At 74.4% G+C, this 50,058-nt stretch carries 21 protein-coding genes and 1 pseudogene; 10 read left to right on the top strand and 12 right to left on the bottom strand.

Features of this window, described 5'->3' with window-relative positions:
- A partial coding sequence (locus tag ACGF1Z_RS34405; protein WP_393010394.1) for an acyltransferase domain-containing protein occupies window positions 1-2,193 on the top strand: 2,193 nt, incomplete at its 5' end.
- A gap of 78 nt (window positions 2,194-2,271) precedes the next feature.
- On the opposite strand, the gene thiO is transcribed toward ACGF1Z_RS34405, so the two are convergent.
- The 5 genes from thiO to ACGF1Z_RS34380 all read right to left on the bottom strand — a co-directional run bounded on the left by thiO (window position 2,272) and on the right by ACGF1Z_RS34380 (window position 19,468).
- Entirely contained in the window at window positions 2,272-3,399 is a 1,128-nt protein-coding gene (gene thiO, locus ACGF1Z_RS34400) for a glycine oxidase ThiO (protein WP_393010392.1), read from the bottom strand.
- 92 nt (window positions 3,400-3,491) lie between these two features.
- Window positions 3,492-5,768, bottom strand: a complete 2,277-nt coding sequence (locus tag ACGF1Z_RS34395) for a type I polyketide synthase (RefSeq protein ID WP_393010390.1) — start codon at window positions 5,766-5,768, stop codon at window positions 3,492-3,494.
- 67 nt (window positions 5,769-5,835) lie between these two features.
- Window positions 5,836-6,426 (bottom strand): FcoT family thioesterase, encoded by a 591-nt coding sequence (locus ACGF1Z_RS34390; protein WP_393010388.1) that lies wholly within the window; start codon window positions 6,424-6,426, stop codon window positions 5,836-5,838.
- Between the two features lie 52 nt (window positions 6,427-6,478).
- Window positions 6,479-17,467: a type I polyketide synthase gene (locus tag ACGF1Z_RS34385; protein ID WP_393010386.1), complete on the bottom strand. Its 10,989-nt coding sequence runs from the start codon at window positions 17,465-17,467 to the stop codon at window positions 6,479-6,481.
- 396 nt (window positions 17,468-17,863) lie between these two features.
- The gene (locus ACGF1Z_RS34380; RefSeq protein WP_393010384.1) at window positions 17,864-19,468 is read right to left on the bottom strand and encodes an AMP-binding protein; all 1,605 of its coding nucleotides are present in this window, start codon (window positions 19,466-19,468) and stop codon (window positions 17,864-17,866) included.
- A gap of 253 nt (window positions 19,469-19,721) precedes the next feature.
- On the opposite strand from ACGF1Z_RS34380, the gene ACGF1Z_RS34375 reads away from it, so the two are divergent.
- Entirely contained in the window at window positions 19,722-20,678 is a 957-nt protein-coding gene (locus ACGF1Z_RS34375; protein ID WP_393010382.1) for an acyltransferase domain-containing protein, read from the top strand.
- Window positions 20,679-20,716: 38 nt separating this feature from the next.
- Here the strand turns inward: ACGF1Z_RS34375 and ACGF1Z_RS34370 are convergent, their stop codons facing one another.
- Window positions 20,717-20,962, bottom strand: a complete 246-nt coding sequence (locus ACGF1Z_RS34370) for an acyl carrier protein (protein WP_393010380.1) — start codon at window positions 20,960-20,962, stop codon at window positions 20,717-20,719.
- A gap of 89 nt (window positions 20,963-21,051) precedes the next feature.
- On the opposite strand from ACGF1Z_RS34370, the gene ACGF1Z_RS34365 reads away from it, so the two are divergent.
- Window positions 21,052-22,629 (top strand): AMP-binding protein, encoded by a 1,578-nt coding sequence (locus ACGF1Z_RS34365; protein ID WP_393010378.1) that lies wholly within the window; start codon window positions 21,052-21,054, stop codon window positions 22,627-22,629.
- A 265-nt stretch (window positions 22,630-22,894) separates the two neighbouring features.
- Here ACGF1Z_RS34365 and ACGF1Z_RS34360 read toward each other — a convergent pair whose 3' ends face one another.
- The gene (locus ACGF1Z_RS34360; protein WP_393010376.1) at window positions 22,895-23,665 is read right to left on the bottom strand and encodes a TetR/AcrR family transcriptional regulator; all 771 of its coding nucleotides are present in this window, start codon (window positions 23,663-23,665) and stop codon (window positions 22,895-22,897) included.
- Between the two features lie 141 nt (window positions 23,666-23,806).
- Between ACGF1Z_RS34360 and ACGF1Z_RS34355 the strand changes: the two genes are divergently transcribed.
- The 7 genes from ACGF1Z_RS34355 to ACGF1Z_RS34325 all read left to right on the top strand — a co-directional run bounded on the left by ACGF1Z_RS34355 (window position 23,807) and on the right by ACGF1Z_RS34325 (window position 29,682).
- Window positions 23,807-25,504 carry a DHA2 family efflux MFS transporter permease subunit gene (locus tag ACGF1Z_RS34355; protein WP_393010374.1) on the top strand — a complete coding sequence of 566 codons (1,698 nt, stop codon included), beginning with the start codon at window positions 23,807-23,809 and terminating at the stop codon, window positions 25,502-25,504.
- Between the two features lie 89 nt (window positions 25,505-25,593).
- A complete protein-coding gene (locus tag ACGF1Z_RS34350) occupies window positions 25,594-25,986 on the top strand; it encodes a cold-shock protein (protein WP_393010372.1) in 393 nt (130 codons plus the stop codon).
- A gap of 206 nt (window positions 25,987-26,192) precedes the next feature.
- Window positions 26,193-27,047 carry a mycofactocin-coupled SDR family oxidoreductase gene (locus ACGF1Z_RS34345; RefSeq protein ID WP_393010371.1) on the top strand — a complete coding sequence of 285 codons (855 nt, stop codon included), beginning with the start codon at window positions 26,193-26,195 and terminating at the stop codon, window positions 27,045-27,047.
- Between the two features lie 64 nt (window positions 27,048-27,111).
- On the top strand, window positions 27,112-27,411 hold the full coding sequence (locus ACGF1Z_RS34340; protein WP_393010369.1) for a hypothetical protein: 300 nt from the start codon (window positions 27,112-27,114) through the stop codon (window positions 27,409-27,411).
- 165 nt (window positions 27,412-27,576) lie between these two features.
- A complete protein-coding gene (locus ACGF1Z_RS34335; RefSeq protein WP_393010367.1) occupies window positions 27,577-28,134 on the top strand; it encodes a hypothetical protein in 558 nt (185 codons plus the stop codon).
- A 10-nt stretch (window positions 28,135-28,144) separates the two neighbouring features.
- Window positions 28,145-29,032: a metallophosphoesterase family protein gene (locus ACGF1Z_RS34330; RefSeq protein ID WP_393010365.1), complete on the top strand. Its 888-nt coding sequence runs from the start codon at window positions 28,145-28,147 to the stop codon at window positions 29,030-29,032.
- Window positions 29,029-29,682 carry a 4'-phosphopantetheinyl transferase gene (locus ACGF1Z_RS34325; protein ID WP_393010363.1) on the top strand — a complete coding sequence of 218 codons (654 nt, stop codon included), beginning with the start codon at window positions 29,029-29,031 and terminating at the stop codon, window positions 29,680-29,682. The genes ACGF1Z_RS34330 and ACGF1Z_RS34325 overlap by 4 nt, the downstream gene beginning before the upstream one ends.
- 141 nt (window positions 29,683-29,823) lie before the next feature.
- Here the strand turns inward: ACGF1Z_RS34325 and ACGF1Z_RS34320 are convergent, their stop codons facing one another.
- From ACGF1Z_RS34320 to ACGF1Z_RS34300, 5 genes and pseudogenes are all read right to left on the bottom strand, one after another.
- Entirely contained in the window at window positions 29,824-30,597 is a 774-nt protein-coding gene (locus tag ACGF1Z_RS34320) for a thioesterase II family protein (protein ID WP_393010361.1), read from the bottom strand.
- A 45-nt stretch (window positions 30,598-30,642) separates the two neighbouring features.
- On the bottom strand, window positions 30,643-31,875 hold the full coding sequence (locus tag ACGF1Z_RS34315) for a cytochrome P450 (protein WP_393010359.1): 1,233 nt from the start codon (window positions 31,873-31,875) through the stop codon (window positions 30,643-30,645).
- A 329-nt stretch (window positions 31,876-32,204) separates the two neighbouring features.
- Window positions 32,205-47,060 (bottom strand): annotated as a pseudogene (locus ACGF1Z_RS34310) (type I polyketide synthase); the annotation flags it as partial.
- Window positions 47,061-47,184: 124 nt separating this feature from the next.
- Window positions 47,185-48,084 carry a proline iminopeptidase-family hydrolase gene (locus ACGF1Z_RS34305; protein ID WP_393010357.1) on the bottom strand — a complete coding sequence of 300 codons (900 nt, stop codon included), beginning with the start codon at window positions 48,082-48,084 and terminating at the stop codon, window positions 47,185-47,187.
- Window positions 48,085-48,260: 176 nt separating this feature from the next.
- The coding region (locus tag ACGF1Z_RS34300; RefSeq protein WP_393010355.1) for an alpha/beta fold hydrolase at window positions 48,261-50,058 on the bottom strand (1,798 nt) is incomplete at its 5' end.

The following is a 50,058-nucleotide window of genomic DNA, read 5'->3' as shown; positions in this document are numbered from 1 at the left end:
CTCACCAACGCCAACCTCCACCCCAACGACATCGACATCATCGAAGCCCACGGCACCGGAACCACCCTCGGCGACCCCATCGAGGCACAAGCCCTGCACGAGGCGTACGGATCCGACCGCCCCGGCGACCGGCCCCTGTGGCTCGGCAGCCTCAAGAGCAACATCGGCCACACCCAGGCCGCGGCCGGCGTCGGCGGCATCATCAAGATGATCCAGGCGCTGCACCACCGGCAGCTGCCGGCCACCCTGCACGCCGACGACCCGACGCGCCACATCGACTGGGACGACACCCCGCTCAGGCTGATCACGCACGCCCGGCCCTGGCCCCGCACCGACGCGCCCCGCCGGGCCGCCGTGTCCTCCTTCGGCATCAGCGGCACCAACGCCCACGTCATCCTCGAAGAGCCGCCGGCCGCGCTCACCCACCGCCCGGCCGACCACCCTGCGCCCGAGCCCCGGCCCGAGTCCGGCCGCGTCACCTGGTACCTCTCGGCGCGGACGGAGGACGAACTCGCGCGTGCAGCGGGGCGTCTGACCGACCACGCCACCGCTCATCCCGAGGTGACCGCGGGTGCCATCGGCGACTCACTCGCCCGGCGACACCAGCACCCCTACCGCGCGGTCCTGCACGGAGCCGACCGCCACGAACTCCTCACCCAGGCACGCGCCCTGGCCACCGGGCAAGCCCACCCGGGCCTCACCACCGGACACGCCCACGACGGCAAACTCGCCGTCCTCTTCACCGGACAAGGCGCCCAATACCCCGGCATGGGACGCGACCTCGCCGAGACTCACCCCCGGTTCGGGGAACTCCTCACCGACATCGCCGGACGCTTCGACCACCACCTCGACCACCCGCTGATCGACGTCATGTGGGCAGCACCCCACACCGAACTCGCCGCTCTCCTCCACCACACCCGCTACACCCAGCCGGCCCTCTTCGCCTTCGAAACCGCGCTCTTCACCTACCTCACCGAACGCGGACTGGCACCCGACTACCTCATGGGCCACTCCATCGGCGAAGTCACCGCAGCCCACGTCGCCGGCACCCTCTCCCTCGACGACGCCATCACCCTCGTCACCACCCGCGCCCACCTCATGCAACAACTCCCCACCGACACCGGCATGCTCAGCGTCACCGCATCCGCCACCGAACTCCACGCCGTGCTCGACCGCCACCCCGAGATCGACATCGCCGGACACAACTCACCCCGACACACCACCCTCGCCGGCACCCACCACGCCCTCACCACCCTCACCCAAGACCTCGACACCGCCGGAATCACCCACCGACCCCTCACCGTCTCCGGCGCCTTCCACTCACGCCACCTCGACCCCCTCCTCCCCCAACTCACCACCACCGCCCAGAACCTCACCCACCACGCTCCCGCCATCCCCATCGTCACCAACACCACCGGTCAGATCGCCACCACCGAACAGCTCACCGACCCCCACCACTGGGCCGCCCAAGCCCGCACCGCCGTCCACTACCACCACGGCATCACCACCCTCGCCACACTCGGCGTCACCACCTACCTCGAAATCGGACCCGACACCACCCTCACCCACCTCACCCGAACCACCCTCGCCGACAACACAGACGACACCGTCGCCTGCATCGCCACCCAGAACCCGCGCGCCGAACAGACGGAGGTGTTCGACGGCGCACTGGCGACCCTTCACACCACCACCCGCCGCGGCCTGGCCCGGGTCACCTCCCCGTCCGACGGCGCACCCCCCGTCCTGCTCCCCACGTACCCCTTCACCCGCACCCGCCTCTGGCTCTCTCCCCAGCCGCAGGCGTCGGCCCGGCACCTCGGTCTCAGTGCCACCGAGCACCCGCTCCTGGCCACGGCCACCGAACTGCCGGACGGCACGCACCTGTTCACGACCACCCTGGACACGACCGCCCACCCCTGGCTGGCGGACCACACCATCGCCGGCACGGTGCTCCTGCCCGGCACGGCCCTCCTGGAGCTGGCGCTCCACGCCGGTCTGCGAACGGGCTGCGAGGAGGTGGAGGAGCTGCTCTTCCAGGTGCCGGTGGCCCTCTCCGCCGACCGGGAGAAGGTGCTGCACCTCCTGGCCGGTCCGGTCGACGACTCCGGACGTCGACCGATCACGATCTACAGTCGCGACACCGACGACGAGGCGTGGACCAGGAACGCCACCGGCACCCTGGCCACCGTCTGACACCCGCCGGCAACGCGGAGGCCCGGCCCCTGGAATTCGCCTCCAGGGGGCCGGGCCTCTCGTGTCGGGCCGAGCGCGTCAGACCGGCGTGGGGGTGGTGTCCGCGAACCTGGTGGCGGCGAACGGGCGGGCGATCTCGGGGAGTCGGCCCGTGACGACGGCCTCGGCCATCGCCTCGGCGGTGGCCGGGGTCAGCTGGACGCCGACGCGGTGGTGACCGGTGGCCAGCAGGACGTCGTCGCGCGAGGTGGGGCCGAGGATCGGCCGGCCGTCGGGTGACCCCGGGCGCAGGGCCGCGGCAGCGCCGGCGAAGTGCATGGTGGAGGCGGCGGGCAGGACCCGGCGTACGCGGTCGAGGAGGTCCGCGACGCCCTCCGCGCGTACCAGCTCGTCGTAGCCGGCATCCTCGTACGTGGCGCCGACGGCGAGTTCGCCGTCGGCGCGCGGGGCGATGTAGACGGCGCGGTCCTCGTAGCCGCATCGGACGGTGTGGTGGAGGGGCGTGTCGCCGCGCAGGCGTATCACCTGTCCCTTGTAGGGCTTGATCTCGGGAACCAGTCCTTCGGGGAGGCCGGGCAGCAGGTGGGTCCAGGGGCCCGCGGCGAGGACGAGCCGGTCGGCGCGCAGGACGGTGCCGTCGCCGAGCCGGACCGCCGGGGTGCGGGTGTCGAGGAGGAGCTCCGTGGCGGGTTCGCGGACGAGCCGGCCGCCCGCGTGCCGGAGGGCGGCGGTGAGGGCGCGGGTGAGGGAGCGGGGGTCGACGGAGCCGTCGTCGGGCGACAGCATGCCGGTGTGCGCGTCGCCGGCGAGGTGGGGTTCGAGGCGGCGGCAGTCGTCCGGGGTGAGCATCTCGTAGCGGACGCCGGCGTCGTCGGCCATCTTCCGCAGGCGGTGGAGGCCTTCGGCGGCCCGGGCGTCGTAGGCGATGTCGAGGATGCCGTTGCGCAGGTATCCGACGGGCGTCCCGGCGGCGTGGGCGAGCTCGGCGGCGAACGAGGGGTAGAGGGCGCGGGAGTGCAGGACGAGCCGGGCGAACTCGGGCCGTCCGAGGAGCATGTCGCCGGAGGGCGGGAGCAGTCCGGCGGCGACGCCCGACGCCTTGCCGCCGGGCTCGGGGTCGACGACGGTGACGTCGGTGCCGCGTTGGGCACAGCGCCAGGCGGTCGCCAGGCCGATGACGCCGCCGCCGACGATGATGACGCGCATGGGTCCTCCTCCGCTCCGCGCGGGGCGCGGAGCGGAGGAGGCCCGGGCGCCGCGCGACGGAGCATTCGGTCTGCTCCGCCGGGGCGGAGCGGTCAGTCCTGCTGGGTGAGCCGCAGCAGGTGGGCGGCCAGGGCGGCCGGGGTGCGGTGGTCGAACAGGAGCGTGGCGGGCAGCCGCAGGCCGGTCAGGGCGGCCAGCCGGCGGTTGAGGTCCACGGTGGTCAGGGAGTCGAAGCCGATGGCGGAGAACTCGGCGCCGGGTTCGACGGCGTCGGGTCCGGTGAGGGCGAGGACCCCGGCGACCTCGGTGCGGATGAGCTGCTGGAGGGCGTCGGTGCGGTCCGCCTCGGGGAGGGCGGCGAGGGTGCGGCGCAGTTCGCCGGCGTCGACCCGGGTGGCCGGCCGGGTGGGGCGCGCGGGGTCGTGGCGTCGGGGCGGGCACAGGTCGCGGAAGACGTCGGGGATCTGCGGGGAGTGCTCGCGCAGGGCGGGTTCGTGCAGGTGGACGGGGACGAGGACGGCGTCGTCACGGCCGAGGGCCGTGTCGAAGAGGGCGAGTCCGTCGGACACGCGCAGGGCGGAGATGCCGGCCCGCTCCATGCGTCTGAGGTCGGCGGCGGCGAGCTGTTCGCCCATGCCGGCCTCGTCCCACAGTCCCCAGGCGAGGGAGACGGCGTGCAGGCCGTGGGAGCGGCGGTGCTGGGCGAGGGCGTCGACGAAGGTGTTGGCGGCGGCGTAGTTGGCCTGTCCGGCGCCGCCGACGATGCCGCTCACCGAGGAGAAGAGGACGAGTTCGCAGGCGGCGGGCAGGGTCTGTACGACCTGGTGCAGGGCGAGCGCGGCGTCGACCTTGGGGCGCATGACCCGGGCGAGGCGGCGTGGTGTCATGGTGCCGACGGCGCCGTCGTCGGTGACGCCCGCGGCGTGGATCAGGGTGGTCACGGGATGCTCGGCGGGGAGGCCGGCGAGCACCTGGGTGAGCGCGTCGGCGTCGGCGACGTCGCAGGCCGCGACGGTGGCGTGGGCGCCGAGTGCGCCGAGTTCCGCGACGAGGCGGCGGGCGGCGGGGGCGTCCGGGCCGGAGCGGCTGAGCAGCAGCAGACGCTCGACGTGGTGGCGTTCGACGAGGTGGCGGGCGAGGACGCCGCCGAGGGCGCCGGTGCCGCCGGTCAGGACGACGGTGCCGTGGGCGCGTTCGGTACGGCGGGGGCGTGCGGTGTCGTCGGGGCGGGAGCGCTGCAGGCGCAGGCGCAGCAGGCTGCCGCGGCGGACGGCCATTTGGGGGTGGACGGCGTCGGGGCCGGTGAGGGCGGAGACGGCGGACACGAGGGCGCGGCGTGAACCGTCGGCCTCGTCGATGTCGACGAGTGCGAAGCGGCCGGGCTGTTCGGCCTGGCTGCTGCGGACGAGTCCCCAGACGACGGAGGCGGCGAGGCTGGTGAGGGTCTCGCCGGGTTCGCAGGCCTGGGCCTGCTGGGTGACGAAGACGAGGCGGGAGTCGGCGAGGCGGTCGTCGGTGAGCCATTCCTGGACGAGGGCGAGGCAGCGCTGGGCCTCGGCGCGTGCGTCGTCGGCGGTGTCGGTGCCGTCGGCGCAGCTGACGAGGACGACGGAGGGCACGGGGGCGCCCCGGCGCAGGGCCGTGTCCATGGTGGGGAGCGAGCTGTAGTACTCGAAGGGCTTGCCGGTGGCCTTGAGTTCGCCGGTGATGCCGAGGTGGTCGGTGCCGAGGAAGGCCCAGGGTTCGTCGGCCGCGGGGCGGGCGGGCAGTTCGGTGAGGGGCCGCCATTCGGGGCGCAGGAGGACGCCGGAGGCGCCGTTGCCGCGCAGCTGTTCGCGGCTGACGGGACGCACCATGAGGGAACGGGCGCACAGGACCGGCCGGTCGTCGGTGTCGGTGGCGGTCAGGGCGAGGTTGTCGCCCTCGGTGGGGGTGATGCGGATGCGCAGGGTGGTGGCGCCGGGGCGGTGCACGCGGACGCCCCGCCAGGCGAAGGGCAGGTAGGTGGCGTCGTCGTCCCGGTCGAGGAAGGGGATGCTCGCCGCGTGGAGTGCGGCGTCGAGCAGCGCCGGGTGCATGAGGAGGCCGGTGGCGGGCGGGGCCGGGTCGTCGAGCGGGACTTCGGCGTACACCTCGGTGCCGTGGCGCCAGGCGGCGCGGAGGAGGCGGAAGGCGGGGCCGTAGTCCATGCCGCGGGCGGTGAGGCGTTCGTAGAGGTCGGGAATGTCGACGGGTGCGCTGTCGGCGGGTGGCCAGGGCTGCGGTGCCGCGGTCGGGGCGGTGTCGGCGGGCTCGGTGCCGTGCCCGGGGTGCGCGCACCGGTGGCCGGTGGCGGCGGTGCCGCCGGGGCGGGGATCGGGGACGGTCATGGGCTTCCTTCGTGGCATGGGGGACCCGGGGGTGCCGTGCGAGTCGGTGCCGGAGCGGTGCCGGGGATCAGCCCTGCAGGGGCGGCGGGTTGGTGATCGCCGCGGTGACGTTGCCCTTGGAGTCGCCGCCGTGCTCGTCGTAGTAGCGGCAGGAGGTCTTGACGACGACGAGGGCGTCGCGGATGTCGTTGGCGTCCCACGCGACGATGTCGAGGATCTCCATCGAGCCCTGGAAGAACCGGCCGCGCATGGGCACGCGGAAGGAGCTGGAGAAGTCGGTGATGAGGATGTCGCCGAGCTGCCGGTGCCAGAAGTCGTCCATGCCCCACTGGTTGAACGGTTCGGTGAGGGCGTCCTGCACGGACTTGGCGATGAGGTAGTAGGCCATCTGGTTGTAGCAGATGTTGAACTCGACGGAGTTGAAGTGCCCGGTGTCGTCGATGTAGCACGACTCGGGGATCTCGAAGGTGCAGTCGGCCGCGAGCCGGCCGCCGTCGTTCGGGTTGCCGTCGACGATCACGTCGGCGGTCTTGAGGTACTCGCACCGCTTGGCGCGGTAGGGGGTGAGCACCCGGTGGAGGAGTGCTTCGTCGGTGGGCAGGCGGCGGGCCGTGGGGCTGTCGGCGCGCTCCGCGGTGCGCGGCACGAGGGTCGTCATGACTCGGGTCTCCAGCTCGTACGGTGAGGGTGTCGGGCGGGATCGGGGCCGGTCAGCTGCTGCGCTTGCGCTGTGCGGCGAGCAGCAGTTCCTCGACGCTCATGGTCTGCAGCGCGGCGGCGGGCGTGCGGGGCTCCCCGGCCGTCTCGCCGGGTGTGCGGGCGTCCGGGGTGCCGGTCTCGGGCGGGGTGGCGTCCTGGCCGGCGGCGGCCCCGGCGGTTCCGGGGCCTTCGGGGCTCAGCGCGAGGAGGGCGTCGAGGAGTCCGGCGGTGCGCAGCGCCGACAGCGGGATGGCGGAGATCACGGCCCGCAGGGTGTCGTCGGCGTGCTCGGCGGCCAGGGCCTCGATGTCCGGGGCGAGTTCGGCGAGCAGGAAGCCGGCGAGGTCGGCGGGGGTCGGGTAGTCGAAGGTCATGGTGGCGGGCAGCCGGGTCCCGATGGCGGCGCTGAGCCCGTTGCGCAGTTCGATCGCGGCGAGCGAGTCCATGCCGAAGGCGGTGAACGGCGTGTCGGGGTCGATGGCCGCCGGGTCGTCGTGCCGGACGTGGGCGACGTGCTGCCGTACGAGGTCCAGGACGAGGGCGGGTCGTCGCTCGGGGTCGGCGGCGGCGAGCCGCCGGGCGATCGGTTCGTCGGCGGCGGCCGGGCCGGGGGTGCCGGCGCCGTCGCCGGTACGGGCCGGCGGGGCGACGAGGTCCCGGAGCAGGGCCGGGAGGCGGTCGTAGCCGGCCCGCAGGGCGGCGAGGTGGAGCCGGAGCGGGACGAGCAGCGCGTCGGGGCGGGCCAGCGCGTCGTCGAGCATGGCGAGGCCCTCGTCGGTGGGCAGGGCGGCGCTGCCGGCGAGCTCCAGTCGGGTGAGGTCGGCGGCGGAGAGGGTGCCGCCCATGCCGTCCGCCTCGGCCCACAGGCCCCAGGCGAGGGACTGGCCGGGCAGTCCGGCCTCCTGCCGGTGTGCGGCGAGCGCGTCGAGGAAGGTGTTCGCCGCCGCGTAGTTGGCCTGGCCCGCTCCGGACACCAGTCCGCTGGCGGAGGAGTAGAGGACGAAGTGGGTGAGGGGGTGGTGACGGGTGAGGTCGTGGAGGTGCCAGGCGGTGTCGGCTTTGGTGCGCAGGACGGGGTGGGTGCGGTCGGGGGTGAGGTCGGTGAGGAGGGCGTCGTCGAGGGTGCCGGCGAGGTGGAAGACGGCGGTGAGGGGGTGGTGTGGGGGGATGGTGTCGAGGAGGCGGGCGGTGGTGTCGCGGTCCGTGAGGTCGGTGGCGGTGATGTGGACGGTGGCGCCGAGGGCCTGGAGGTCGGTGGCGAGGCGGTCGGCGCCGGGGGCGGCGGGGCCGCGGCGGCTGGCGAGGAGCAGGTGGCGTACGCCGTGCCGGGTGACGAGGTGGCGGGCGAGCATCGCTCCCAGACCGCCCGTCCCGCCCGTCACCAGGACCGTGCCCTCGGGGTCGAACGGCTTCGGGTCCGGCGTGGGGTCGGTCACCGGGGCGAGCCGGGGTACCGAGCACCGGCCGCCGCGGACGCGGACCTCGAACGCCCCGGAGGCGGCGGCCGCCGGCACGGCGGCGTGCGAGGCGGGGTCGGTGTCGACGTCGACCAGGCCGAGACGGCCGGGGTGTTCGGCCTCGGCCGCGCGCACCAGCCCGGCGACGGGGCCGGCCGCGAGCCCGCCGGTCACGACGACCAGCCGGCTGCCGGCGAGGGCGGGCTCGGCGAGGAACCGCTGGAGCTCCTCCAGGACGCGTCCGGTGACGGCGTGGAGGGACTCCGGCAGACCGGTGTCGTCCGTCGGGCAGCCGAGCAGCAGCAGCGCGGGCGGATTGCCGGGGGCGTCCGCGAGCGAGGCGATGTCGGGGGCGACGGGGGCGGCGAGTCCGAAGCCGGCCCCGGGCGGACCGACCACGGCCCATGCGCCGCCGTCGGCGGGGACGTCGAGGGGCTGGTGGTCCACCCGGTACAGCGGGCTGCGGCGGGCCTCGGCGAGCTGCTGTGCGCTGACCGGGCGGCCGCGCACGGACCGCACCGTGGCGACGGGCGCGCCGTCGGTGTCGTAGAGGTGCAGCGAGCTGTGTTCGGCGCCGGTGGCGCGGTGGAGGTGGACGCGGACCGCGGCCCGGCCGGGACGGCGGACGTGGACGCCCTCCCAGGCGAAGGGGATCAGGGTCTCGCCGGTCCGCCCGCCGCCCAGTGACTCGACGTGCAGGGCGGCGTCGAGGAGGGCGGGGTGCAGGCGGTGGCGGCCGGCGTCGGCCGGCTCCGGCAGTGCCACGTCGGCGTACAGGTCCTCGCCGTCGGCCCAGGCGGCGCGCAGGCCCTGGAACAGCGGGCCGTAGTGGTAGCCCTGGGCGGCGAGGCGGGCGTAGGCGTCGGTGACGTCGAGGGCCGTCGCGCCCGGCGGCGGCCAGGCGGCCGGGGCCACGTCCGGGGTCTCGGGCGCCGCGGCGAGCGTGCCGCCGGCGTGCCGGGTCCAGGTCGTCCGGCCGTCGGTTCGGGAGTGCACCGCGACGGAGCGGTGGCCCGCGGCGTCGGGTTCCCCGACGACGACGTGGACGGTGACCGATCCGTCGGCGGGCACGACCAGCGGCGCTTCCAGGGTCAGCTCCTCGACCGTGGGCGCGCCGGTCTCCTCGCCCGCCGCGAGGGCGAGTTCGACGAAGCCGGTGCCGGGCAGGAGGGTGACGCCGTGGACGGCGTGGTCCGCGAGCCAGGGGTGCCGTCCCGCGCCGAGACGGCCGGTGAGCACGGTCCGGCCGGTGTCGGGGTCGGGCACGGCGGCGGTGAGCAGCGGGTGGGTGAGGGCGTCCAGGCCGGCGCCGGTGACGTCGTGGGCCGCGGTGCCGGCGTCGATCCAGAAGCGGCGGCGCTGGAAGGCGTAGGTGGGCAGGACGAGTTCGGGGTCGTCGGGCGCGTCGGCGAGGACGGCGGCCCAGTCGGGCTCGATCCCGGCGGTGAAGGCGCTCCCCAGGCCGGTGGCCAGTTCGCCGGCCTCGTCGCGGCCGGCGCGCTGGAGGTGCACGAAGGCGGTGCCGGCGGCGTCGGCGAGCGTCTCGCGGGCCAGTGCGGTCAGGGTGGCGTCGGGGCCGATCTCGACGAAGCGGGTCACGCCGCCGTGGTGGAGGGCGGTGACGCCGTCGGCGAAGCGGACGGCGCGGCGGACGTGCTCGACCCAGTAAGCGGGGTCGGTGAGTTCGCCGGGGCCGGCCGGGCGGCCGGTGACGTCGGAGACGAAGGTCAGTTCCGGTTCGCGGTAGTCGACGCTCGCCGCGACCTCGGCGAAGTCGGCCAGCATCGGCTCCATCATCCGGGAGTGGAAGGCGTGGGAGACGGTGAGCCGCTTGTGCCGTACGCCGTCCTCGGCGGCCCTTTCGGCGGCCTGGCGGACGTCCGGTCCGGGGCCGGAGACGACCACGGAGGTGGGCGTGTTGACCGCGGCGAGGTCCAGGCCGAGGCCCTTGGTGAGGCGGGCGGCGTGCTCCTCGGTGGTGTTCAGGGCGAGCATGGCGCCGCCGGGCAGGGCCTGCATGAGGCGTCCCCGGGCGGCGACCAGGCGGGCGGCCGCGTCGAGGTCGAGGACTCCGGCGACGTGGGCGGCGGCCAGGGCTCCGACGGAGTGCCCGAGTACGGCGTCGGGGCGCAGCCCCCAGTGCCGCAACGCGCCGGCGAGGCCGGCCTGGACGGCGAACAGGCCGGGTTGTGTCCAGGCCGTACGGTCCAGGTCGCCGCTGCCGCCGGTGTCCCACAGGACGTCGCGCAGCGGGGAGTCGAGGTGCCGGTCGAGGGCGGCGCAGGCGGCGTCGAAGGCCTCGCGGAAGGGCGGGCAGTGGGCGTGCAGCCCGCGGCCCATGCCGGCCCACTGGGAGCCCTGGCCGGTGAACAGCCAGCCGACCCGTCCGGTCCGGCTGCGGCCGGCCACGGCGGCCCGGCCGGCCGCGATCTCCCGGAGTCCGGCCAGGAGTTCGGCGGGGGTGGTGCCGACGGCGACGGCGCGGTGGGGCTGGGCGTTGCGGCCGAGGGCGAGTCTGCGGGCGACCGCGCCGGTCAGAAGGGCGGGGGCGCCGTCGAGTGCGGTGTGCAGCCGGGCGGCCTGGTCGCGCAGGGCCTGCTCGCTGTGTCCGGACAGCGGCCAGCAGACCGGCGCGGCCGGGGTGGCGTCGGCGGCCGGCGCGGGCGGCGGTTCCACGGATTCCAGGATCACGTGGGCGTTGGTGCCGCTGACGCCGAAGGACGACACGGCGGCCCGGCGGGGGCGGCCGACCCGCGGCCAGCTGCGGGGGGCGGTGAGCAGTTCGACGTTGCCGGCGGTCCAGTCGACCTGGGTCGACGGGGTGTCGACGTGCAGGGTGGCGGGCAGTACGCCGGCGCGCATGGCAAGGATCATCTTCATGACGCCGGCGACGCCCGCCGCCGCCTGGGCGTGCCCGATGTTGGACTTGATCGAGCCGAGGTAGAGGGGGTCGCCGGGCCGGTCCTGGCCGTAGGTGGCGAGCAGCGCCTGGGCCTCGATGGGGTCGCCGAGCCGGGTGCCGGTGCCGTGGCCCTCGACGGCGTCGACGTCGGCGGGGCCGAGTCCGGCGGCGGCCAGGGCCTGCTGGATGACCCGTTGCTGGGAGGGGCCGTTGGGGGCGGTGAGGCCGTTGGAGGCGCCGTCCTGGTTGACGGCGGAGCCGCGGACGACGGCCAGCACCGGGTGGTTGTTGCGGCGGGCGTCGGAGAGGCGTTCCAGGAGCAGCATGCCGGCGCCCTCGCCCCAGCCGGTGCCGTCGGCGGCGTCGGCGAAGGACTTGCAGCGGCCGTCGGCGGCCAGGCCGCGCTGGAGGCTGAAGTCGGTGAAGGTCTCGGGGGTCGCCATCACGGTGACGCCGCCGGCCAGGGCGAGGGTGCACTCGCCGCGGCGCAGCGCCTGCATCGCCCAGTGCAGGGCGACCAGGGAGGAGGAGCAGGCGGTGTCGACGGAGACGGCGGGCCCTTCGAGGCCGAGGACGTAGGCGACCCGGCCGGAGGCGACGCTGGCGGAGCTGCCGTTGGTGAGGTAGGGGGCGAGGTCGTCGGGGACGTCCCGCAGCCGGCTGGCCCAGTCGTGGTACATGACGCCGGCGAAGACCCCGGTGCGGCTGCCGTGCAGGCTGCCGGGGTCGATGCCGGCGCGTTCGACGGCCTCCCAGGAGGTTTCCAGGAGCAGCCGCTGCTGCGGGTCGACGGCGAGGGCCTCGCGGGGGCTGATGCCGAAGAATTCGGCGTCGAAGTCGGCGGCGTCGTGGAGGAAGCCGCCCTCCCGGACGTAGGTCTTGCCGGTGCGGCCGACCTCGGGGTCGTACAGATCGGCGGTGTTCCAGCCGCGGTCGACGGGGAACGGCGAGATGCCGTCGACGCCGTCGGCGACGAGCCGCCACAGCTCCTCGGGGGTGGTCACGCCGCCGGGGTAGCGGCAGGCCATGCCGACGACGGCGATCGGGTCGTCGTCGAGCGGTACGGAAACCTCCTCGGCGGTGTCCGCGGCGTCGGTGGGGGCCAGCAGGGCGAGCACGTGGTCGGCCAGGGCCGTCGGGGTGGGGTAGTCGAAGATCAGGGAGGACGGCAGGCGCAGTCCGGTGGCCGTGCCGAGCGCGTTGCGCAGTTCGATGGCGCCGAGCGAGTCGAAGCCGACCTCGCTGAACGGGCGGCGGGGGTCGATGGCGCCGCCGTGCTCGTGTCCGAGGACGGCTGCGGCGTGCCGGGTGACCAGGTCCAGGACGACGGGGCGGCGGTCCCGCTCGGTGAGGGCGGCGAGGCGGCGGGCGAGTTCGCCGCCCGCCGGGTCGCCCGCGGCGCCGGGCGCGCCGGGCGTCGTGCGCGGCCGGCGCGGGACGAGGGTGCCGAGCACGGACGGCAGGGGGCCGGTGCGGGCCCGCAGGGCGGGCAGGTCGAGCCGGACGGGCAGCACCACGGGGGTGTCGCGGGTGAGCGCGTCGTCGAAGAGGACGAGGCTCTGTTCGGCGGTGAGCGGGGTCACGCCGGAGCGCCGGGAGCGGCGCAGGGTGACCTCGTCGAGCCGGCCGCCCATGCCCTCGTCGCCGGCCCACAGGGCCCAGGCCAGGGAGGTGGCGGGCAGGCCGAGGGTCCTGCGGTGTTCGGCGAGCCGGTCCAGGAAGGCGTTGGCGGCCGCGTAGTTGGACTGGCCGGCCGCGTCCATGGTGGCGGCGGCCGAGGAGAACAGGACGAAGGCGGCGAGGTCGGCGTCGCGGGTGAGTTCGTGCAGGTGCCAGGCGCCGTCGACCTTGGCCGCGAAGACGCTGTCGACGTCGTCGGCGCCGAGGGTGGTGACGGCGCCGTCGGCGATGACGCCGGCCGTGTGCACGACGCCGGTCAGCGGCCGGCCGGGGTCGATGCCGGCGAGCAGCCGGGCCACGGCGTCGCGGTCGCCGACGTCGCAGGCCTCGACGCGTACGGCGGCTCCGGCCGTCCGCAGTTCCTCGGCGAACTCGGTGGCGCCCGGGGCTCGTTCGCCGGAACGGCTGGTCAGGATCAGGGAGCGCACGCCGTGCCGGGTGACCAGGTGACGGGCCACGCGGCGGCCGAGGCCGCCGGTGCCGCCGGTGATCAGCACGGTGCCGTCGGTCCAGGGTGCGGTGGTGTCGGCGTCGGCGTCGGCGTCGGGCAGCCGGGTCAGCCGGGCCGCGTGCGGCGCGCCGTCGCGGATCGCCAGCTGGTCCTCGCCCCGGCCGGGATCGAGCGCGGCGGCGAGCGCGGCGGTCAACTGCGCGCTCTCGGCACCGGGTTCGGTGTCGAGGAGGAGGAACCGTCCGGGGTGTTCGGCCTGGGCGGCGCGGACCAGGCCCCACACGGGGGCGGCGGCCAGTCCGCGGACGGAGTCGGCGCCGGCGGCGACGGCGCTCTCGGTGACGAAGGCCAGCCGGAGCGTGCCCAGGTCGGTGTCGAGCGCCTCCTGCAGCAGGGCGAGGACCTGGAGGGTGGCGGCGCGGGCGGCCGCCGGGGTGGCGTCCTCACCGGTGCGGACGAACACGACGGCGGCGTCGGGCGCTTCGGCCCCCTCGGCGAGGGCCGCCCGCAGTGCGGCGAGGTCGGGGTGGTGCTCGCCGGGCAGCGGCACGGCCGGGGTGCCGAGCAGGGCCAGCCGGGGCGTGCCCGTACCGGCGGGGATCCGTTCCCAGCGCACCTGGTAGAGCGGGCGGTGGGGGCGGGCGGCGCCCAGGGGGCGTTCCACGACGGTCTCGACGGTGGCGGCGGGTCCGCCGGCGGCGTCGGTCAGCTCGGCGTGCAGGCCGCCGGTGGTGCGCTCCAGCCGGACGCGCAGCGAGGTGGCGCCGGGGGCGTGGACGGTGACGCCGTCGAGGGAGAAGGGGATGCGGGTGCCGCCCGCGTCGGGGGCGGGCAGGAAGTCGGCGGCGTGGAAGGCCGAGTCCAGCAGGGCGGGGTGCACGAGGAACCGTTCGGCCCCCGCCCGCGTGGTCTCGTCGAGCGCCACCTCCGCGAGGACCCGGTCGCCCAGCCGCCAGGCGGCCCGCAGATTGCGGAAGGCCGGACCGAAGCCGTATCCGGCGTCGGCGCGGTCGGCGTAGAAGGCGTCGAGGTCGAGGGGTTCGGCACCGGCCGGCGGCCAGGCCCCGGACCGGCCGTCGGACCCGGGCCGCGCGGCGGGCGCGCCGCTCCCGGCGGGCGCGCCCGGACCGGCCGTGACGAGGGCGCGTGCGTGGGTCACCCAGTTCTCGGAGGCGGGGTCCAGGCACGAGACCCGGACCTCCCGGCGCCCGTCGGGACCGGGTGCGGCGACCCTGACCTGCACGGGGACCGACGCGTCGTCGGACAGCGTCAGCGGGGCCTGCACGAGGAGTTCGTCGACCCGCGGGCAGTCCACGGCCAGCCCGGCCCGCAGCACCAGCTCCAGCCAGCCGGTGCTGGGCAGGATCCGCTCCCCGGCGATGACGTGGTCGCGCAGCCACGGCTGTGTACGGGCCGAGAGCAGGCCCGTCAGCAGGGTGCCGTCGTCGTCGGCGAGGGAGATCTGGGCGGTGAGCAGCGGGTGGTGCAGCGGCGTGAGTCCGGCGCCGCCGACGTCGGGCGTGGTCGGGAGGTCCAGCCAGTAGCGGCGCCGCTGGAAGGCGTAGGTGGGCAGGGGGACGGCCCGGGCGCCGGGGAACAGGGCGGCGCCGTCGACGGCCGCGCCGCGCACCCAGGCCGCGCCGACCGCGTCGAGCAGGTCGTGTTCCTCGTCGCGTCCGGCGCGCAGCGTGGCCAGCGCGACGACGTCGTCCGCGGTGTCGGGCAGGCAGCCGGGGGTCAGCGCGGTGAGGACGGCGTCGGGGCCGATCTCCAGGAACGTGGTCGCCCCGGCGTCGTGGAGGTGGCGTACGGCGTCGGCGAAGCGCACGGTGCCGCGGACGTGCCGGACCCAGTGGCCGGCGTCGGGCGCGGCCGGGGCGCCGGTCAGGGTGGAGACGAGCGGGATGCCGGGCTCGGCGTGGGTCATCGCCTCGGCGACGCGCCGGAACTCGTCGAGCATCGGCTCCATCAACGGCGAGTGGAACGCGTGCGAGACGCGCAGCCGCCGGGTGCGGCGGCCCTGGTCGGCGAAGTGGCGCTCGATGCGCGCCACTTCGTCCTCTGCGCCGGAGACGACGACGGACCTCGGCCCGTTGACGGCGGCGACGGACACGGAGTCGCCGAGCAGCGGCAGCACCTCGTCCTCGCTCGCGGTCACGGCGCTCATCGCGCCGCCGGCCGGGAGTTCCTGCATCAGCCGGCCGCGCGCGACGGCCAGCATCGCGGCGTCGGGCAGCGAGAGCGTCCCCGCGACGTGGGCGGCGGCCAGTTCGCCGACGGAGTGGCCGGCGACGAAGTCGGGCCGCAGGCCCCACGACTCGACGAGCCGGTAGAGCGCGACCTCCAGGGCGAACAGCGCGGGCTGGGCGTATTCGGTGGTGTCGAGGAGTGCCGCCTCCGGCGTGCCCTCGGCCGCGAACACGACATCGGCGAGCGGCCGCTCGAGGAGCAGGTCCAGGTGGTCGGCGACGACGTCGAAGTGGTGGGCGAACAGGGGGTGGCGCTCGTGGAGCAGCCGGCCCATGCCCAGGCGCTGGGCGCCCTGGCCGGTGAAGAGGACGGCGAGCGAGCCGTGGGCGACGCGGCCGGTGGGCCCCTCCCCCGCGGCGAAGGCGGTGAGCCGGGCGCGAGCGTGGTCGGCGTCGTCGGCGAGGACCACCGCCCGGTGGTCGTGGGCGGCACGGGTGGTCGCGAGGGAGAAGGCGACGTCGCGGAGGTCGGTGTCCTCGGCGGACGCCCCGGTGAGCCGCTCGGCGAGGCGGGCGGCCTGGGCGCGCAGCGCCGCCTCCCCGCGGGCGCTGAGCAGCAGGGGGACGGGGCGTGGGGCGCCGGGGCGCGGGGTCGGGGCGGGCGGGGCGGGCGGCTCCTCCAGGACGACGTGCGCGTTGGTTCCGCTGGCGCCGAAGGAGGACACGCCGGCCCGGCGCGGGCGGTCCTCGCGCGGCTCCCACGGCCGGGACGCCGTCGCGAGCCGTACGGTGCCGGCCGACCAGTCCACGTGGGGGGTCGGGTTCTCGGCGTGCAGGGTGGCGGGCAGCACGCCGTGCCGCATCGCCATGGCCGCCTTGATGACGCCCGCGACGCCCGCGGCGGCGCCGGTGTGCCCGATGTTGGACTTCACCGAGCCGAGCCACAGGGGTTCCCCGGCCGAGTGGTCGCGCCCGTAGGTGTCGAGGATCGCGCGGGCCTCGATGGGGTCGCCGAGCCGGGTGCCGGTGCCGTGCGCCTCGACGACGTCGACCTGGTCGCCGGTGAGCCCGGCGTCCGCGAGGGCCTGCCGGATGACCTTCTTCTGCGCCTGGCCGCTGGGGGCGGTGAGCCCGTTGCTGGCGCCGTCCTGGTTGATGGCGGTGCCGCGCACCACGGCGAGGACGGGGTGACCCGCCTTGACGGCGTCGTCGAGTCGTTCCAGGACGAGCATGCCGGAGCCCTCGGCGAAGGCGGTGCCGTCCGCCTCCGCGGCGAAGGCCTTGCAGCGGCCGTCGGCGGCCAGGCCGCGCTGCCTGCTGAAGGTGGTGAAGGTGCCGGGGCTGGAGATGACGGCGACGCCTCCGGCCAGCGCCAGGCCGCACTCGCCGCGGCGGAGCGCCTGCACGGCGAGGTGCAGGGCGGTGAGCGAGCCGGAGCAGGCGGTGTCGACGGTGAGGGTGGGCCCTTCCAGGCCGAGGGTGTAGGCGACGCGCCCGGAGACGACGCTGGGCAGGTTGCCGAGGAGCAGGTGGGCGTCGACCCCGTCGGGCGCCTCGTGGGTGCGGGGGCCGTACTCGTGCGGTTCGACACCGACGAACACGCCGGAGCGGCTGCCGCGCAGGGTCGTCGGGTCGATGCGGGCGTGCTCCAGCGCCTCCCACGCGGTCTCCAGGACGAGACGCTGCTGCGGGTCCATGGCGACGGCCTCCTTCGGCCCGATGCCGAAGAACTCCGCGTCGAAGTCGCCCGCGTCGGGGAGGAATCCGCCCTTGCGGACGTAGCTGGTGCGGGGCGCGTCCGGGTCGGGGTCGAAGAGGGCGTCCAGGTCCCAGCCGCGGTCCTCGGGGAAGTCGCCGACGACGTGCCGGCCGCCGGCGACCACCCGCCACAGGTCGTCGGGGGACGCGATCCCGCCGGGGTAGCGGCAGCCGATGCCGACGATCGCGACGGGTTCGTCGTCGCGGATCCGGTGCGGCTCCGGTGCGGGCGCCTCCTCCGGGGTGCCGAGGAGCCGGGCCCGCAGGTAGCGCGCGAGCAGGGCGGGCCGCGGGTACTCGAAGCCCACCGTGACGGGCAGGTCGAGCCCGGTCCTGGCGACCAGCCGCGCGTGCAGCTCCACGAGGCCCAGCGAGTCGAGCCCGAGGTCGCGGAACGGGCGCTCGGGGTCGATCTCGCCCTCGGCCTCCGGGTCGGTGCGGAGCCGGATCTCGTGCAGCTGCTCGCGCAGCAGCCGGGTCAGTTCCGCGCTCGTCGCGGCGTTCGGCTGCGGAGTGGTGGCACCGCGCTCCTCGTGGGAGCCGGCGTCATCGGCGGGGTTCACTGGGCTGTCACCTCGACACCTCGGGTTCCGACGGGAAGAGCGGGTGCGTCTCGCGGCTCGACGGTAGCTTTCGGCGGGAATCCGCCCCACCCCTGCGATTGGGACTACTCCCCCTAGGGGCCGCCCCCCGGGCGCGGGGCCGGACGGGCCGAGGGAGCGGCGGTCCGGGGCGGGGCCGCGGAAGCGGGGTCCGGGGCGGGGCGGGGGGCGGGGCGGGGGCCGGCGACGGCGCCGCAGAGGCAGGCACCCAAGGCCCCGCAGGCGCGCCCGGCGACGGAGCGGCGGACGGCGGACGCGGGCCCGGCCCGGTGCGGAGGGCGGAACCCGACCGGGCCCGGAGGACGGCGCCGCCCCAGAACCTGCCGGCGGCGCAACAGGCCCCGGAGCACGGCGCGTTCAGCGCGTAACGCCGGCCAGCAGGGCGCGCCGGTCGGCCTTGCCGTTGCTGGTCAGGGGGATGTCGCCGACGAAGTGGACGCTCTGCGGGAGCATGTAGGACGGCAGGGCCGCCGCGCAGAAGGCGCGGACCGTGGCCGCCGTCGCTCCCCGGCCGGCCGCGCCGTCCTCGCGTACCAGGAAGGCGCTCAGCACCGGTTCCGCGCCGCCGCGTTCGTCGAGCACGACCACGGCCGACGCGACGCCCTCGTGCTGCTGCAGCCGGCGCTCGATCTCACCGAGCTCCACCCGGTTGCCGCGCACCTGCACCTGCGAGTCGACGCGGCCGCAGAAGTAGAGCTCGCCCTCCGGGCCGCGGTACGCGAGGTCACCGGTGCGGAAGACGATCTGGCCGGAGGCGGGGTCGAAGGGGTCGGGGACGAGGGCCGCGGCGGTGGCCTCGGGGTCGTTCCAGTAGCCGCTGAACAGGGCGGGGCTGCGCAGGTAGATCTCGCCGGTGCGCCCGGGTTCGGTGACCGCCCGGCCGTCCGGGCCGACCAGGGCCATCTCCGCGCCGGGGTGCGCCCAGCCGATGGACGGCCGCTCCAGGGTGTCGGGGAGGGGGGTGGGTACGGCGGTGAGCGAGGCGGCCATCGACTCGGTGGCGCCGTAGCCGTTGACGATCTGCGCCTGCGGCAGCAGCTCGGACAGCCGGCGCATCTCCGGCAGCGGGAACTCCTCGCCGGAGTAGACGATCCGCCGCAGGGAGCTCATCGCGGCCAGTTCGGCCGGGGCGGTGCGCAGCACGGGCCGCCAGATGGAGGGCACGCCGTGCACCTGCCCGACCCCGGCCTCGGTCAGGAAGTCCAGGAAGCGGCGGGGCCAGCCGAGTTCCTCCCGCGGTACGGGGACGATGGTGGCGCCGCAGCCCAGTGCCATGCCGGTGTCGACGAGGGAGAAGTCGAACTGCAGGGGGGACGTGGTGGCGACCCGGTCGCCGGGGGCGACGAAGCCGAGCCGCCGCACGCCGCGCAGGAAGGCCAGGACTCCGCGGTGGGTCATCACCACCCCCTTGGGGCGGCCGGTGGTGCCGGAGGTGAAGATGATGTAGACGGGGTCGGTGGGTGTCACTCCGCCGCGTATCCGCGGTCCGGTGCGCGGGGCCCGCTCGATGGACAGGCCCTCGTCCCCGAAGCGGCCGGTGCCCACGGTGTCGGGCAGGGCGTCGCGCGTGCCGCCGCCGTGCTGCAGGAACAGGGCGGGCCCGGCGCTGTCGACGATCAGCGCGAGGCGCTCGTCGGGCATGTCGGGCGCCACGGGGATGAAGGGCAGCCCGAGCGTGGCGCAGGCCAGCAGCACCGCGACGGCCGACGAGCAGTGGTGGGACTGCACGACGACCCGCTCGCCGACGTCCAGGCCCAGCCGGTCCAGTGCGGCGACGTAGTCGTCGACGAGGCCTTCCAGTTGTGCGTACGTGAAGGTGCGCAGCCCGCCGCCGGGGGCGCGTTCCACCAGGGCGGGCGCGTCGGGGGTGGTGGCGGCCGCGGCCAGCAGGTAGCCGCGCAGGTTGTCGTTCTCGTCGGTGGCGCAGGCGAAGCGGACCGAGGGCGGAGGCTGCGGCGTCACGGGAGCTCCTGTCGGAGAAGAGGGGGTCGGCGGTGCGTCGCGGCGAGTTCCGCGGCACCTTCCGGGCGCCGAATCTAGTGAGTCCGGGGCATGCCGGCAGCGCCTTGGCGGCTGCTTCGCAGCGGCCTCCCGGGGCTTAGGGGACGCTAGGGGTTCTGTGCGCTTGCGGGCGTCAGGAAACTCGGCACGACGAGGCGTGCGAACGGCTGGACGAGGCGCCCGCACGCCGTTGATCGGCCACTCTGGAGGGCGCGTGGACCACGGAAGAGCGACGGGAACGGCGATGGTCTTCCCCGGAATCAGCGCCACACCCTACGCCGACCTCGCGAAGTTCCTGATGCTCGGCAGATCGGCCCGCGCACTGGTCGCGGAGGCGAGCGACACTCTCGGATACCACCTGCTGGACCGGTACAAGGCCGACGACGGGCGGTTCACCGAGAGTTCCCGGGTGGCCTTCCTGGTGAGCTGTCTGGCGCTGGCCCGGGACGCCGAACTGCGGTCCGGGCTGGAGCCGGACGTCGTCGTCGGGCCGAGCTTCGGCGGCATGGCGGCCGCGGTGTACGCGGGCGCGGTCGGCCTGGCCGACGCGGTGCGGATGAGCGCCGGCTGGAGCGCCTGCGTGGACCGGTACTTCGCGGAGCACCACTCCGACACGGTCTCGCAGTCCTGCGCCCGCTTCCCGGAGGCCGAGCTGGAGGCGGTGCTCGCGCAGCTGCGGGCGGCGGACGAGTGGCACGACGTGGCCTGCTACGTCGACACGGACTTCGTGATCGTCTCGGTGCGCGAGGCGCGGCTGCCCTGGCTGGTGGAGCAGATGCGGGCGCGGGGCGGTCTGCCGCTCGCCACGATGCGGCCGCCCATGCACTCGCCGTCCTTCGCGGCACTGCGCGAGGAGGTGGACCGCGAGGTGTTCTCGCGGCTGGAGTTCACCGACCCGGTGCTGCCGCTCGTCGACGACCACGACGGCGGCACGGTCCGGACGGCCCGGCAGGTACGGGAGATGGTGCTGGACGGCATCGTGGCCCCGGTGCGCTGGCCCGGCGTCGTGGCGGCGCTGCGGGCCCGCGGGGTGACCGAGCTGGTCGTCGCCGGCCAGGACAGTCTGTGGGGGCGGGTGCGCGCCAGCACCGACAACTTCACGGTGACCACGCTCACTCCCCGGCGCGCCCTGGTGCCGCGGGCCCGCCGGCTGCCGGCGGGCACGGGATGAGCGGGCGGCCGGCGGCGGTGGGGCCGCCGGCCCGCGGTTCAGGCGGCGGCCCGCACCTCCGTGAGGGTCCGCCAGAGCTGTCCGGGGGTGGCGAAGCGCTCCATGCTCATGGCGTCGTTGCTGAAGCGCACTCCGTACGCCGCCTCGAGCTCGGCGAGCAGTTCGACGGTCGCCATGGAGTCGAGTCCCAGGTCCCTGAGCGGCAGGTCCTCGGTGAGCGGCTCGTCGGGCCCCATGAACGGGGTGTGGCGGCGCAGCAGTTGCTCGAACTCGGAATCCCACATGGTCGGGCCCTTCCCCCTCGGCGAATTCGGCGCCAACCTACGGGCGCCCCTGAGCCGGCAACAACCCCTAACCCTGGCAGGAGACCACGATGATCGAGCCGGTAGCGGACGCCGGGGTGCACCACCGTTTCCTCAACGGCCTGCGGGTCGCCGCCGACCGTCCCGCACTGTGGCTGGGCGCCCGGGAGCAGTACGCGTACCGCGAGCTGCACGACACGGCGTTGCGCTGGGCGGGCACGCTCACCCGCCGTCTCGGGGGCCGCCCGGGGCGGGTCGCGGTGCTCGCGGGCAAGAACCGCACCGGCTACGCGGGGGTGCTGGCCGCGCTCTACTCCGGGGCGAGCGCCGTGCCGCTGCACGTGCGGTGGCCGGCCGGGCAGATCGCGCAGATGCTGCGGGCGGCGGAGGTCGAGGCGGTGATCGCCGATCCGGACGGTCTGGCCGCGGTGCGGGAGTGCGCGCCGGAGCTGCCGGTGCTGTGCCCGGACCTGCCCCGCGACGCCGGGCCGGTCGCCGGGCTGATGCGGGAGGAGCCGGGTGACGCGCTGGCGGAGCCGGCCGGCGTCGCCCCCGACGACCTCGCCTATGTGCTGTTCACCTCGGGCTCCACCGGGCGCCCCAAGGGAGTGCCGCTGACGCACGCCAACTTCCGGCACTACTTCGACGTGGTCGACGCGCGCTACGACTTCGGTGTCGGTGACGCCTTCGCGCAGACCGTCGAGCTGAACTTCGACTGCGCGATCTTCGACCTGTTCTGCGCGTGGGGTGCGGGCTCCTGTGTGCACCCGGTCCCGCCGACCGCGTATCTCGACCTGCCGGGGTTCGTCCGGGAGCGGAGGATCACCGTGTGGTTCTCCACGCCGAGCGCCATCGCCCTGGTGCGGCGGACCGGCGGCCTCGCTCCCGGCTCGATGCCGGGGCTGCGCTGGAGCTTCTTCGCGGGTGAGGCGTTGAAGTGCGCCGACGCGGCGGACTGGCACCGGGCGGCGGACCACGGTGTCATCGAGAACCTCTACGGTCCGACCGAGCTGACGATCACGGTGAGCGCGCACCGCTGGTCGGCGCAGGTCTCCGGCGAGCTCGCGGTCAACGGGATCGTGCCGATCGGCGCCCTGCACGAGGGGCTCCGGGCGCGGATGCTGGACGAGGACGGCGAGGAGAACCAGGAGGGCGGGGAACTCTGCGTGAGCGGGCCGCAGCTGACGCAGGGTTACCTGAACGCCGAGGACGACGCGGGTCGGTTCTTCGTCGCGGACGGGGTCAGGTGGTACCGCACCGGCGACCGGGTGGTGCGCACGGCCGACCAGTTCGGCTACGTGGGACGGCTCGACTCACAGGTGCAGATCAAGGGCCTCCGGGTGGAGCTCGCGGAGGTCGACGACGCGGCGCGATCATGCCCCGGTGTGAGCGACGCGGTGGCGGTGGCCCGCCCGGCCGACGACTCGCTCGAGTTGGTGGTCTTCTACACCGGGGAGCCCGTCGCTCCTGCCGCCTTCGTCCGCCACCTCAGGCCCCTGCTGCCCGGTGGGGCGCTTCCGCGTGAGTTCCGGCACCTGGTGGAGTTCCCGCTGAACTCGAACAGGAAGATCGACCGCAAGGAGCTTTCCGGCCGGGCTCGGATCAGGCCGGAATCGCGCGAGCCGGGGCTCGTCCCGGACCACGCCTGACGGCCCGGACCGGAGCGGAGGGGGCAGCCGCGAAGCCCGCCTGACGGCCCGGAACAGGCGGGGCCGGTGCGGAGCCCACGAGCCGGACCGGAACCCACGGTGCGCAGACGCGGCGCACGGGCCGGACCGGTCGGGAGGGTGCGGGCGGATCGCACCCCACGGCGGCGGACCGGAGCCGGCGGGGCCGGGGGCCGGCGGACCGGAGCCGGCGGGGCCGGGGGCCGGCGGACCGGAGCCGGCGGGGCCAGGGGCCGGCCGCGCCCGGTCAGGACTGACGGGCGGTCCGGCGGCCGCGGCTCCTCGTCGCCTCGCGCTCGGCGATCCGCACCCCGATGCCGTCGAGCACGACCCGCAGGCCGAACGCCGGCCCGCCGTCGTCCGTCGGGTCGAACGCGCCGGATTCCATGGCCTCCAGCAGCGCCGGGTAGCGCTCGCCGTGATCGCGGACCAGGCCGGCGATGGCCGTGCCCCAGTGCTCGTTGGAGATGTCGGTCGGGCCGGCGGGCGCGTTGCCCGCGTACTGCACCCAGCTTCGGACGTGGCCGTTGACGGCGACGACCGCGTCGGTCTTCTCGCTGCCGCTGAGCGCCGTTCCACCGAGGGCGGAGACGGCGGATTCCAGCCACCCGAGTTCGTTGGGCCCCATGGCCCGACCCAGGGTCGCCGCGAGCACGGCCCAGGGGTGGTCGTTGAGGACCACGAGGTAGCAGTGCGCCCACACCTCGAGCTTGGCGCGCCAGTCACCGATCGTGTCCTCCAGGATCGGCGGATCACCGAGGGCGGCGTCGATCATGAGGCTGACCAGATCGTTCTTGCCTGGCAGATAGCGGTAGAGGGACATGGTGCTGCGGCCGAGCTCCTTGGCCACTCTCTGCATCGAGACGGCGGAGAAGCCCTCCCGGTCCGCGATGTCGATGGCGCACTCGACGATGCGCTCGACGGTCAGCGCCGGCTTGGGCCCGCGGGCGGAAGGCCCCCGTCCGCCCCACAGCAGCTCAAGGGTCCGAGAGAAGTCATCGCTGTCCTGTTTCGACACAGACACTCCAGTGATCGAGCACGGAGCGATTGACCGCCCCGCACTTCTGCGTATAGCTTACACAAGTGAGTACGGCATACACAGTTACCGTGCTCGTCGAGTCACGCGTAGTCGAATCCCGCGTAGAACCGGAGACCTCTGATGGTTACCTCTCCAACCGCTCCCCGCCTAGCCGCCCCGCCCGAACTCGGGGGGCGTCGCTGGGTCGCGCTCGTCGTGATCTGCATGGCCGCACTGTTGTTGAGCGTTGACCTTACCGTCCTGCAGCTGGCCATCCCTTCGCTCATCCAGGACCTGCAGCCCACGTCCAGCCAGGTGCTCTGGATCGCGGACATCTACGGGCTCGCCCTGTCCGGCCTGCTGGTCACGATGGGTAACCTCGGCGACCGGATCGGCCGCAAGAAGCTGCTCCTCGCGGGCTCCTTCTCCTTCGCCGCGGCCTCGGTGCTCTGCGCCTACGCCGACTCGCCGGGGTGGCTCATCGCGGGGCGGGCGCTGCTCGGTGTGGCCGGCGCGACGGTCTACCCGACCACGCTCTCCATCATCCGCAACATCTTCACCGACCCGAAGGAGCGCACCACCGCGGTCGGCATCTGGGCCGCCATGATCAGCGGCGGCATGGCGATCGGCCCCGTCGTCGCCGGCCCGCTGCTCAACAACTTCTGGTGGGGGTCGGTCTTCTTGATCAACGTCCCCATCATGGTACTGCTCTTCTCGGTGGCGGTCGTGGTCGTGCCCGAGTCCCGCAGCCCGCTGCCCGGCCGGATCGACCCGGTCAGCGTGGTCCTGTCGATCGTCGGCGTCGTCGGCATCGTCTACGCCATCCAGGAGTCGGTGCACGACGGCTTCACGGACAAGCGGGTGCTGATCGCCACGGCGGTCGGCGTCGTCGCCCTCGTGCTCTTCGGCCTGAAGCAGGCCCGCATGGAGCACCCGCTGATCGACGTCAAGCTCTTCAGGAACATGGCGTTCTCCGGCGCCGTCGCGTCCAACACCTTCGCCCTGTTCGCCTTCATCGGCACGACGCTGCTGCTCAGCCAGTACTTCCAGCTGGTGCACGGGTGGTCGCCGCTGAAGTCGGGTCTCGCGATGCTGCCGCCCGCCGGGGTGGCCATCATCGTGGCCCCGATGATCGGCATGCTGGTGCCGAAGATCGGGCGGGCGAAGCTGTGCGCCTTGGGTCTCGCGGTCGGCGCGGGAGCGATGGCCTTCTACAGCGTCCTGGAGGTCGACACGAGCTACGCCATCGTCGTCATCCCGGTCGTCCTCCAGGCGATCGGTGCCGTGTCCACCTTCACCGTCACCTCGGACACCATCGTCAACAGCGCGCCCAAGGAGCGCTCCGGCGCCGCGTCCGCCCTGGCCACCACGGCGGCCGAGCTCGGTGGCGCGCTGGGCATGGCGGTGCTCGGCACCATCCTCAACAACCGCTACACCCACACCCTGAAGCTGCCCGAGGGCATCCCGGCCGAGGTGGCGAGCGCGGCCAGGGACTCCCTCGGCGGGGCTCTGCAGGCGACCGCGGCGCTGCCCGCGAAGACGGCCGCCGCCGTGATCGACGCGGCCGACGCCGCCTTCATGCGCGGTCTGCACAGCGCGGTGCTGCTCAACGTGGTGATCCTCGGCGTCGTCGCGCTCGTGGCGCTGTTCACGCTGCGGAACGCCCCGGCCGAGTACCCGGAGGACTTCGAGGAGGAGTTCCCCGGGCTGAGCGGATACCTCGCCCAGCACCCGGACGAGGCCGCCACCCCGGCCCGCGGCGACAGCCCCACGGTCCCGGCCCCGGCCGCCCGGCCGGGGGACGTGACCTCGGGCCCCGACCGGCTGACGGGCAGCTGACCAGGACGGCACCGTACGGCGTCCCCGACGCTCCACGGCGTCCCGACCCCCCACCCAGAAAGGCGGAACCCATGCCTGTAGGTCGTGTAGTGAGCTTCGACAGCGTTCACGGCTACGGCTTCGTCAGCCGTCCCTCGGGCGAGGACGCCTTCATGCACGCGAACGACATCCTCTGCGACCGGCACCTCATCACGCCCGGGGTGCCCGTCCAGTTCGAGGAGACCGAGAGCGAGCGGGGTCCGCGGGCCGTCAACGTCCGCCCCCTCGCCCAGGTGCCGCCCGCCGGGGCCGACGACCGGCACCCCGCGGGCGCCGGGCCGGCGCCCGCGTCCGCCGGCCGCAGGGTCACATCGGCCGAGCTCCTCCAGGAGTTCACCGACGTGATCATCTCCTGCGCCCCGTCGGTGACGGCGGCCCAGATCTCGCGGCTGCGCGAGCGGCTGCTGGGTGTGGCCCGCGGCCACGGCTGGGTGCTCGACTGAACGCCGGGACGCCCCGCCGGACACCGCCGACGGGCCACCCCTAGGTCTGCGGTGAGCAGCAATCTAGGGGTCGTCCGCCCTCGGCCCGCGTGGCTATAAAGAGGCCGGGACGCGGCGACCGGAACCGGAACCTCGCCGGCATCCCGCGCGACGCCGCCGCACCACCGCGCACGCGCAATCCCTTCCAGTGCCTACGGAGGCGAATCATGGGCCGGGTCGATGGCAAGGTCGTCGCAATCACCGGCGCCGCCCGCGGACAGGGCCGCAGCCACGCGCTGCGCCTTGCCGAGGAAGGCGCGGACATCATCGCGTTCGACATCTGCCAGGACATCCCCGTCGCCGACTACGGCATGTCGACGGGCACGGAACTCGACGAGACGGCCGAGCTGGTGCGGAAGTCGGGACGGCGCGCCGCGGTCCGGCAGGTGGACATCCGCGACCGGGCGGCGCTCGACCGGGCCTTCGCCGAGACGGTCGGGGAACTGGGCCGGCTCGACGCCGTCGTCGCAAACGCCGGCATCAGCCCGGTCGGCATGGACCGTCCGCTGAACGCGTTCACCGACACCATCGACGTCAATCTGCTCGGCACGATCTCCACCGTGCACGCCGCACTCCCCCATCTCGCCGACGGCGCGTCGGTCATCGTGATGGGCTCGGTCGCCGGCCTGGCCCCGGAGCTCGCGGGCAACGCCGTCGCCGGCCCCGGCGGATACGGCTACAGCTTCGCCAAGAAGACGCTCGTCGACTACGTCAACTGGCTCGCCGTGCAGCTCGCGCCGAAGGGCACCCGCGTCAACGCGGTCCACCCGGGCAACGTCGCGACCCGCATGGTGCAGAACGAGTCCACCTACCGCACCTACCGCCCCGACCTCGAGCATCCCACCGAGGCCGACGCGGAGGTCCTGTTCAGGAACTTCCACGCCATGGGCGTTCCGCTGCTGGATCCGCTCGACATCTCCCACGCCGTGGTCTACCTGGCCTCGGACGAATCGCGGTACCTCACCGGCGTACAGCTGAAGATCGACGCCGGAGCCCTGGCGGAGCGAGCGATCCAGCGCTGAGCCGCCCCGGCGGGAACCGCGTGCCCACCCGGCCCTTCGGCCACCGAACCAGTTTGGAGAACCCATGAGCGCCATCGACGGCAAGTGGTCCATCACCATCGCCTCCCCCATCGGCCCGCAGGAGGGCAGCATCGACGTCACCCGGAACGGGGGCGCGCTCACCGGCACCGCGACGGCGATGGGCAGCACCGTGGACATCGAGAACGGACGCCTCGACGGCGACCGCGCCCAGTTCACCATCAACATGACGCGTCCGATGCCCATGAAGATGGACTTCGACCTGATCGTCGCCGAGGACAACCTGACCGGCGCGACCGTCGCGGGCAGCTTCGGCCGGATGACGGTGACCGGGCAGCGCGCCTGACCCGGAGCTCCGCCGAAGGTGCCACCGAGGCCCGCGGAAGCCGTGCGACACCCCCTCTCCATCCCCCGTAGGGGGTGAGCGCACGGCTTCCGCGTCCCCTCCTCTCTCCGCACCGCTCCCCGCCCGCCCGTCCCCGACGGGCGGCGTACGCATGCGAGGCCGACCATGCATCTCGTACGGGGCGAGCGCGGGCACCCTCCCGGCTGCTGGGAGGAACTGCACCGCGGGCAGTCGCCCGAACTGATCCTCGCGATAGGCCGTCCGCTGCTGGGACCGCCGGGCACCGATCTCCGGCCGGTGGCACCGCTGTTGGACACCGAGCACACCGTATGGCAGGCCCTGGGCCGTCCGCCCGGACACCGCCCCCGCGGGCTGGACCTCCACCGCTGCCTCACGCCGTGGCTCGAGGGCGTGACCGCCGGGGGCCTCCGGGTCCGCGCCGTCCTGGGACTCGGCCCCGGCGCACTGTACGCGGACCTGATCGCCGCGGGCGTCGCCCGCCGACAGGGCACCGCCCCGGTCGTGCTCCTGCCCGAACCGGCCACCACCGTCGGCGAGTCGATAACGGAGCAGTGCCGCCGCCTCGTCGCGCGCGTGTCGGGGCCGCGCCGGCCGCCCGACTCCGGCCCGCTCCGCTCGACCGCGGGTCTGACCCAGGACGTACTGAACCTCACGGCCTCGCGTCTGCCGATCCGGACCGAGCACCGACTCCCGCTGATCTAGGGTGACAAGCATGTCGACACAGGGGGCTCTGCGAGCCATCAGTGACTTGCACGTCGGCTACGCCGACAACCGTGAGGTCGTCGAGGCCCTCCGGCCTTCCTCCCCGGACGACTGGCTGATCGTCGCCGGCGACGTCGGGGAACGCATGGAGGACATCGTCTGGGCGCTCACCCTGCTCAGCGAACGCTTCGCCCAGGTCGTGTGGGTACCCGGGAACCACGAGCTGTGGACCCACCCGGAGGATCCGGGCGCGCTCCGCGGCGTCGCGCGCTACGAGCAGCTCGTGGCCCTGTGCCGACGCCTGGGCGTCCTCACGCCCGAGGACCCGTACCCGACGTGGCAGGGACCGGGCGGCCCCGTGCGCATCGCCCCGCTCTTCCTCCTCTACGACTACTCCTTCCTCACCCCCGGCACGACCACCGTGGAGGAGTCGCTGGCCGCGGCGCGCGAGGCCGGGATCGTCTGCACCGACGAGTACTTCCTCCACCCCGACCCCTATCCGAGCCGGCAGGCCTGGTGCGCGGCGCGGCTGGCGGAGACCGAGCGGCGGCTCGAAGCGGCGGCGGGCGAGCTGCCGCTCGTCCTGGTCAACCACTGGCCCCTGACCCGCCGCCCCACGGAGGTGATGACGCACCAGGAGTTCGTCCAGTGGTGCGGCACGGTGCACACCGCCGACTGGCACCTCCGCTTCGGCACGGCGGCGGTGGTCTACGGCCATCTGCACATCCCCCGCACCACCGCGTACGACGGCGTGCCCTTCCACGAGGTCTCGCTCGGCTACCCCAGGGAGTGGCGCCGCTTCGGACTCCGCTCCGACCTGGCCCGCCAGATCCTCCCCGCGCAGCCCGCCGCCCGGCGCCCCTTCACCAGCGCGGGCACCGGAGGGGGAGCCTCGTGATCGACCGCATCCTGCCGCCCGCGGTGCGCTGGTCACACAGCTTCGGCGACCGCGACGAACCGCTCTTCCCCGAGGAACTCGCCCTCGTGGCACGCGCCGTGGAGAAACGCCGCGCCGAGTTCGCCACGGTCCGCGCCTGCGCCAGAGAAGCCCTCGCCGAGCTCGGCCATCCGCCCGTACCGCTGCTCCCCGGGCTGCGGGGCGCGCCCGTCTGGCCGGACGGCGTGGTCGGCAGCATGACGCACTGCGCCGGCTACCGCGCGGCCGTGGTCGCCCCGAGCGACGAGATCGCGCTGCTCGGGATCGACGCCGAACCGCATGCCGCGCTGCCCGAGGGGGTCCTGGACACCATAGCCCGGCCCGAGGAGCGCTCCTCGCTGGCCGCGCTGCCGACCGCCGGCGGCATCGCCTGGGACCGGCTCCTGTTCAGCGCGAAGGAGTCGGTCTACAAGGCCTGGTTCCCGGTGACCCGGAGCTGGCTCGACTTCGACGAGGCCTCCATAGTGATCGCCCCCGAGGGGACGTTCAGCGTGCGCGTCCTGATCCCGGGATTCGCCCCGACCGGTGAACGGCTCACCGGCTTCCACGGGCGCTGGCTCGTCGACCGGGACATCGTCGTGACGGCCATCGCCATGACCGGCATCGCGTAGGCCCGCGAGCCTGCCGCCGGACCTCGAACGGCCCGAAGGCCCCCGCCGTCCGGGCGGACGGCGGGGGCCGAGGGGTCCTGAGGAGCGGCGGGGCCGACGGGCGTCCGGGCGGACGGCGGGCGCCGACGCTGTCCCGAACGGTCAGAGCGGGACGGGGCCGGTGCCGGCGAGCCTGCCGCCCAGGAGGCCGGCCAGCGTCGGCCACTGGTCGACGAGGTAGAAGTGCCCGCCGGGCAGCACGCACAGGTCGAAGTCCCCGGCCGTGACCTCGCCCCACCGTCCGGCGTCGTCCACCAACGTCCGCGGATCGCTGTCGCCGACGAAGGCGTCGACCGGGATCGTCAGGCGCCGCCCGGGACTGTGCCGGTAGGTCTCCAGCGCCTGGTAGTCGGCCCTGAGCGGCGGCAGGATCATCGCCCGTACGTCGGGGTCGTCCAGCATCGACGCCCCCGTGCCGTCGAGTGCGCGGACCTCGCGCACCAGGCCCTGCTCGTCGCGCAGGTGCACGTCCTCCCTCCGGGGGCTGCTGGGCGAACGCCGTCCGGAGACGAACAGCCGGTCGGCCCGGAGCCCCGCCCGCTCCTCGAGCTGCAGGGCCACCTCGAAGGCGAGCAGGGCGCCCATGCTGTGCCCGAACAACGACACCGGCCGGCCGTCGTCGGAGGCAAGGACGGCCTCGACGACCTGCCGTGCCAGCTCCCGCAGATCCGTCAGGCACGCCTCCCGGTGCCGGTCCTGGCGTCCCGGGTACTGCACGACGCTCAGCTCGGCGGCCCCGGTGTCGGCCACCGCGCGGGAGAACGGGAAGTAGTAGCTCGCCGACCCGCCGGCGTGCGGGAAGCAGATCAGCCGCGGCACCGTGTCGCCGACGGGGTGGTAGCGCCGCAGCCACGCGGCGGGGTCAATGGTTGACATCGGGGTCCCTCGGATCCTTTCCGGAACGGCTTCGGGCCGGCTGCCTCAGGCGAGGACCAGCCGGAGCTCCTCGTAGCCGTTGAGTCCGATGGCGTCCCGGCGCGCCGGGGTGCCCACCACCTCGATGCTGCCGAAGCGCTCCAGGAAGGCGGGGAACAGCACCGAGGCCTCCAGGCGGGCCAGGTTGCCGCCCATGCAGAAGTGCGGTCCCGCGCTGAAGGCCAGGTTGGCGCCCTCGCTGCGGGTCAGGTCCAGCCTGCCCGGGTCGGTGAACTGGCGCGGGTCGCGGTTGGCCGCGGCCAGCAGCGCGACGACGAGGTTGCCCGCCGGGACGACCTGGTCGCCCAGCGCGGTGTCCTCCTTCATGACCCGGCTCGCGGCGGTGATCGGCGTGTTGAAGCGCAGCAGTTCCTCGACCGCCGTCGGCGTGACGGAGGCGTCCTTGCGCCACAGCTCCATCTGGTCCGGGTGCTCCAGCAGGGAGATCAGTCCCGCGCTGATGAGCGACGTGGTGGTCTCGAAGCCCGCGACGAAGAGGAACGTCGCGAGCGACATCGTCTCCTCGGGGGACAGCCGGGCGTTGTCGCCCTCCCGGACCAGCGTCGACAGCAGGTCCTCGCGCGGGCTCCTGCGGCGCTCGTCGAGGATGCCGTTGAAGTACTCGCGCAGCTCCACCGCCGCCTCGTCGGCGCGCGTCAGGTCCTCCTCCGAGTAGTAGCCGCCCGCCCAGACCCGGGACCAGTTGTTGGCCACGTGGTAGAAGTGCATGCCGTCCTCGTCCGGCACGCCGAGCATCTCGCTGATGACGGCGACGGGGAACGGGCTGGCCAGGGCCTTGATCAGGTCCACCGGGGCGCCGGCGTCGGCCTGCTCGACGATGTCGTCGAGATGACGGCGCATCAGACGCTCGATGCTGGGTCCCAGGGCGCGTACCGCGGCCGGGGTGAAGACCCTGCCCGCGAGCCCGCGGACCCGGCTGTGGTCCGGCGGGTCGAGGGTGATCAGGGCGTTCAGGTACATGCGCAGCGCCTCGTGGTCCGCCCAGTCCGGGCGCATGGTGCTCGCCGCGCGCGGGCCGTTGCGCGTCGTGTTGGCGCGCAGGATCTCGGAGGACTCGGCGTAGCCCGTCACGGCCCACAGCCCGAGCGACGGGCTGCGGTAGACGCGGTTGGTCTCCATCAGCACGTCGTACAGGGGGAACGGGTCCGCCGGCTGCGGCGGGCTGAACAGTTCGATCACCGCGTCGTCCGGCGTCACGGTGCTCGGCTCGGTCGTCATCGTGGAACTCCCAGGGCATCTCGGCGCGTCGGGGACGGGTGCGCGTGGGGACGGGTGCGCGGTTCCGCGCGGGCGAGCCCCACGCTAGGGCGGGCCTCCGACGCCGAAGTACCCCTATCGTCCCCCTGAGTCGGGGCCACTCCCCGTGCCACGGCCGCACCCCCGCACGAGCAGGGGCGGCCGCCTCACGGGAGGGGCCGCCTCACGGGAGGGGCCGCCTCACGGGAGGGGCGGCCTCGGCCGCGCGGATCAGGCCTCTGCCCGTGCCGCCGCCGCACCCCGGCACGGGCAGGGGCCGCCTCACGGGAGGGGCACCTCGGCCGCGCGGATCAGCCGCCGCCGAGCTCCCCGTCGAGCACCGCGAACAGCTCGTCGTCGCTCGCGTCGTCGAGCACGACCGTCTCCTCGCCCTCGGCGCCGGCGCCCCTGGTCCGCGTTCGCCACCGCTGCAGCAGCGATTCGAGACCGGCCAGGATCGCGTCCCCCTCCTCGGGTGACGGGGACGCGCTCGACAGCAGCGCCTCAAGGCTGCTCATCCGTCCCAGCAGCGCCTCGGCGTCGTCCTCGGCCCGCGGCCGCAGCTCCTCGTCCAGCCACGCCGCGGTGCGCCGCGCGGTGGGATGGTCGAAGACCAGGGTGCTCGGCAGTGACAACCCGGTGTGCCGGCTCAGCCGGTTGCGCACCTCGACTGCGGCCATCGAGTCGAAGCCGAGCTCCGAGAAGGCCTTGTCGGCGTCCACCGACGCGGCGCCCGCGTGCCCGAGGACCTGGGCCACCTGCTCGCGTACCAACCGCAGCAGCGTCCGCGCCCGTGCCTCGTCGTCCTGCGCGCGCAGTCCGCGCACGAAGGCCTCGGGGTCGGCCCGCCGGGCGGACCCGCGCCGCGCGTCCGCCGGCCGTGCAGGGCCGGGGCCCGCGGCGTCCGGCGGCTCCCCGAGAGACGCCCCCTCGGGGAGCGGCACGGCGTGCAGGCTCACCGAGGCGGCCGACGCCACCGGGATCCCGGAGGGCGTCGTCACGGAGAGGCCCTCGCCGGTGAACGCCATGCGCAGGACCGGGGCCGCGGACGACGCCGCGTCGGACGCCCACCGGACGCCGCGCCACGTCGAGCCGAGCGGCACGCCGTCCGGCCCGGTGTCGGCGTCGACGGCCAGCAGTTGGCACAGCCCGTCGAGCAGCACCGGATGGATCCGGTGGGCGGCGGTGTCGACGTCCTCGGGCGCCGCCGCCTCCACGTAGAGCGTGCCCTCGCCCTGCCAGGCCGCCCGCACGCTCCGGAACCGCGGGCCCAGTCGGAAGCCGCGTGCGGCGAGGCGGGCGTACAGCTCGTCGACGTCGAGAGCCGTGGCCTCCGTCGGGGGCCAGGTGTCCGGTCCGGGGGCGGGCGGAGCGGCGCTCGGGGTGAGGATGCCCGTGGCGTGGGCGGTCCAGGGCGCTTCGGAGTCGTCGGCCGGACGGGAGTGGACGGTGAGTTCCGCGCGGTCGTCGGCCTTGGTGACCTGCACCTGGACGTCCCTGTCGCCGTGGGCGGGCAGGACGAGGGGCTGCCCGGTGACGAGTTCGGCGACCTCGCCGTACCCGGTGGCCTCGGCGGCGTACAGCGCCATGTCGAGGAGCGCCGTGCCCGGCAGGACGACCACGCCGGCCACGGCGTGGTCGGCCGGCCAGGGGTGGCTGTGCACACCGATCCGGCCGGTCAGCACCGTCGCCGCGCCGTCCGCGGTGGTGACGGACGCGGCCAGCAGACCGTGCCCGGTCTCCCGCAGCCCCGCCGCGCCGACCCCTGCCGTGGGCCGCTGGTCCGGCCCGGTCCCGGACAGCCAGTAGCGGCTGCGCTGGAAGGGGTAGGTGGGCAGGTCGAGGTGGCGGGCCGGCGCGGGCAGGTGCCAGTCCACGGCCACACCGGACGCGTACAGGGCGGCGGCAGCAGTGAGGAGCATCGTCCGGGCGGTGGGACCGTCCGGCTTGGGGCGGCGCATCAGCGGCGCGAAGGTCGACTCCGCGGTGTCGTCGAGACTCTGGCGCGCCATCGCCGTGAGTACGGCTTCGGGGCCGACCTCCACGAAACGCGTCACGCCCAACTCCCGAGCCGCGGCGAGACCGTCGGCGAACCGCACGGGCTCGCGCACGTGCCGCACCCAATAGCCCGGGTCGGTCAGCTCCGCCGACACGACCTGACCGGTGACGTTGGAGACCACCGGGACGCTCGGCTCGGCGTACGCGACCGTGGCGGCGACCCGGGCGAACTCCGCCAACATCGGCTCCATCAAACGCGAATGGAAAGCGTGCGAGACCGACAACCGGGTGACGCGCACGTCGACGTCGGAAGCCCGGCCGGCCAGCCGGTCCAGGTCGGTCACCGGTCCCGAAACGACGACCGCCGCAGGCCCGTTGACGGCCGCGATGTCGACGGACAGACCGTCGGTCAGCTTCTCGACCTGCTCGACACCGGCGGCAATCGCGAGCATGCCGCCGCCCTCGGGCAGCGCCTGCATCAAGGAACCCCGCGCCACCACCAACCGCGCCGCATCCTCAAGCCCGAACACCCCCGCCGCATAAGCGGCAGAGATCTCCCCGATCGAATGCCCCACCAGCACATCCGGAGTCACACCCCAGTGCCGCAACACCCCCACCAGACCCGCCTGCACAGCGAACAGACCCGCCTGCGTGAACACCGTCGCATCCACCGCAGACGCATCCCCGCCCCAGATCACGTCACGGATCGGAACGGACAGATGCCGGTCCAGCGCCCCACACGCCTCCTCGAAGGCAGCCGCGAACACCGGCTCGGAGACGTAGAGTTCACGCCCCATACCGAGCCACTGCGAACCCTGCCCCGTGAACAACCACCCCGTCCGACCGGCCGACACCCGCCCCGTCACCGCACCGGTCCCGTCGGACGCGAACGAGGCCAGACGCGCCAGCGCCTCCTCGCGATCGGCGGCGAGGATCACCGCACGATGCTCCAGAGCGGCCCGCCCGTGGGCCAACGCCGATGCCACTTCGACGGCTTCGGCGTCCCCGCGCTCGGTCCACCACGCCGCGAGGCGTTCGGCCGACTCCGCCAAGGCATCGGACGATCGCGCCGACAGGGTGACGGCCACCGGACCCTCGGCCGCCGGGGTGACGAACCTCCGCTCCTCCGCGGCCTGTTCGAGGATCACATGGGCGTTGGTGCCGCTGATGCCGAAGGACGAGACCGCGGCCCGCCGCGGGCGATCGCCGTCCGCCACCGGCCACGCCCGCGCCTCCGTCAGCAGCTCCACCGCCCCCTCCGGCCACTCGACCTGCGACGACGGGGCGTCGACGTGCAGCGTCCGCGGCATGATCCCGTGCCGCATCGCCTCCACCAGCTTGATGACACCCGCGACACCCGCGGCGGCCTGCGTGTGCCCCAGGTTCGACTTCACCGACCCCAGGTAGACCGGTGCGTCCGCCTCCCGGTCCTTCCCGTACGTGGCCAGCAGCGCCTGCGCCTCGATCGGGTCACCGAGCCGTGTGCCGGTCCCGTGTCCCTCGACGAGGTCGACATCGGCGGCGGTCAGGCCGGCGTTGGCCAGGGCCGCGCGGATCACCCGCTGCTGCGACGGACCGTTCGGCGCGGTCAGACCGTTCGACGCACCGTCCTGGTTGACGGCCGAACCCCGCACCACGGCCAGCACCGGATGCCCCAGCCGCCGCGCGTCCGACAGCTTCTCGACCAGCAGCAGACCGACGCCCTCGCCCCAGCCCGTGCCGTCCGCGGCGTCCGCGAAGGCCTTGCACCGGCCGTCCACCGACAGACCGCGCTGGCGGCTGAACTCGACGAAGGTCTCCGGTGTCGACATGACGGTGGCGCCGCCGGCCAGCGCCAGCGAGCACTCCCCCGAGCGCAGCGCCTGCGCCGCCAGGTGCAGCGCGACCAGCGACGACGAGCACGCCGTGTCCACCGTCATCGACGGGCCCTCGAAACCGAAGACGTACGAGACCCGGCCGGACAGGACGCTGCCGAGCGTGCCGTTGCCGACGTAGCCGGCGACCTCGTCGGGGATCCGCTGCAGCCGGGTGCCGTAGTCCTGGTACGAGGTGCCCGTGAAGACTCCCGTGTCGCTGCCGATCAGGGTGACGGGGTCGATACCGGCCCGTTCGAGGGCCTCCCAGGTCGTCTCCAGGAAGAGGCGCTGCTGCGGGTCCATGGCCAGCGCCTCGACCGGGCTGATGTTGAAGAACGCGGGATCGAAGCGGTCGGCGTCGGCCAGGAAGGCCCCGCTGCGCGTGTAGGTGTGGCCGGGCCTGCCGGGCTCGGGGTCGTAGAGCGCGTCGACGTCCCAGCCGCGGTCCGCCGGGAAGTCGGAGACCGCGTCGACGCCGTCGGCGACCAGGCGCCACAGGTCGCTCGGCGAGGTGACCCCGCCCGGGAAGCGACAGGCCATCGACACGATCGCGATCGGCTCGTCGGCGGCCGCCGCGGCGACCCGGCGGGCCCCCGCCCCCGCCGTCGCGGTCGCGGTCGCGGTCGCGTCGGGAGCGGTGCCGGACAGCTCCTCGACCAGGTGGCGAGCGAGCGCGCGCAGGGTCGGATGATCGAACAGCAGACCGGCGGGCAGTCGCAGGCCCGTCTCCGCGCCGAGCCGGTTGCGCATCTCGATCGTGGTGAGCGAGTCGAAGCCGAACTCCGAGAACGGGCGGTCCGACTCCAGCACCGTCCCCTCCGGATGCCCCAGCACCCGGACGGCCTGTTCCTGGACGGCCCGGAGCGCGATGCCCGGCCGCGCCGCCTCCGGTGCGGCCGCCAGTCGACGGGCCAGCCGGCCGCCCGCCGCGCGCCCGGCGGCGGCCCGGGCCGTGGCCGTGCGGAACAGTCCGGCCAGCAGCGGCGCCCGCTGCCCGGCATGGTCGACCACCGCGGGCAGCAGCGGGGTGGCGACGACCGCCGCCTCCTCCATGGTGACCGCGACGTCGAACAGGGCGAGGCCCTGCTCGACCGAGAGCGCGGGCAGGCCGACGCGCGCGCCGCGCTCCCGCTCCGCCGTGTCGAGGGCCGCGCCCATGCCGCCGCCCTCCCAGAGTCCGTACGCGATCGAGACGGCGGGCAGGCCCTGCGCGCGGCGGTGTGCGGCCAGGCCGTCGAGGAAGCCGTTGGCGGCGGCGTAGTTCGTCTGCCCGGCCGAGCCGAGCACGCCGGCGACGGAGGAGAACAGCACGAAGGCCCGCAGCGGCAGTTCCCGCGTGAGGTCGTGCAGGGCCCAGGCCGCGGCCGCCTTCGGCGCCCACACGACGTCGAGGCGGTCCTCGGTCTGCTCGCTCAGCACGCCGTCGTGCAGGACACCGGCCGCGTGGACGACGCCGGTGAGGTCGTCGACCGTCGACAGCAGGGCGGCGAGGGAATCCCGGCTGGTCAGGTCGCAGGCAACGGCCCTGACGTCGGCTCCCGCGTCGCGCAGTTCGGCGAGGAGCTCCCCCGCACCGGGCGCCGCGTCGCCCCGGCGGGACGCGAGGACCAGGGTCCGTACTCCGTGCCCGGTCACCAGGCGGCGGGCGACGAGCGCGCCCAGGCCCCCCGTACCGCCGGTGATGAGGACCGTGCCGTCACCCCAGTCGGGAGCGTCCGCGGCCGGGGACCGGCGCTCCAGGCGGGCCACGTGCCAGGCCCCCTCCCGCAGCCGCCACTCCGGCTCGTCCGCCGCGGCAAGCGGCTGCCAGGTCCGGGCGTCGAGGGAGGTAGCGGGGGCGGCGGGCCGGTCGGCCGGCCCGGCTGTGGCAGCGGCCGCGTCCGGGCCGCGGTCCGTGTCCTCGTCGCCGCCCCTGTCCCTCCCGCTGTCGTTTCCGCCGGTCCTCTCTCTGGCTCCGGCTCGCTCCCGGACACCGGCGACGTCCCGCCTCACGCCGAGATCGAGGGCCACGTCGGCGTTCAGATCCAGGTCGGCATCAAGGGCCGCGTCGACGTCCCGCCTCACGTCGAGATCGAGGGCCACGTCGACGTCCAGGTCCACCAGGACGAAGCGGCCGGGGTGTTCCGCCTGTGCGGCGCGCACGAGTCCGGCCACGGCGGCGGCAGCGGGCATCGACGCACCTGCGGCGTCTCCGCCGGCGGCCGTCGCGATCACCAGCGTGCCGCCGTCCCTGGCGGGGTCCGTCACCCAGGCCCGCAGCACGGCGAGCACCGCAGCCGTCAGCGAACGCGCCGACTCCGCGTCGGCGGCGGCCGGGAGCGGGCAGACGCAGACGACGACGTCGCCCTCGGCGTCCGCCACGTCCGCCGGCCCGACGACCGCGACCGGTGCGGCCGCGCGGGGCTCGGGAAGCGGGGTGGCCGTCCACGCCACCCGATGGAGGGCGTCCAGGGCGGAGGAGGAGGCGGTGGCGGCGGCAGCAGCGGTCAACTCGGCGCGGGTCACGGACCGCAGTCCCAACGTTGCCACCGTGCCGAACGCCACTCCCTCCTCGTCGAGCAGGGACAGCCGCCCACCGCGGAACACCGCCCGCAGCACCCCCGCGCCTCCCGGGGCCACCGTGATGCCGCGCCAGGACGTGGCGAGCATCGGCGTGTCGGCCGCGGCGGTGGGCTCGTCGGCCGCAGTGCCGCCCAGCGCTGTGACGACCTGGCAGACACCCTCCAGCAAGGCGGGGTGGAGGGTGAACGACGACGCGGCCGACCGGGCGTCGGGCGCGTCGGGAAGAACCGCTTCGATGAAGAGGTCGGTGCCGTCCCGCCACGCGGCCCGCACCGTGCGGAACGCCGGCCCGTACGCGTGCCCGCGGCCGGCGAGCGCCTCGTGCAGGGTGTCGAGGTCCAGCGGTACGGCCTCCGGCGTGAGCCAGGCGGGCGCCGCCGCGGCCGGGGGTACGGCGGGTGCGGCGGGTACGGCGCTCAGCGTGCCGGACGCGCAACGCACCCACTCGGCCCCGTCTCCGCTCCGGACGTGCACGCCGACGCCCCGTCGGCCCGCGTCGTCGGCCACGCCGACACTCACCTGCACGGGGGTGCTCGCGGATGCCGACAGGACGACCGGGGCACGGAGGTCCAGCTCCTCCACGGTCGCGCAGTCCACCTCCTCGGCGGCCCGCAGCACGAGGTCCACGAAGACGGAAGGAGGCACGATCGCGACACCGTCGACGGCGTGGTCGGCCAGCCATGGATGCGCCTCGGCCGACAGGCGACCGGTGAGCACGACGCCTCCGGTCTCGGCGACCGTGACTGCCGCGCCCAGCAACGGATGCCCGGTCGGCGTCTGCCCCACCTGGCGCGGATCGACGCCGACGGGCATCGAGTCCTGCCAGTAGCGGCTGCGCTGGAAGGGGTAGGTGGGCAGGTCGAGATGGCGGGCCGGGGCGGGCAGATGCCAGTCGACGGCCACACCGGACGCGTACAGGGCGGCGGCGGCAGTGAGGAGGGTGGTGCGGGCGGTGGGACCGTCCGGCTTGGGGCGGCGCATCAGCGGCGCGAAGGTCGACTCCGCGGTGTCGTCGAGATTCTGCCGGGCCATCGCCGTGAGTACGGCTTCGGGCCCGACCTCGACGAATCGGGTCACGCCGAGCCCGCGGGCCGTGGCCAGACCGTCGGCGAACCGAACCGCCTCCCGCACGTGCCGCACCCAGTAACCCGGATCGGTCAGCTCCACCGACACGACCTCACCGGTCACATTGGAGACCACCGGGACCCTCGGCTCGCGATAGGTGACGGTGGCGGCGACCTGGGCGAACTCCTCCAACATCGGCTCCATCAACCGCGAATGGAAGGCATGCGAGACCGACAAGCGCGCCGCCCGCACACCCGCCGCCTCAGCCCGGCCGGCCACCTGCTCCAACTCCGCCACCGAACCGGAGACGACAACCGCAGCGGGCCCGTTGACAGCCGCGATGTCGACACAGAGACCGTCGATCAGATTCTCGACCCGCTCGACACCGGCGGCAAGGGCCAGCATGCCGCCGCCCTCCGGCAACGCCTGCATCAACGAACCCCGCGCCACCACCAACCGCGCCGCGTCCTCAAGCCCGAACACTCCGGCGGCGTACGCAGCAGAGATCTCTCCGATGGAGTGCCCCACCAGCACATCCGGGGTCACACCCCAGTGCCGCAACACCCCCACCAGCCCCGCCTGCACAACGAACAATCCCGCCTGCGTGAACACCGTCGCATCCACCGCAGCGGGGTCCTCACCCCAGATCACGTCACGAATCGGAACGGACAGATGCCGGTCCAGCGCCTCGCACGCCTCAGCGAATGCCGCCGCGAACACCGGCTCGGAGTCGCAGAGTTCACGCCCCATCCCGAGCCACTGCGACCCCTGCCCCGTGAACAGCCACCCCGTCCGACCGGCCGAGACCCGCCCCGACACCGCACCGGAACCGTCGGTCGCGAACGCGGTCAGCGATGCGAGGGCCTCCTCGCGCGACGAGGCCAGAACCACGACGCGATGTTCCAGCCCGGCCCGCCCCCGCGCCAACGCCGCCGCGACCTCGCGGACTTCGGGATCGCCGTGCTCGGACCACCACGATGCCAGCCGGGCGGCGGACGCCGTCAACGCCTCCGGTGACCGGGCCGACAGCGCCAGGGCCACGGGGGCCTCGCGGGTCTCGGGCGTCTCGGGCGTCTCGGGGGCGTCCTCCGGGGCGGGTGACTCCTGCGGTACGGCGGCCTGTTCGACGATCACGTGCGCATTGGTGCCGCTGATCCCGAACGACGACACCGCCGCCCGCCGCGGCCGTTCCCCCACCGCCGACCACTCCCGGGCCTCGGTCAGCACCTCCACCGCGCCCGCCGACCAGTCGACCTGCGACGACGGTGCGTCGACGTGCAGCGTCCGCGGCATGACCCCGTGCCGCATCGCCTCCACCAGCTTGATCACTCCGGCGACGCCGGCCGCGGCCTGGGTGTGCCCCAGGTTCGACTTCACCGACCCCAGGTACAGCGGCTCGCCGCCGTTCCGGTCCCGCCCGTACGTCGCCAGCAGCGCCTGCGCCTCGATCGGGTCACCGAGCCGCGTCCCGGTGCCGTGTCCCTCCACGACGTCCACGTCGGAGCCGGCGAGCCGGGCGTTGGCCAGCGCGGCACGTATCACCCGCTGCTGCGACGGACCGTTCGGCGCCGTCAGACCGTTCGACGCACCGTCCTGGTTGACCGCCGAACCCCGCACCACCGCCAGCACCGGATGCCCCAGCCGCCGCGCATCCGACAGACGCTCCAACAACAACAACCCCGCACCCTCACCCCACCCCGTACCGTCCGCCGCCTCCGCGAACGCCTTGCACCGCCCGTCCACCGACAAACCCCGCTGCCGACTGAACTCCACGAACGTCTCAGGGGTCGACATCACCGTCACCCCACCCGCCAACGCCAGCGAACACTCCCCCGAACGCAACGCCTGCGCCGCCAGATGCAGAGCCACCAACGACGACGAACACGCCGTGTCCACCGTCACCGCCGGACCCTCGAAGCCGAACACGTACGACACCCGGCCGGAGACGATCGCACCGCTGCTCGTGCCCGGCCCGTAGTCGTGGTACATGACGCCCGCGAAGACGCCGGTGCGGCTGCCCTTGAGGGCGACGGGATCGATGCCGGCGCGTTCGAAGGCCTCCCAGGACGTCTCCAGCAGGAGACGCTGCTGCGGGTCCATGGTCAGGGCCTCGGCCGGGCTGATGTTGAAGAAGGCCGGGTCGAACAGGTCGGCGTCGTGCAGGAAGGCTCCGTGCCGGGAGTAGGTCTTCCCGTCGACGCCCGGCTCGGGGTCGTAGAGCGCGTCGACGTCCCAGCCGCGGTCGGCCGGGAACGCCGAAACGGTGTCGCGCTCCTCGGCGACCAGCCGCCACAGCTCCTCCGGGGAGGTGACTCCGCCCGGGTAGCGGCAGGCCATCGACACGATCGCGATCGGGTCGTCGTCGCGGGCGGCGGGCGGCGGGGCGCTCTCGACCGCGGGTGCGGCCCGGCCGCCGATCTCGTCGAGCAGGTGCCGGGTCAGGGCGTGCGCGGTCGGGTGGTCGAAGAGCAGCGTGGCGGGCAGCCGGAGTTCGGTCGCGGCGCCGAGCCGGTTGCGCATCTCGATGGTGCTGAGGGAGTCGAAACCGAGCTCGGAGAAGGGGCGTGCCGGGTCGATCGCGGCCGCGTCGTCGTAGGCGAGGACGGCGGCCGCCTGGCTGCGGACGAGTTCGAGGACGACGTCGAACCGCTCGGCGGGGTCGGTCTCGGCGAGTCGGCGGGCCAGGGCGCCGGAGTCGCCCGCGGCGGTCCGTGCGGTCCGCCGCGCGCTTCCGCGGAACAGTTCGGCGAGCAGGGGGGCGCGCTGTCCGGCGTGCTGTGCCAGCGCGGGCAGCAGCCGGCCGGCGACGACGACGTCGTACCCGCCCGACACCGCCTGGTCGAAGGCCACCAGGGCCTCGGCCGTGGTCAGTGCCGGCAGGCCGGCCCGCTCGGTACGGCGCAGCTCCGCCACGTCGAGCGCGGCGCCCATGCCGACCTCGCCCCACAGCCCGAAGGCGATGGCGGTGGCCCGGCGGCCGTCGTGCCGCAGGCTCTCGGCCAGGCCGTCGAGATAGGCGTTGGCGGCCGCGTAGTTGGCCTGGCCCGCCGCGCCGAGCACCCCGGCGATCGACGACACCAGCACGAAGGCCGACAGCTCGCGTTCCCCCGTGAGCTCGGCCAGATGGTCGGCGGCCGTCGCCTTGGGACGCCAGACCCGCTCCTGCCGCTGGGGCGTGAGCTCGGTCAGGACGGCGTCGTCGAGGACGCCCGCGGCGTGCACGACGGCGCCGAGGTCGGCCACGGTCTCCAGTACGGCCGCCAGCTGGGCACGGTCGCCGACGTCGCAGGCGACGGCCCGCGCCCGGGCGCCGGCCGCGGCCAGCTCCTCGACCAGCGCGTCGGCGCCGGGGGCGTCGGGACCGGAACGGGACAGCAGGAGGACGTCGCGGACGCCGTGCCCGACGACCAGGTGCCGGGCGATCTCGGCGCCGACCCCGCCCGTACCGCCCGTGACGAGCACCGCGCCCGCCCCCCAGGCAGGAGGGACCGCGTCGGTCGACGGGGTGCCGTCCGTCGCGGGTTGCGCACCAGAGGAAGCGCCTTCGGTCCCCGGGCTCCCGTCGCTCGCAGGGGTCACCGTGTTCGCGGGGGTCCCGTCGCTCGGGGAGTTCGCGGGGGTCACGGACGACGCTCCGAATGCGGACGACACCCCGGATGCGGATGACGCCCCCGATACGGATGTCACGCGGATCAGACGCGGGACGGACCAGGCGCCGTCCCTCAGCCGCCACTCGGGTTCGCCGGAGAGCGCGAGGGCGTGCCAGGCCGTGGGGTCGACCGCGTCGACATCGTCGACGTCCGTGAAGACGAAGCGCCCCGGGTGCTCGGCCTGGGCCGCCCTGACCAGGCCCGCCAGGGCCGCGCGCAGGGGCCCGCCGGAGGTGGCTCCGTCGGCGGCGACGACCAGGACGGTCCCGTGCCGTTCCTCGTCGGCCAGCCACTCCTGCAAGGCCCGGGTGAGCGTCCCCACGGGGTCGCCGCCGCCGGTCCGGAGCACGACCACGGGGGCACGCGAACCGGCCAGGGACTCCGCCGTGACCACGACCGGCCGCGGCGGCGCGGACCGAACCGGAACCTCCCCCTCGACCGGTCCCTCCCCCTCAACCAGTCCCGCGCCCTCGCCCTCGCCCTCGCCAGGCTCCTGCCCGACCGGCTCCACCGGCCGGGGCAGCCGGGTCGGTGTCCACTCGATCCGGTGCAGTACGTCGGTACGGCCCGCGGCACCGGCGAGGTCGGCGGTCGTGACGGGCCGTACCACCAGCTGGTCCACGACGCCGACCGGACGCCCGGCCGCGTCCGCGAACCGGAGCCCGCCACCCGCGTCCACGGCGACCCGCAGTCGGGAGGCACCGGCCGCCCACAGGGTGACACCGTGCCAGGAGAAGGGCAGAGCGGGTCCGGCAGCCGGATCGGGGCGGCCGAGGTGGACCCCGTGCAGCGCCGCGTCGAGCAGGGCCGGGTGCAGCCCGAACGCCCCTCCGTCGGCATCCTCGGGCAGCGCGACGTCCAGGAACAGCTCGTCGCCTCGGCGCCAGACCGCCCTCAGGCCCTGGAACGTCGGGCCGTAGTCGTAGCCGTCGGCGGCGAGGGTCGCGTACGCGTCTCCCGTCGCGACCCGCTCGGCCCCCGCGGGCGGCCAGGCGGAGAGGTCGAGGTCCACGGGGGGCGCCTCCCCGGCGGACAGGGTGCCCTGCGCGTGGCAGACCCACTCCTCACCGTCGTGACGGGAGTGCACGGTCAGCTCGTGCCGGCCCTCGTCGTCGGCCGCGCCGACCACCACCTGGATCTGGACACCGCCCCGCTCGGGGAGCACCAGGGGGGCGACCGTGGTGATCTCGTCGATCCGGTCGCAGCCCACCTCGTCACCGACCCTCAGAGCGAGTTCGACGAAGGCCGTGCCGGGAAGGAGCACCGTGCCGTTCACCGCGTGGTCGGCCAGCCAGGGCTGTGCCTCGACCGAGAGACGTCCGGTGAGGATCGTCCCGCCGGTGTCCGCGACCTGCACCGCCGCCCCCAGCAAGGGGTGGATCACCGCGATGAGGCCGCGACTGCCGGCGTCCATGCCCCGCTCGGCGGCGGGCAGCCAGTAACGGCGGCGTTGGAAGGGATACGTGGGGAGGATGAGGTGGCGGCCCGGGGCGGGCAGGTGCCAGTCGACGGCCACACCGGACGCGTACAGGGCGGCGGCGGCAGTGAGGAGGGTGGTGCGGGCGGTCGGGCCCTCGGACTTCGGGCGGCGCATCAGGGGCGCGAAGGTCGACTCGGCGGTGTCGTCGAGACTCTGCCGGGCCATCGCCGTGAGTACGGCTTCGGGGCCGATCTCCACGAAACGCGTCACGCCCAGCCCGCGAGCCGTGGCAAGACCGTCGGCGAAGCGCACTGCCTCCCGCACATGCCGCACCCAGTAGCCCGGATCGGTCAGCTCCGCCGACACGACCTGACCGGTGACGTTGGAGACCACCGGGACGCTCGGCTCGCGATAGGTGACGGTGGCGGCGACCCGGGCGAACTCCGCCAGCATCGGCTCCATCAAACGCGAATGGAAGGCATGCGAGACGGACAAGCGCGTCGCCCGCACACCCGCCGCCTCAGCCCGGCCGGCCACCTGCTCCAGGTCCACGACCGGTCCCGAAACGACAACCGCCGCAGGCCCGTTGACAGCCGCGATGTCGACGGCGAGACCGTCGGTCAGCTTCTCGACCCGCTCGACACCGGCGGCAAGCGCGAGCATGCCGCCGCCCTCGGGCAACGCCTGCATCAAGGAACCCCGCGCCACCACCAACCGCGCCGCATCCTCAAGACCGAACACCCCCGCCGCATACGCAGCGGAGATCTCTCCGATGGAGTGCCCCAGAAGCACGTCCGGGGTCACACCCCAGTGCCGCAACACCCCCACCAGGCCCGCCTGCACGGCGAACAGACCCGCCTGCGTGAACCCCGTCGCATCCACCGCAGACGGGTCCTCGCCCCAGGTCACGTCACGGATCGGAACGGACATATGCCGGTCCAGCGCCTCGCACGCCTCAGCGAAAGCAGCCGCGAACACCGGCTCGGAGTCCCAGAGTTCACGCCCCATCCCGAGCCACTGCGACCCCTGCCCCGTGAACAGCCACCCCGTCCGACCGGCCGACGCCCGCCCCGTCACCGCACCGGTCCCGTCGGAGGCGAACGAGGCCAGACGCGTCAACGCCTCCCCCCGGTCGGCAGCGAGGATCACCGCGCGATGCTCCAGGGAGGCCCGCCCGTGGGCCAACGCCGCTGCCATCTCGCCGACTTCCACGTCATGTCGCTCGGACCACCACGACGCCAGCCGGGCGGCCGACTCCGTCAACGCCTCCGGTGACCGGGCCGACAGCGCGAGCACCGGGGGACCGTCCGGAGCGGGACCCTGGGCGGGCGACTCCGGCTCGTCCACGGCCGCTTCGATGATGACGTGCGCGTTGGTGCCGCTGATCCCGAACGACGACACCGCCGCCCGCCGTGGGCGATCGGCGTCCGTCGCCGGCCAGGCCCGCGGCTCGGTCAGCACCTCCACCGCGCCCGCCGACCAGTCGACCTGCGACGACGGTGCGTCGACGTGCAGCGTCCGCGGCATGACCCCGTGCCGCATCGCCTCCACCAGCTTGATCACTCCGGCGACGCCGGCCGCGGCCTGGGTGTGCCCCAGGTTCGACTTCACCGAACCCAGGTACAGCGGTTCGGCGCCGTTCCGGTCCCGCCCGTACGTCGCCAGCAGCGCCTGCGCCTCGATCGGGTCACCGAGCCGCGTCCCGGTGCCGTGCGCCTCGACCAGGTCCACGTCACCGGTGGAGAGCTCGGCGTTGGCCAGTGCGGCACGTATCACCCGCTGCTGCGACGGACCGTTCGGCGCGGTCAGACCGTTCGACGCACCGTCCTGGTTGACCGCCGAACCCCGCACCACCGCCAGCACCGGATGCCCCAGCCGCCGCGCATCCGACAGACGCTCCAACAGCAACAGCCCCGCACCCTCACCCCACCCCGTACCGTCCGCCGCCTCCGCGAACGCCTTGCACCGCCCGTCCACCGACAGACCCCGCTGCCGACTGAACTCCACGAACGTCTCAGGGGTCGACATCACCGTCACCCCACCCGCCAACGCCAGCGAACACTCCCCCGAACGCAACGCTTGCGCCGCCAGATGCAGAGCCACCAACGACGACGAACACGCCGTGTCCACCGTCACCGCCGGACCCTCCAGGCCGAAGGTGTAGGCGACGCGCCCGGAGACCACGCTGCCGCCGCTGGTGCTGCCGTCGTCGTCGCCGAGGCCGTAGTCGTGGTACATGACGCCCGCGAAGACGCCGGTGCGGCTGCCCTTGAGGCTGGTGTGCGGGATGCCGGCGCGTTCGAACGCCTCGTGGGCCACCTCCAGCAGCAGGCGCTGCTGCGGGTCCATGATCAGGGCCTCGCCGGGGCTGATGTGGAAGAAGCCCGGGTCGAAACGGTCCGCGTCGTGCAGGAAGCCGCCTTCGCGCGTGTAGCACCTGCCGTCGACGCCGGGCTCCGGGTCGTAGAGGCCGTCGAGGTCCCAGCCGCGGTTCGTGGGGAAGACCGAGACCGCGTCACGGCCCTCGGCGACCAGCCGCCACAGGTCCTCGGGGGTGCCGACGCCGCCGGGGAACCGGCAGGACATCGACACGATCGCGATCGGTTCCCGCGCCGCGGCGAGGTGCGCGTCATGGGCCTCACGCAGCTTCTCGTTCTCGATCAGGGAGTTGCGAAGTGCCTCGACCAGCTGGTCAACCTGGGTGTCCACGGGTCCTCGTGTTCTGCTCGGTGTGCTCGGCTCAGTCCAGCGAACGCAGGTACTCGACGAGCACCTTCATGAACAGCGCGGGCTCCTCGAGGTGCGGGCCGTGGCTCGACTCCTCGAAGATCTCCCAGCGCACATCGGGGATCAGGTCGTGGTAGGGCTGCACCGCCCCGACGGTCACCTCGTCGTGGCGTCCGGACACGAGCAGCGTGGGAACCTGGATGCGCGGCAGGAGGTCGGTCACGGACCAGTCGCGCAGGGTGCCGACGACGTGGAACTCGCTCGGTCCGTTCATGGTGAAGTAGACGGTCGGGTCGTTGGCGATCTCCATCAGCGACGCGGTCAGCTCGGTCGGCTTCGTCGGCAGGCGGAAGACGTGCCGGGAGTAGAAGACGTTCATGGCCTCCAGGTACTCCGGGCTGTCCGTGCTGCCGGCCGCCTCGTGCGCCAGCAGCGTCTCGTTCACACCGGGCGGCAACTGGGCCCGCAACGACCGGAGTTCCTCCCGCCACAGCGGATAGGAGGCGGGTGAGTCGGCGACGACGAGGCCCTTGAGGCCCTTCGGTCTGCGGGCCGCGTAGGCGGCGGAGAGCATGCCGCCCCAGGACTGCCCGAGCAGGACGAAGTCGTCGGCGATCCCGAGCGCGTGGACGAGGTTGTCGAGTTCGTCGAGGAACAGGTCGACGGTCCAGAAGTCCGCGCCCGCCTGCGGCAGGTGTGTCGAACCGCCGTTGCCGATCTGGTCGTAGTGCACGACCGGCCAGCCGTGCTCGGCGAGCCGGGCGAGGTTCAGCAAGTAGTCGTGCGTACTGCCCGGCCCGCCGTGCACCAGGACCACGGTCGGCCGGGCGGCGGTGCGGTCCCCCGTGACCCGGTACCAGGTCCGGTACGGGCCGAAGGCCACGGTCCCCCGGGCACTCGGTGGCAGCGCCATGCGACTTCTCCTTCCCCACCGGACGCGGCGCGCGGATGCGCCGCACCCGGCGGCGGCCGCCGGGCCCGGCGCGGAGCGCACGGCCGGCGGGTCGGGTCCGGCATTCGGTTGCGACGGTAGTGACGGGAACGCGCCCGCGGACCCGCTGCCGCCCCCTGTAGGGGGCGGCGCTCCCCCTACAGCTGCCCGACCCAGTCCTCGACGACGGCGGCCGTGCTGGCGGCGTCGTCCTGGATGAGCGTGAAGTGGCTGCCCGGCGCCGCGCGCAGCTCGTGGTCCGGGTCCCAGGGCCGGGCCTTCAGGTCGCCGGGGTCGCCCTGGTACTGCGTACGGTCGAGGAAGTCGCCGGTCGCGGTGACGAACAGCACCGGCGCGGAGACGGCGTCCAGCTTGAAGTCCGGCAGGATGTCGAAGTAGCGGCTCATCGCGGACAGCCGGGTGCTGTCGTAGCGGCCCACGGTCCGCTCGACCTCCAGCAGGCTCCGCGCCAGCCGGTCCATGCCGACCACCATGGCCTCGTCCTGCACCCGGTAGGTGTCCAGGAGGACCACGCCGGCCGGCACCACGCCGTGCACCTGTTCCAGGTGGTGCGCGGTGGCGTAGGCGATCAGTCCGCCGGAGGAGTACCCGAGCAGGACGAACGGCCGGCCTTCGGCCGCGGCCAGCACGTTCTCGGCCATGACGTGGACGACCGCCTCGGCCGACGCGGGCAGGGGCTCGGCGGCGGCGAAGCCGGGCAGGGCCAGGGCGGAGACGGACCGGGCACCGCGCAGGTGCGACGCCAGCCTGGCGTGCTGGTGCAGACCGCCGCCTGCCATCGGCGTCGAGACGCAGACGATCCGGGGTCCTCCGGGTCCGTCGCCCAGCCGGGCCGACGCCAGGGCGGTCGGCAGTCCCTCGGTGTCGAAGCTGTCACGCAGCTCGGCCACGGCGCGCAGGACGCCGAACGCCTGGGCGACCCTGCCCGCCAGCACCGCTTCGCGGAACAGACCGCTGAGCGAGTCGGCACCGGCGCCGGGCTCCGGAGAGACGGCCGGTGCGGCGCCGCCCTCGGGGGGCGTGGCGCGACCGGTCGCGGCGGCTCCGTCGCTACCGAGCCCGAGCCCGAGGTCGGGGTCGGGGTCGGGGCGGGGGTCGGAGGCGGGACGGGAGCCGGTGGCGGGGCGGAGGTCGCGTCGGTGGCCGGAGTCCGAGTGGGGGTGGGCGGAGTCGGGGTCGGCGTCGGCGTCGGAGTCGGAGTCGGCGTCGGCGGCGGCGGCGGTGAGGCCTGGCTCGGGACCGGCATCGGCATCGGCATCGGCTTCCGTGGCGGCGCCGAAACCGGCACCTGCCGCGACCAGTTCGGCCTGGACGAGCGCGGCGAGGCGCTCCGGATTCTGTCCGTCGAAGACGGCCATGGCCGGGAGCTGCAGCCCGAGCGCCTTGTTGAGCTGGTTACGGAGTTCGATCGCGGCCAGTGAGTCGAAGCCGGACTCCAGGAAGTCCCGCCGGGGATCGACGTCGGCCTCGTCGTCGAAGCCGAGCACCGCCGCGACCCGTCCGCGGACGAGACGGCGCAGCTCTGCCAGTTGCTCCGCCCCGGACAGCTCGCGCAGCCGTCGGCGGAGCGCGTCGTCCCGCCCCGGCCCCCCGCTCGGCCGCACCACCCGCGGGGCCGGCACGAGGGCGCGGAGCATCGGGTGCGGGAGTTCGGGCAGCCGGCGCAGCGCCGGGAGGTCCAGGTGCATCGACAGCACCGCCGGCCGCCCGGTCGCCACGGCGGCGTCGAGGTCGGCGAGGCCCTCCTGCTCCGTCAGTGGCGGCATGCCCGTACGGCGCATGCGCTGCAGGTCGATGTCGCTGAGCCACTGGCTGAGACCGGTCTCGGTCTGCCACAGGGCGTAGGCGAGGGAGGTGGCGGGCAGTCCCTGCGCGTGTCGGTGCACGGCCAGGGCGTCCAGGAACACGTTCGCCGCCGCATAAGCCGACTGCCCA

Origin of the sequence: Streptomyces sp. NPDC048018, from assembly GCF_043202995.1 — a bacterium.
Lineage (GTDB): Bacteria > Actinomycetota > Actinomycetes > Streptomycetales > Streptomycetaceae > Streptomyces.
The sequence above is the reverse complement of the archived record's forward strand: the minus strand, read 5'-3'. Positions and strand labels throughout refer to the sequence as shown.

Coding starts and splice junctions, on each gene's coding strand:
- ACGF1Z_RS34365 (WP_393010378.1), top strand. CDS start 21,052: ATGATCGAGCCGGTAGCGGACGCCGGGGTGCACCACCGTTTCCTCAAC.
- ACGF1Z_RS34390 (WP_393010388.1), bottom strand. CDS start 6,426: ATGACGACCCTCGTGCCGCGCACCGCGGAGCGCGCCGACAGCCCCACG.
- ACGF1Z_RS34395 (WP_393010390.1), bottom strand. CDS start 5,768: ATGACCGTCCCCGATCCCCGCCCCGGCGGCACCGCCGCCACCGGCCAC.
- ACGF1Z_RS34335 (WP_393010367.1), top strand. CDS start 27,577: ATGCATCTCGTACGGGGCGAGCGCGGGCACCCTCCCGGCTGCTGGGAG.
- ACGF1Z_RS34355 (WP_393010374.1), top strand. CDS start 23,807: ATGGTTACCTCTCCAACCGCTCCCCGCCTAGCCGCCCCGCCCGAACTC.
- ACGF1Z_RS34330 (WP_393010365.1), top strand. CDS start 28,145: ATGTCGACACAGGGGGCTCTGCGAGCCATCAGTGACTTGCACGTCGGC.
- ACGF1Z_RS34320 (WP_393010361.1), bottom strand. CDS start 30,597: ATGTCAACCATTGACCCCGCCGCGTGGCTGCGGCGCTACCACCCCGTC.
- ACGF1Z_RS34315 (WP_393010359.1), bottom strand. CDS start 31,875: ATGACGACCGAGCCGAGCACCGTGACGCCGGACGACGCGGTGATCGAA.
- ACGF1Z_RS34340 (WP_393010369.1), top strand. CDS start 27,112: ATGAGCGCCATCGACGGCAAGTGGTCCATCACCATCGCCTCCCCCATC.
- thiO (WP_393010392.1), bottom strand. CDS start 3,399: ATGCGCGTCATCATCGTCGGCGGCGGCGTCATCGGCCTGGCGACCGCC.
- ACGF1Z_RS34305 (WP_393010357.1), bottom strand. CDS start 48,084: ATGGCGCTGCCACCGAGTGCCCGGGGGACCGTGGCCTTCGGCCCGTAC.
- ACGF1Z_RS34345 (WP_393010371.1), top strand. CDS start 26,193: ATGGGCCGGGTCGATGGCAAGGTCGTCGCAATCACCGGCGCCGCCCGC.
- ACGF1Z_RS34370 (WP_393010380.1), bottom strand. CDS start 20,962: ATGTGGGATTCCGAGTTCGAGCAACTGCTGCGCCGCCACACCCCGTTC.